Source organism: Actinoalloteichus sp. GBA129-24, from assembly GCF_001941645.1.
Classification (GTDB): domain Bacteria; phylum Actinomycetota; class Actinomycetes; order Mycobacteriales; family Pseudonocardiaceae; genus Actinoalloteichus_A; species Actinoalloteichus_A fjordicus.
Genome location: NZ_CP016077.1, coordinates 6095172 through 6152568 on the forward strand (window position 1 = coordinate 6095172; position 57397 = coordinate 6152568).

The 57397-nt window shown below is 69.6% G+C and carries 54 protein-coding genes and 1 riboswitch (1 of these 55 running past the window's edge); of the genes, 17 read left to right on the forward strand and 37 right to left on the reverse strand.

Features of this window, described 5'->3' with window-relative positions; translation table 11 throughout:
• A protein-coding gene (gene mgtE / locus UA75_RS26085; RefSeq protein ID WP_075744226.1) for a magnesium transporter crosses the window boundary here: on the reverse strand, positions 1–130 show its 5' portion. 1199 nt of this gene lie to the left of the window's left edge; 130 of the gene's 1329 nt are visible here — the first part of the coding sequence; its start codon is at positions 128–130; its stop codon lies off the left edge, out of view.
• A 629-nt stretch (positions 131–759) separates the two neighbouring features.
• Between mgtE and UA75_RS26095 the strand changes: the two genes are divergently transcribed.
• Positions 760–1317, forward strand: coding sequence for a DUF4232 domain-containing protein (locus tag UA75_RS26095; protein ID WP_075742503.1), 558 nt, complete (start codon positions 760–762; stop codon positions 1315–1317).
• A 104-nt stretch (positions 1318–1421) separates the two neighbouring features.
• On the opposite strand, the gene UA75_RS26100 is transcribed toward UA75_RS26095, so the two are convergent.
• From UA75_RS26100 to UA75_RS26125, 7 genes are all read right to left on the reverse strand, one after another.
• Positions 1422–1814 carry a hypothetical protein gene (locus UA75_RS26100; RefSeq protein ID WP_157434442.1) on the reverse strand — a complete coding sequence of 131 codons (393 nt, stop codon included), beginning with the start codon at positions 1812–1814 and terminating at the stop codon, positions 1422–1424.
• Positions 1815–2015: 201 nt separating this feature from the next.
• Positions 2016–2234: a hypothetical protein gene (locus UA75_RS26105; protein ID WP_157434443.1), complete on the reverse strand. Its 219-nt coding sequence runs from the start codon at positions 2232–2234 to the stop codon at positions 2016–2018.
• Between the two features lie 173 nt (positions 2235–2407).
• The gene (locus UA75_RS26110) at positions 2408–2785 is read right to left on the reverse strand and encodes a hypothetical protein (protein WP_157434444.1); all 378 of its coding nucleotides are present in this window, start codon (positions 2783–2785) and stop codon (positions 2408–2410) included.
• A gap of 106 nt (positions 2786–2891) precedes the next feature.
• Positions 2892–3257 carry a hypothetical protein gene (locus UA75_RS33455; protein WP_157434445.1) on the reverse strand — a complete coding sequence of 122 codons (366 nt, stop codon included), beginning with the start codon at positions 3255–3257 and terminating at the stop codon, positions 2892–2894.
• Positions 3254–3706 carry a hypothetical protein gene (locus UA75_RS33460; RefSeq protein WP_157434446.1) on the reverse strand — a complete coding sequence of 151 codons (453 nt, stop codon included), beginning with the start codon at positions 3704–3706 and terminating at the stop codon, positions 3254–3256. The genes UA75_RS33455 and UA75_RS33460 overlap by 4 nt, the downstream gene beginning before the upstream one ends.
• 64 nt (positions 3707–3770) lie before the next feature.
• Positions 3771–3971 (reverse strand): DUF397 domain-containing protein, encoded by a 201-nt coding sequence (locus UA75_RS26120; RefSeq protein ID WP_075742507.1) that lies wholly within the window; start codon positions 3969–3971, stop codon positions 3771–3773.
• Entirely contained in the window at positions 3961–4839 is an 879-nt protein-coding gene (locus tag UA75_RS26125) for a helix-turn-helix domain-containing protein (protein WP_075742508.1), read from the reverse strand. The genes UA75_RS26120 and UA75_RS26125 overlap by 11 nt, the downstream gene beginning before the upstream one ends.
• 258 nt (positions 4840–5097) lie before the next feature.
• Here UA75_RS26125 and UA75_RS26130 point away from each other — a divergent pair, with 258 nt between their 5' ends.
• Entirely contained in the window at positions 5098–5493 is a 396-nt protein-coding gene (locus UA75_RS26130; RefSeq protein WP_075742509.1) for a hypothetical protein, read from the forward strand.
• Between the two features lie 332 nt (positions 5494–5825).
• On the opposite strand, the gene UA75_RS26135 is transcribed toward UA75_RS26130, so the two are convergent.
• From UA75_RS26135 to UA75_RS26145, 3 genes are all read right to left on the reverse strand, one after another.
• Entirely contained in the window at positions 5826–7172 is a 1347-nt protein-coding gene (locus UA75_RS26135) for a M14 family metallocarboxypeptidase (protein WP_232237454.1), read from the reverse strand.
• Between the two features lie 69 nt (positions 7173–7241).
• On the reverse strand, positions 7242–7892 hold the full coding sequence (gene pnuC / locus UA75_RS26140; protein ID WP_075744229.1) for a nicotinamide riboside transporter PnuC: 651 nt from the start codon (positions 7890–7892) through the stop codon (positions 7242–7244).
• Positions 7893–7972: 80 nt separating this feature from the next.
• Positions 7973–8108, reverse strand: a riboswitch (FMN riboswitch).
• A gap of 156 nt (positions 8109–8264) precedes the next feature.
• Positions 8265–9083 (reverse strand): mechanosensitive ion channel family protein, encoded by an 819-nt coding sequence (locus UA75_RS26145; RefSeq protein ID WP_075742510.1) that lies wholly within the window; start codon positions 9081–9083, stop codon positions 8265–8267.
• Between the two features lie 935 nt (positions 9084–10018).
• Here UA75_RS26145 and UA75_RS26155 point away from each other — a divergent pair.
• The 5 genes from UA75_RS26155 to UA75_RS26175 all read left to right on the forward strand — a co-directional run bounded on the left by UA75_RS26155 (position 10019) and on the right by UA75_RS26175 (position 15214).
• A complete protein-coding gene (locus UA75_RS26155; RefSeq protein WP_075742512.1) occupies positions 10019–11227 on the forward strand; it encodes a PucR family transcriptional regulator in 1209 nt (402 codons plus the stop codon).
• Between the two features lie 397 nt (positions 11228–11624).
• On the forward strand, positions 11625–12593 hold the full coding sequence (locus tag UA75_RS26160; protein WP_083683631.1) for an ACP S-malonyltransferase: 969 nt from the start codon (positions 11625–11627) through the stop codon (positions 12591–12593).
• Positions 12590–13576 (forward strand): beta-ketoacyl-ACP synthase III, encoded by a 987-nt coding sequence (locus UA75_RS26165; RefSeq protein WP_075742513.1) that lies wholly within the window; start codon positions 12590–12592, stop codon positions 13574–13576. Before UA75_RS26160 ends, UA75_RS26165 begins: the two co-directional genes overlap by 4 nt.
• A gap of 154 nt (positions 13577–13730) precedes the next feature.
• Positions 13731–13979 (forward strand): acyl carrier protein, encoded by a 249-nt coding sequence (locus UA75_RS26170; protein WP_075742514.1) that lies wholly within the window; start codon positions 13731–13733, stop codon positions 13977–13979.
• Positions 13976–15214: a beta-ketoacyl-[acyl-carrier-protein] synthase family protein gene (locus UA75_RS26175; protein WP_075742515.1), complete on the forward strand. Its 1239-nt coding sequence runs from the start codon at positions 13976–13978 to the stop codon at positions 15212–15214. The genes UA75_RS26170 and UA75_RS26175 overlap by 4 nt, the downstream gene beginning before the upstream one ends.
• 421 nt (positions 15215–15635) lie before the next feature.
• Here the strand turns inward: UA75_RS26175 and UA75_RS26180 are convergent, their stop codons facing one another.
• On the reverse strand, positions 15636–16265 hold the full coding sequence (locus UA75_RS26180; protein WP_083683632.1) for a hypothetical protein: 630 nt from the start codon (positions 16263–16265) through the stop codon (positions 15636–15638).
• Positions 16266–16449: 184 nt separating this feature from the next.
• Positions 16450–16953, reverse strand: coding sequence for a DUF3145 domain-containing protein (locus UA75_RS26185; RefSeq protein ID WP_075742516.1), 504 nt, complete (start codon positions 16951–16953; stop codon positions 16450–16452).
• A gap of 464 nt (positions 16954–17417) precedes the next feature.
• Here UA75_RS26185 and UA75_RS26190 point away from each other — a divergent pair, with 464 nt between their 5' ends.
• A complete protein-coding gene (locus UA75_RS26190; protein WP_157434447.1) occupies positions 17418–18896 on the forward strand; it encodes a hypothetical protein in 1479 nt (492 codons plus the stop codon).
• Between the two features lie 7 nt (positions 18897–18903).
• On the opposite strand, the gene UA75_RS26195 is transcribed toward UA75_RS26190, so the two are convergent.
• The 3 genes from UA75_RS26195 to UA75_RS26205 all read right to left on the reverse strand — a co-directional run bounded on the left by UA75_RS26195 (position 18904) and on the right by UA75_RS26205 (position 22029).
• The gene (locus UA75_RS26195; protein ID WP_083684157.1) at positions 18904–20346 is read right to left on the reverse strand and encodes a dihydrolipoyl dehydrogenase family protein; all 1443 of its coding nucleotides are present in this window, start codon (positions 20344–20346) and stop codon (positions 18904–18906) included.
• Between the two features lie 399 nt (positions 20347–20745).
• Positions 20746–21042 carry a DUF6343 family protein gene (locus UA75_RS26200; protein WP_075742518.1) on the reverse strand — a complete coding sequence of 99 codons (297 nt, stop codon included), beginning with the start codon at positions 21040–21042 and terminating at the stop codon, positions 20746–20748.
• A 132-nt stretch (positions 21043–21174) separates the two neighbouring features.
• On the reverse strand, positions 21175–22029 hold the full coding sequence (locus UA75_RS26205; RefSeq protein WP_157434448.1) for a hypothetical protein: 855 nt from the start codon (positions 22027–22029) through the stop codon (positions 21175–21177).
• Positions 22030–22478: 449 nt separating this feature from the next.
• Here UA75_RS26205 and UA75_RS26210 point away from each other — a divergent pair, with 449 nt between their 5' ends.
• Entirely contained in the window at positions 22479–22820 is a 342-nt protein-coding gene (locus tag UA75_RS26210; RefSeq protein ID WP_157434449.1) for a hypothetical protein, read from the forward strand.
• Between the two features lie 135 nt (positions 22821–22955).
• Positions 22956–23996, forward strand: a complete 1041-nt coding sequence (locus UA75_RS26215) for a DUF2382 domain-containing protein (protein ID WP_083683633.1) — start codon at positions 22956–22958, stop codon at positions 23994–23996.
• A 499-nt stretch (positions 23997–24495) separates the two neighbouring features.
• Here UA75_RS26215 and UA75_RS26220 read toward each other — a convergent pair whose 3' ends face one another.
• The 4 genes from UA75_RS26220 to ftsY all read right to left on the reverse strand — a co-directional run bounded on the left by UA75_RS26220 (position 24496) and on the right by ftsY (position 29378).
• Positions 24496–24834, reverse strand: a complete 339-nt coding sequence (locus UA75_RS26220) for a P-II family nitrogen regulator (RefSeq protein WP_075742522.1) — start codon at positions 24832–24834, stop codon at positions 24496–24498.
• Entirely contained in the window at positions 24831–26213 is a 1383-nt protein-coding gene (locus tag UA75_RS26225) for an ammonium transporter (RefSeq protein WP_075744233.1), read from the reverse strand. The genes UA75_RS26220 and UA75_RS26225 overlap by 4 nt, the downstream gene beginning before the upstream one ends.
• 320 nt (positions 26214–26533) lie before the next feature.
• Entirely contained in the window at positions 26534–27265 is a 732-nt protein-coding gene (locus UA75_RS26230; RefSeq protein WP_075742523.1) for a D-Ala-D-Ala carboxypeptidase family metallohydrolase, read from the reverse strand.
• A 613-nt stretch (positions 27266–27878) separates the two neighbouring features.
• The gene (gene ftsY / locus UA75_RS26240) at positions 27879–29378 is read right to left on the reverse strand and encodes a signal recognition particle-docking protein FtsY (protein WP_075742525.1); all 1500 of its coding nucleotides are present in this window, start codon (positions 29376–29378) and stop codon (positions 27879–27881) included.
• A 117-nt stretch (positions 29379–29495) separates the two neighbouring features.
• Here ftsY and UA75_RS26245 point away from each other — a divergent pair, with 117 nt between their 5' ends.
• From UA75_RS26245 to UA75_RS26255, 3 genes are read left to right on the forward strand one after another with little or no spacing between them, the layout of a single operon-like run.
• The gene (locus UA75_RS26245; RefSeq protein WP_075742526.1) at positions 29496–30752 is read left to right on the forward strand and encodes an anhydro-N-acetylmuramic acid kinase; all 1257 of its coding nucleotides are present in this window, start codon (positions 29496–29498) and stop codon (positions 30750–30752) included.
• A 12-nt stretch (positions 30753–30764) separates the two neighbouring features.
• Positions 30765–32381: a sodium:solute symporter gene (locus UA75_RS26250; protein ID WP_083683635.1), complete on the forward strand. Its 1617-nt coding sequence runs from the start codon at positions 30765–30767 to the stop codon at positions 32379–32381.
• 57 nt (positions 32382–32438) lie between these two features.
• Positions 32439–32759, forward strand: coding sequence for a GNAT family N-acetyltransferase (locus UA75_RS26255; RefSeq protein ID WP_075742527.1), 321 nt, complete (start codon positions 32439–32441; stop codon positions 32757–32759).
• Between the two features lie 167 nt (positions 32760–32926).
• On the opposite strand, the gene UA75_RS26260 is transcribed toward UA75_RS26255, so the two are convergent.
• Complete coding sequence (locus UA75_RS26260) at positions 32927–33346, reverse strand: hypothetical protein (protein ID WP_157434450.1); 420 nt, start codon at positions 33344–33346, stop codon at positions 32927–32929.
• 502 nt (positions 33347–33848) lie between these two features.
• Here UA75_RS26260 and UA75_RS26265 point away from each other — a divergent pair.
• Entirely contained in the window at positions 33849–34721 is an 873-nt protein-coding gene (locus UA75_RS26265) for a helix-turn-helix domain-containing protein (RefSeq protein WP_075742529.1), read from the forward strand.
• A 275-nt stretch (positions 34722–34996) separates the two neighbouring features.
• Entirely contained in the window at positions 34997–35272 is a 276-nt protein-coding gene (locus UA75_RS35110) for a DUF397 domain-containing protein (RefSeq protein ID WP_075742530.1), read from the forward strand.
• A 306-nt stretch (positions 35273–35578) separates the two neighbouring features.
• Here UA75_RS35110 and smc read toward each other — a convergent pair whose 3' ends face one another.
• From smc to UA75_RS26285, 3 genes are all read right to left on the reverse strand, one after another.
• Positions 35579–39403 carry a chromosome segregation protein SMC gene (gene smc / locus UA75_RS26275; RefSeq protein WP_083683638.1) on the reverse strand — a complete coding sequence of 1275 codons (3825 nt, stop codon included), beginning with the start codon at positions 39401–39403 and terminating at the stop codon, positions 35579–35581.
• Positions 39404–39633: 230 nt separating this feature from the next.
• Entirely contained in the window at positions 39634–40422 is a 789-nt protein-coding gene (locus UA75_RS26280; RefSeq protein ID WP_075742531.1) for a GIDE domain-containing protein, read from the reverse strand.
• A gap of 510 nt (positions 40423–40932) precedes the next feature.
• Complete coding sequence (locus UA75_RS26285) at positions 40933–41253, reverse strand: acylphosphatase (RefSeq protein ID WP_232237456.1); 321 nt, start codon at positions 41251–41253, stop codon at positions 40933–40935.
• A gap of 487 nt (positions 41254–41740) precedes the next feature.
• Between UA75_RS26285 and UA75_RS26290 the strand changes: the two genes are divergently transcribed.
• Positions 41741–42400, forward strand: a complete 660-nt coding sequence (locus UA75_RS26290; RefSeq protein WP_232237458.1) for a CAP domain-containing protein — start codon at positions 41741–41743, stop codon at positions 42398–42400.
• A gap of 5 nt (positions 42401–42405) precedes the next feature.
• Positions 42406–43080, forward strand: a complete 675-nt coding sequence (locus UA75_RS26295) for a hypothetical protein (RefSeq protein WP_075765634.1) — start codon at positions 42406–42408, stop codon at positions 43078–43080.
• Positions 43081–43454: 374 nt separating this feature from the next.
• On the opposite strand, the gene UA75_RS26300 is transcribed toward UA75_RS26295, so the two are convergent.
• The 13 genes from UA75_RS26300 to coaD form a co-directional block, all read right to left on the reverse strand.
• On the reverse strand, positions 43455–44132 hold the full coding sequence (locus tag UA75_RS26300; RefSeq protein ID WP_075742533.1) for a response regulator: 678 nt from the start codon (positions 44130–44132) through the stop codon (positions 43455–43457).
• Positions 44129–46777 carry a DUF4118 domain-containing protein gene (locus UA75_RS26305; RefSeq protein WP_075744236.1) on the reverse strand — a complete coding sequence of 883 codons (2649 nt, stop codon included), beginning with the start codon at positions 46775–46777 and terminating at the stop codon, positions 44129–44131. Before UA75_RS26305 ends, UA75_RS26300 begins: the two co-directional genes overlap by 4 nt.
• Before the next feature lie 204 nt (positions 46778–46981).
• On the reverse strand, positions 46982–47638 hold the full coding sequence (locus UA75_RS26310) for a potassium-transporting ATPase subunit C (RefSeq protein WP_075744237.1): 657 nt from the start codon (positions 47636–47638) through the stop codon (positions 46982–46984).
• Between the two features lie 5 nt (positions 47639–47643).
• Positions 47644–49782 (reverse strand): potassium-transporting ATPase subunit KdpB, encoded by a 2139-nt coding sequence (gene kdpB / locus UA75_RS26315; RefSeq protein ID WP_075742534.1) that lies wholly within the window; start codon positions 49780–49782, stop codon positions 47644–47646.
• Positions 49779–51440 carry a potassium-transporting ATPase subunit KdpA gene (gene kdpA, locus UA75_RS26320; RefSeq protein ID WP_075742535.1) on the reverse strand — a complete coding sequence of 554 codons (1662 nt, stop codon included), beginning with the start codon at positions 51438–51440 and terminating at the stop codon, positions 49779–49781. Before kdpA ends, kdpB begins: the two co-directional genes overlap by 4 nt.
• A complete protein-coding gene (gene kdpF / locus UA75_RS26325; protein WP_075742536.1) occupies positions 51440–51547 on the reverse strand; it encodes a K(+)-transporting ATPase subunit F in 108 nt (35 codons plus the stop codon). The genes kdpA and kdpF overlap by 1 nt, the downstream gene beginning before the upstream one ends.
• Before the next feature lie 735 nt (positions 51548–52282).
• Positions 52283–53296: a bifunctional DNA-formamidopyrimidine glycosylase/DNA-(apurinic or apyrimidinic site) lyase gene (gene mutM / locus UA75_RS33465; protein ID WP_075742537.1), complete on the reverse strand. Its 1014-nt coding sequence runs from the start codon at positions 53294–53296 to the stop codon at positions 52283–52285.
• Between the two features lie 54 nt (positions 53297–53350).
• The gene (gene rnc, locus UA75_RS26335) at positions 53351–54241 is read right to left on the reverse strand and encodes a ribonuclease III (RefSeq protein ID WP_083683640.1); all 891 of its coding nucleotides are present in this window, start codon (positions 54239–54241) and stop codon (positions 53351–53353) included.
• 19 nt (positions 54242–54260) lie between these two features.
• The gene (gene rpmF, locus UA75_RS26340) at positions 54261–54443 is read right to left on the reverse strand and encodes a 50S ribosomal protein L32 (RefSeq protein ID WP_075742538.1); all 183 of its coding nucleotides are present in this window, start codon (positions 54441–54443) and stop codon (positions 54261–54263) included.
• Between the two features lie 2 nt (positions 54444–54445).
• A complete protein-coding gene (locus UA75_RS26345; RefSeq protein WP_157434669.1) occupies positions 54446–55051 on the reverse strand; it encodes a YceD family protein in 606 nt (201 codons plus the stop codon).
• A 244-nt stretch (positions 55052–55295) separates the two neighbouring features.
• The gene (locus UA75_RS26350; protein ID WP_075744238.1) at positions 55296–56027 is read right to left on the reverse strand and encodes a DivIVA domain-containing protein; all 732 of its coding nucleotides are present in this window, start codon (positions 56025–56027) and stop codon (positions 55296–55298) included.
• 118 nt (positions 56028–56145) lie between these two features.
• On the reverse strand, positions 56146–56577 hold the full coding sequence (locus UA75_RS26355; protein WP_075742540.1) for a ribonuclease domain-containing protein: 432 nt from the start codon (positions 56575–56577) through the stop codon (positions 56146–56148).
• 104 nt (positions 56578–56681) lie between these two features.
• Positions 56682–57164 carry a pantetheine-phosphate adenylyltransferase gene (coaD, locus tag UA75_RS26360; protein ID WP_075742541.1) on the reverse strand — a complete coding sequence of 161 codons (483 nt, stop codon included), beginning with the start codon at positions 57162–57164 and terminating at the stop codon, positions 56682–56684.
• Positions 57165–57397 lie beyond the last annotated feature (233 nt).

Consider the following 57397-nt stretch of genomic DNA (forward strand, 5'->3'; position numbering starts at 1 on the left):
GCAGGGCCATCGCGGGCTGGTCGAGGCGGCCGAGTTCGGCGGCGACCTCGTGCGGCGGGCGGTCGCCGAGCCATCGGCGCACCGCACCGAGGTCCTCGGCCTCGACGAGATCGCGCAGCTCGTCCTCCATCAGGGCCACCTCCAGCCGATCGCGGACCGCCGCACAACCTACTCCGCGCATTGGAGTCGTCGTCGGGGCCGAGCCTGCCGGCGCGGGCGGTACTCCGCCGGGCGAAGATCGTCGGGCTAGATCGGTCGATCGTGTTGAGGTCGCTCCCGTGCATCCCCGGGTGGGTCCATCCCGGTCTGCCGGCGCGGCGACCGTCACGCGGCGGCGGGAGCAATGGACAGCTCGAACCACGAGGACGCCGAGCGGCGTTCTGTCCTGCGGTCCGTCGGCGGTCTCGGTGCAGACAATGGCGGCGAGCAGCAGCCCGGCGTCCCGCCCCGCCGAATTCCACGACGCGCGCCGGTGCCGTCGCCGACGGCGAGGGACTACGTCCGATGCGGATCGAGCAGCGACCTGTTCGCGCCGGAAGCTGTTCACGAGGTCCGATCAAGCCTGCTCATCTCGACGCGACGGGCGGCCGATCCGACGCCGATGAACCGGCCCGATGCAGGCCCGCCTGCACGATGAACACTTCTGAACAGGGAACCACAGGCAACCTCCCCCTGGACAGGCACGTCTTGTGGACAGGTCTGCAGAACGGAAGGGCCGGGCCGAACGACATAACGACATGACATACCGAAGGGATTCTGATGCGGAAGACGACTCGGACGACGACCACCCTGGCGGGGGTTCTCGGCGGCGCGCTGCTTCTGGTGGGCGGGCAGACCGTCGCAGGAGCGACGGCGACGGAGCCCGATGTCCGCGAGGGCGGCGTCTCGGCCTGCACGGCCGAGGACGTCGAGGTCGAGCTCAATCCTCAGCCCGAGCGCCCCGCCGACTATCTGCTGGCGCTGACGAACGTCTCGGACAAGACCTGCGAGTTCAGCGGCGCGCTCGGACTGGCGGGCCAGAACATGGCGGGCGAGCCGATCGACCAGGTACCCAACGACTCCGTCGACCACCCCGGCGCCCCCGCACCGATCACCCTGGCCCCGGACCACACCGCCTTCGCGGGCGTCCAGGTGGACCTCGGTGATAAGGGCGACCCGGACACCTACGTCGCCGCCGGCTTCACCGCCTCGCTGCCCGAATTCGACGGCGAGGTCCAGGCGAGGATCGTCGGCGCCGAGGACGAGCCGGTGCAGATCCCGCTCACCGGCCTGCGCGTCGGCACCCTCCAGCCGGTCACGGACGGCGTCCTCTTCTGATCGGGGCGAGTTGCCCGACCGCGTGGTCTGCCCGGTGCACTCAGCACCGGGCAGGCCTGCTCGCATGACGAGGCGGCCAAACAGATTCTCCCTTCATCAGCCCACTACTCGTCGTTTCCATCGAGTCTTTCCGGCAGATCGAACCAGGCAATGGTGCCGAAATAGACTTCCTTCCCGGCATCCGCCCAGGCATCCGCCTCAGCGAGGATGCGGCCGGCGGACTCTGCCGACGAGACTTTCCATGGGACGAATCCATTCTTTGCGAGGTCTCCGGGAACTATTTTTCCATCCCGCACCCGCTCCTCAGCAATGACAGCGGCAACTCGCAGCAGCTCATGATCATCAGCAGTCTGATCCCTGGCCAAGTACATGATCACGGTCAGGTCCAGATAGTCGTCTTCAATTGCCTCCATGACGCCTTCGACGACCTCGTCATCAACCAATTTTCCACCCTCGCGGTTGACATGAATATTGAGCCGCAGATCCGACTCGGTCAAACCATCAACAGTGGAGCCAGGTGAGCATCATACGATCGGCGCTCCATGGTGGGCTGCCTGCTGCGGAGACAGTCAAGAAACCGCATCCAGATGAGTGCGAACACACTCAACTTCGGAACTGCGACGTTCTCTTGCATCTCACCCGTCGACCGAGGCTTGAAAGTCAAGGATCTCCGCCGCTGACGGCGGCGTCGAGTGCGATCAGAGAACTGCGGAATAAGCCCGCACCGATTCGTCGAGCCGGGTTAGGAGCAGACCTGCGGACTCCAGTTCGTCGGCCGCCCGGCTCAGTGCGGCGACGGCTTCCCACGCCCGATCGTCCGACCCGCCGTGCCAACTTCCGCGAAGCTCCGCGCCCGCCTCGATACCCGCTGCCCGGTTCGCGACCGACCGGGCGCCGGGCAGATCAGTGACCGCCATCGTCAACCGATCGAGAATCTCACCGGCCGAGTGCATACGCCCCCCAGAGCCGTCTCCTGGCCGCCCCCGGCACGCCTGATCGACCCTGCTGGCGTCTTGACCGGCGGTGTTCCCGTCGATAACCGATCACCAGCAGTCGCACTCTTCGTCCTCCTTGTCTCGTGGCAGCCGATTCATGGCTCTGCCCGCTGCTCATCACAGCCCCCTTCAGAAACCGAGCGATCACGATCTGCGGCGCGAGCCGCGATGCGGCTCAGCAGATCGAACCAGGCGATGGTGCCGAAGTGAATCTCCCTTCTTTCATCTGCCCAGCTGTTCGATTCCGAGGTGATGCGATCAGCGGATTCATCAGGCAGGCTGAGCCAGGGAAGAAATCCATCTCGGGTGAGATCGCCCGGAACTATACGTCCTTCTCGCACGAGCTTGTCGGCAACGGTCGCCGCAATCCGCAGCCGCGCCGGCGAGTCACCAGCTTGATCTCGAACATGGTACATGATGACGGTCATGTCCAGATAATCATCCTCGATCGCCTCCATGGCGCTTTCGATCACTCATGTCGATGTAGTCGTCGCCAGCTGCTTCAAACACACCCGCAATGATCTCTTCATCAATCAATTATCCACCCCCACGATTGACACCCACCTCAACGGTCTAACCTTATTCACTCGGCGTAGCAGCATCGCGATCTGCGGCCCGCGCAGCGATTCGACTCGGCAGGTCGAACCAGGCAATGGTGCCGAAGTGGACCTCCTTCCTTTCGTCGGCCCAAAGATTGGATTCTGAAGTGATTCGATCAGCCGATTCATCAGGCGAGGTAAGCCAAGGATAAAACCCCTCCCGAGTGAGATCTCCTGGAACTATCCGCCCCTCCCGAACCAGTTTGTCGGCAACGGTCGCCGCAATCCGCAGCCGCGCCGGCGAGTCATCGGCCTGATCTCGAATATAGTGCATTATATCGGTCATATCGATATAGTCGTCCTCCGCAGATTCCATCACGCCCTCTACGATCTCATTATCGATCACGGCGTCCAACCCTCCCGATTAACGTGGATCTTCAGCTTCACGTCTTGCTCAGTCCTGATGTCGATAGTCGGATCAGGCGAACTTGTTGACTTCGTTCGGTATCCAATTTTGGTCGCATCAGGCAGCAAGACCATGACACCATCGTAGCGGGGTAGATCAAGTACAGTACCTCCCCGTGAGAGAGCATTGAATATCTCCAGCAACTCCTCCGTGCTTCGAACCTCACGGATTGGCCGTTTCTTCGAACCACGCGGCTTACGGCCGATTCCCTTGCCTTCGCTACGAGCGTGATCGGCAGCAGTCTGCCCCTTCCAATGGCCCGCCCCTGCCGTGCCATCCGTGATTGATGCGATTACGTTGAGGTGCTGGTGGATCTCGCGGAGCTCCTCGGGACGCAGGCCGGTCAAGGCCGCGCGAAGCCGGGCGATCACCTCGGGCATCGACGTCATGCGCACCCACCCGGCCACGACGACGGCAACAGCACAGCCAATGACCTACCCCCACGTGATCACGTCAGCGATCCATGGTCGCCCGCCCACCCCGGAGATCGTCAAGGAACTGCACCCAAACAGGTGAAGACACACTCAACCTCGGACCTGCGGCATTCTTCGAATCCCGCACATCCACCCCACCCGAGGCGAAACGCACCTCGACACAGTTGGCATTGTTCCCGCCGCTGCGGCTGCTCTTGAACCACGCTCTCTCAACTGGCACCGTCCAGCTCCTTCACGCAACGTGTCAAAAATTCTCGGGATTGATCCGGACCCAATGCGACCGCTCGCAACCGATCGAAAGCGTGGATACAGGCCGCGATATCCTCGTCAGCCTTGAGGTAGACCCCACCCTCGATAAACGTAGACTGGTAGACAGTGTCTGGCGCCTTCGCCCCGAAGCGGAAGATTGCCATCGAATCGCCCAACATCGGGTGGTCCGCGATCGACAGCGGCGCCACCTGAATGGTGACGGTCCGCTGATTTTCGATGACGAGAAGCAATCGGCGAATCTGGTTTAGTAGGATAGTCCGACTACCCAGAGGACGACGAAGTGCGGCTTCACCGATGACGAACCACAACCGAGGCGCGTCTTCACGGGTGAGCAGCTCCTGACGTTCCATACGGAACTGGACGAGGTTCTCGACCTCGATGGGATCATCTGCTCCAATGGCAGCCCTGGACACGCGGATCAACGCCCGTGCATAGTCTTCAGTCTGCAACAGCCCCGGAATGATCTCGCCCTCTGAGTAGTAGATCTCGCTGGCGAACGCCTCGTGGTCGCTGAGGCGTCGGAAGGCTCCTGGCATGACATCGGAGTGCATCCGCCTCGGCTGGCGCTGCCGCGCTACCTGAGCCAGGTCGTAGATCTCGGGACGAGCTTCGGCTGGGACGCCGTAGAGATCAAGCAGGGCGTCGACCTCCAAGCGCTTCAGCGGTCGACCACCGCCCTCCATCCTGCTGATCACGCTGCTGTCGCATTCGAGGACGGCTGCCGCATCCTTCTGCTGCTTACCTGCGGCCTTACGGAGCCTGTTCAGTTCAGCGCCGAGCTGGCGACGTTCGATCGTCTGCCGAGACCTGCTGCTCATCGTCGGTTTCCCCTCCGGTGTCGATCGGGTGATCAAGGCCAGTGTGCCGAGGGAGCGACGGAAGGCAGCACAAGTTCACCCTTTCAGGGTCGTGTGCCACGTGGCACGTGAGGGTTAAACTCGGCCCAGTCGGAACCGGTGGCCGATCTCTCCCTCATCCGGTGGTCGGCGGCAGTCTAGCGAGACCGCCGCCGCCTGGATCACGGCTGCTCTTCTGACGATCACCGCCCAGTCTTCCCCTGCCAGGAGGTCGTCGTCATGCGGATCGGATACGTGCTTCACGAGTGCTTCAAGAGCAGCAGTGGCGCTCGCGAATGGGATCGCCTCCTCGGCGTCCAGGTGGTGGTCGATCTCGACCCCCAGAACCTCGAACGGGCCAAGGAGAAGCTGGCGCCGTGGGCACTGGGCGTCCTCGCCGAACATCGGTGCGACTTCGGGCTGTTCGAGGCGCAGCTCGCCGTCCTCGACGAGGAGGACGAGCCGGGCCGCTACTTCCGACACTGCTATCTCATCGGTGCCGGCGCAGGCGCTAAGGCGGTCCAGCTCGAGGACAGTCCCAGCGAACCCGCCGAGATCCTCCGCCTCGCCTACGAGGACGAGGCCGTCGAACGGGACCTGACCGCCCAGGCGGCCCTGCTCGACAAGGCCGGTTGAGCAGCTGATCCGAAAGCGGTCGTCGGCCTGCGGCGGAACCGATCGCCGCGAGCTCCTGGAGATCAGCCCGCTCACGCCGCACGCAGACCGCCGCAGGCAGGCCAGTTGTCGCGGAAGCCCGGCGCCGGCCTGTCGGGCACCGTCAACACGGCAGCTCCAGCCCGCCACGCTGGCGCGGAAGCCCGGTCGACACTGCTCCCGCTCACGACATCGCCCCGAGCACGATCGCCGGAGGCATCAGCCTGCCTGCCGAGGATCACGAGACGGCTCGAAACGGCGAGGCCTGCGAGTCGGGCCAGACCGACGATTCCGGCGGTCCGGCCCGTCCGGCCTCAGCAGCGAGCCGCCGGAGTCCCCGCCGTCAGGTGGAAGTCGGCCCGCTCGTCGAGCAGCAACGGGATCAGCTCACGCAGCGGCTGTGCCATCGGCACCAACACACCGTCCCGACCGCTCCAGCTCCGCACGCCGTGCGTCGCCAACGTCGACTCGACCTCGGTGAACTGCTCGGCGGTCAGCCGGTAGCCGCAGATCCGCTCGGTGACGACGTCATCGGGCGCGGGCTCCTCGTTGTCGGCCCCGCCGAAGTAGATCGGTCTGTGGTTGAGATAGCCCGCGGCCCGCGCCGCGCCCGTGGTCAGGCTGATCCGCGCGCCCCGCTCGCGCAGCATGTCGAACGCGCCGGCCAGCCCCGCGAGCTGCGAGTCGACGCGACGACGGTTGTTCACCGCCGGATCGGCCAGCTCCTCCTCGGTCAGCGCGGTGGTCCTGGTCTCGACGAGGATGCCCACCGCGTCCTTGATCCCTGCGGTGTTGCGCAGGATGCGCTCCTGGCCGTCGCCCGCGACCTGTTCGATGGGCTCGCCGGTCTCCGGATCGACGTGAATGCCGTAGATGCCACTGGTGAAGCCCGCCGTCTCCACCGCAGGACGCACGTACTCCTCGGAGAGCGCCTCGGACTGCGCATGAACCCGGTCGTCGGTGTTGAGGTTGCGCGGCCACAGCGAGAGGAAGTCCCGGTCGTACACCGGCGGGCGGGCGCCGTACTCGTGCAGGTCGTAGACCAGATCCGGTTCGTGGTCCCGGAGAAGTTCCGCGATGGTGCGCGCCTCGGGGGTGGTCAGCGCGATGTGGTCGCGGTTGATGTCGATGCCCTCGCCGTTGCCTCGGGTGTTCGCGACGAAGCCGTCCGGGTTCGCGGTGGGCACGAACAGCAGCTCGGTGGTCCGGAGCAGCCGTTGCAGCTCCCGATCCTCGGTGAAGGCCAGATCACGGATCGTCGACAGGCACGCCTCGCGGCCCGAGGGCTCGTTGCCATGCTGTGAACACAGCAGGAGGGCGGTGGTGCGGGCGGGCGCTAATCGGGGGCCGCCGATGCGCACCAGATTCAGCGGCCTGCCCTGGACGGAGGTGCCCGCCTGCTCGATCTCGATGCCTCGGCCACGGTCGGCGACCTCGGCGAGGAAGGCGATCTCCTCGTCCTCAGTGGTCCAGGCAGCACCGTCGCTCAGTTCGAAGCCGGTGCTCGGCGGCTCGGCCGACGACGGAGACGCGCCGCCCGCCTGGGTCTCGGCCACGGCGGTGGCTCCTGATGCGGCGAACAGGCCTGCGGCGAGCAGCCCGGCCCCCAGGCGTCTGACGAGGGCGGCGCGTCGTCCTCGGGGTTCTCGGAGGGTGGACACGATGTTCTCCCTTCCGTGCCGGGGGCGGCCCGGCATCGAAAAAAGAACATCAAGAAGCTCGTTGCCCGGTCAAGCTAGTGACTTCGCCGCGTTCCCCGGGTCGGCCGAGGCGGCGCGCTGGGCCCGTGCGGCGCGCGCCCACTGCAACCAGCCCTGGACCACCAGCACGGCGAACACCACGTACACCAGTGCGCTGAACCATAGCCCCGAGGCGAGCTGCAGCGGGACGCCCACCGCATCCACCGCCAGCCAGACGAGCCAGAACTCGACGAGGCCTCGGCTCTGCGCAAGGAAGGCCACCGCCGTCCCGACGAAGATCCACGCGTCCGGCCATGGCGCCCAGGACGCGTTCAGCGAATCGAGCAGCAGCGCGAAGGCCGTCGTCCCCCCGAGCATGAGGCCCAGCAGGATCAGGCGCTCGACGCCGGTCGCCGGGCGGACGGCGATGCCGTAGACGGGATCACGCCGCCTGCTCCAGGCCCACCAGCCGTAGATCGAGATCGCCAGGATCACGACCTGCCGGGTGGCGAGTCCGCCGAGCTGCGCAGAGAAGTAGACGCTGAACAGCAGCACCGTGGCGGCCACCTGCACCGGCCAGGTCCACAGTGTTCTGCGCTGCGCAAGGAAGACCACCGCCAGCGCACAGAGCTGTCCGATGAACTCGGCCCAGGACACCTGTTGGCCGAGCAGCACCAGGTGGTGTTCCAGCAGCAGACTCATCTCGCGTCCTCCTCGCAACCCTCTGCCACCGGGGGTCGCGAACGCGAAGCCGACGGCGCACGACGGCTCCGCCGACTCGCGTGCGCCGCCTACCATCCGGACTTTCACCGTCGGTCCCGGAGTTCCACCGGGTCAACCGTCGCGGCCGAACAGCAGCCGGACGGGTCGCGGACTGTCACCGCCGGTTCGGACTTCCACCGACCCCGGAGCGCACGTCGTCTGGTCAGCCAAACGACGAACGGCCCGGCGGCATTCCGTCGACCTCAGCCCACATGATGTGAGCTGAGACACTTCCGCCTCACCCGGAGATGGGCGGAGCGGCGACGAGAACACCGCCGGGCCGTCGGCCGACTCGGCGAGGAGCCCCCTCGATCAGGTCGGCTGGCCGCCGGAGTCGAACGGGTCGGCGTCACCGGGCCTGCGCCGGGGACGGCCTGCAGGCCGGTCGCGCCCCTCCCCGACACCGCCTGCGCCGCCGCCACCCGCCGCGGTCGCACCGCCTGCGCGCTGGCCCGCTCCGCCGCTGCGGGCGGTCTCGTTCTCGAAGTGGTCCAGCCAGGTCACCCACCGCTGCTGAGCAGGCTTGATGAGGCCGCCGCCCAGGCCGACCACCAGGATGCCGCCGATGGTGGCCAGCACCGTGATCAGTACCGGCAGCGTGACGGTGACGGCGATTCCGAGCTGGTTGAGCGCGGCGATGACGCCCAGCGCGACAAGGAAGACGAAGGACAGCGTGCCGAGCAGATGTCCGTAGGACCGCCCGGCGAGCGCGGAGCGGATCAAGTCTCGCACCACCCGGCCGATGGCCGCCGCGATCAACAGCAGGATCAGTGCCACCACGACGCGCGGGATGTAGACGATGACCTGGTGGAGGAGTTGGCTGATGGCATTGCCGGAGCCGAAGACGCTGAACGCGATCTGCAACGTGATCAGCATGATGAAGTAATAGATGATCTTGATGATGATGTCGCCGAGATCGACCTTGGACTTGCTGAGCATCCCGGAGAGCCCGGTCTTCTCCACCAGCCGGTGGAAGCCCGCGCGGTGCAGCAGCAGCCCGAGCCCCTTGGACACTCCCTTGGCGATCAACCAGCCGATCAGCAGGATGATAAGGAAACCGATGAATTTGGGCACGAACGTGGCGATCATGGACCAGGCGTCCCCGAGCCCGCTGCGAATGTTCTCGCCCACCGCTTCCTCCTCGTCAAGCGACTTGTGTCTTCCGTCTCCTCCAGATCGTTTCCTGATCGACCCGCTGACGCCGTCATCGCCACGCAGCACGAAAGGGGGAAATCGCGTCGGGACCACGATAGATCGAGCGATCGAGGCAGCCGGGCCACCGTACCGAGGCCGCCACCGCCCATGACTTTCGCAGGTCAGCGGGCCGCAGCCACGGCGGCGAGCCGAGCAGGCGCCACGTGGGGGAACCACGAACTCATTCGCGTGCCTGCCCGGGTGCAGCCCGGCGGGCTCTCAATTCATCGGGAGCGCGAAGCGAATACCACAGGAACTCCGAATCCGCCTGTTCGGCGATGCGACCCCGAAATCGGGCGGACTCGGTGCAGCCCCGGAGCCGCACCTGTCGCGGCCATTCCCGGATTCCCGAAAAGGGTCGCGGAGTCGGAGCGAGTGCTGCGGCAGCCACCGCAGGCCGGCCGGTCGACGGCCGCCGCGCACCGAGCGCCGCGATCACACGCCGTCCCCAGCCGCCCCGGCCTGCCCGCGCTCGTCCTGGTGGACGACCACGCCCCGACGTCGCCAAGGGGTCACCCTCGCACTCGGCAGGCTCGGCCGCCCGATCCGACCGGCGGCAGTGCGTGCCGCCCCGAACGAGCACCGGCTCACCCCGCCGCCGGGCGCACGGCCTCGGTCGCCCCCACTCGGGTGCCCGAAGCAGGTGCCGCGGGCCGAAAGACGTTCCGGGCGGTCGGTGTCCTGCCAGGCAGGGATCGGTTCGACGACGATCACGACGGGATCGACGGCGGCGGTCGGCCTGCGGCCCACTCCGGCTGACTCCGGGGACGACCTCCGGTTCGCGGGTCTCGGCACCCGTGACGGCCGAACGACGGCGGCCGAAGCATGCCCGGCCCCCTCCGCCCCGAGGCCCCCATGCGATTCTGGCGGCCATGGGCGAGGCCATCGAAGCAGGACAGGCCAGGAATGGACTGTCTGTACAGACCCTGCGCAGGCTGGAGTACGCCTCCGGCGGCCTGGCCACCGCGAGCATCGCATCGATGCAGAGCCTGCTTCCCTGGTTCCGCAGACTCCCAGCCGATCAGCGGGCCAGCATCCTGCTGATCATCCAGGCAGGCGTGGCGAACTTCATCGTCTGGCTGAGCGAGTCGGAGTCCACGCCGAGAGTGACGGCCGAGGGATTCCTGCGCGCCGCCCCCAAGGACCTGTCCCGGTGGATGAGCCTGCGCCAGACGGTCGAGCTGGTACGCATCGCCATCGACGTCTTCGAACGCAGGCTCCCCGAACTCGCCGCGGACGACGCGGAGCGGGCGGTGCTGACCGAGGGAATCCTCCGCTTCGGTCGCGAGATCGCCTTCACCGCCGCCACCTCGTATGCGGCGGCGGCCGAGGCCAGGGGCGCCTGGGACGCCCGGCTGGAGTCACTGATCGTGGACGGGGTCGTGCGGGGCGACGCCGAGGAGTCCCTCCTGTCCAGGGCCTCGGCGCTGGGCTGGGATCAACCGGTCGCCGCCACCGTGCTGGTCGGCAATCCGCCGTCGACCGATCCGCCCGCCGTGCTCTACGAGGTGCGCAGCCGTGCGGCCAGGGTGTCCCGGCCGGTGCTGCTGGGCGTGCACGGATCACGGCTGGTCGTGGTGCTCGGCGGAATGGTGGACGCGGCCGAGGAGCGCGACGTCCTGTTGAAGATCTCCGAGGGCTTCGGGGACGGACCGGTCGTGGCGGGCCCGACCGTGGAAAGCCTCGCCGACGCGCACCGCTCCGCGGAGGACGCGCTCTCCGGGCTGCGGGCCGTGGTGGCCTGGCCTGCCGCTCCTCGGCCGGTGCGGTCCACCGATCTGCTGCCGGAACGGGCGCTGGCGGGCGACCCCGGCGCCGAGCGGCAGCTCGTCGAGCAGGTGATGATGCCGCTGGCCGAGTCCAGTGGCGGGCTGCTGGAGACGGTGCAGGCCTATCTCGAGGTCGGCGGCGTGCTGGAGGCCTGCGCGAAGACCCTGTTCGTGCATCCGAACACCGTGCGTTATCGGCTGCGCCGGGTGGCGGAGCTGACCGGGTACAACCCGGCGGATCCCCGCGACGCGCTGGTCCTCCAGGTCGCTCTCAAGGTGGGCAGGCTCGCGCACGCCCGAGGGCTGTGGTGAGCCGCTGATCGCCGCCGCCCGGCGGCAGATGTCGCCGCGCCCCGGTCGAGACTGCCCGGTGTGATGCGCGCGCCATTGCGGGTGAACGCCGGCGCGACACGCTCGCCCCGGTGCGGCGCGGTCCGCAGGCACCGGCGATGCCGTCGTCCGCACCCGCGAGGTGCACCGCCCGGACGTCGTCCGGTGCACGACGGTCCCCGTCGCTCATGCCTGCGCCAGGGGTCTCCCAGCCGGGGACGAACTGCGGCAGAAAACCCCGGACGACCTCGGAAGACCCGTGGTCGGGAACAAGGAATGACCGTCTCACGTCGCAGGAGTCGTGACCGCCTTGTAGGAACCCCACAACGAAGGGCCTGGGACTTCGTCAGCCACAGCATCACAGACCAGCAACGCGGACGTGTTCAGTGAACGGGTGATCGCACTGCTCGCGCCAGGACAGGGTTCTCAGTCGCCCGGCATGCTGACCCCGTGGCTGGAGGCCGAGGGTGCCCGCGAACAGTTGGCCGACTGGTCCGAGGCCACGGGTCTCGACCTCGTCCGGCTGGGCACCGAGGCCGACGCGGAGGAGATCAAGGACACTGCGGTCACCCAGCCGCTGGTCGTCGCGCTGACCCTGCTGGCAGCCGAGGAGCTGTGCCGCCGGATCGACCTGCCCACGAACCTGACGATCGCGGGCCACTCCGTCGGAGAACTCGCCGCAGCGGCGCTGGCGGGGGTGTTCCGGCCGATCGACGCGGTACGTCTCGCGGCGGTACGCGGCCGGGAGATGGCCGACGCCTGCGCGTTGGAGGCCAGCGGGATGTCCGCCGTGCTGGGCGGCGAGCCTGACGTGGTGCTCGCCAGGCTGGCGGAGCTGGGGCTCGACCCGGCGAACCGCAACGGCGGCGGCCAGATCGTCGCGGCGGGCCCGCTCGATGCGCTGAGCGCCCTGAGCGAGGAACCGCCGGAAGGCGCCAGGGTGCGACCGCTGGCCGTCGCGGGCGCCTTCCACACCCGGTTCATGGCCCCTGCTGAAGAGGCGCTGCGCAAGCACGCCGAGTCTGTCGAGGTCGCCCACCCGGTCCGCCCGCTGCTCTCGAACTTCGACGGCGGAGCACAGGACGACGGCGCCGAGATCCTACGGCGACTCGTCGCGCAGGTCACCCGCCCGGTGCGCTGGGACGCCTGCATGGCCACGCTCGCCGATCAGGGCGTCACCGCCGTCGTCGAACTGCCGCCTGCCGGGGCGCTCGTCGGCCTCGTCAAGCGGGGCATGAAAGGCACGAAGACCGTGCCGTTGAAGACCCCCGCCGACCTGGACAAAGCCGTCCAGGTGATCACCGAACACGCCGCCGACGCCGACACCACCTCGGAGACCACTCGATGAGCGCCGAACGGCCTCGGATCACCCTGCGCACCGGACCCGCCAACACGCGCATCCTCGGTCTGGGCAGCGCGCTCGGCAATCGGGTGGTCACGAACGACGACCTCGCCAAGACCATCGACACCTCTGACGAGTGGATCCGAGAACGCGTCGGCATCGTGAGCAGGCGGCTGTCGGATCAGGATCAGACCTTGGTGAGCATGGGCGTCGAGGCGGGCTCCAAGGCCGTGGCCGACGCCGGGTTAGCAGCCGCCGAGATCGACACCCTCATCTTCGCCACCTGCACGATGCCCGGCCCGATCCCCAACGCCGCCGCGCAGACCGCGGACGCGATCGGCATCAAGGCGGGAGCGGCCTTCGATCTCAACGCGGCCTGTGCGGGCTTCAGCTACGCGTTGGGCACCGCATCCGACCTGGTTCGAGGCGGATCGGCACGTCGAGTGCTGGTGATCGGCGCCGAGCGTTTCACCGACTGGGTCGACTGGACGGATCGCGCGAACGCGATCATCTTCGCCGACGGGGCGGGCGCCGCCGTCGTCGGACCGGCCGAGGAGCCGGGAATCGGACCGGTGGCGTGGGGCAGCGCGGGTGACCTGGCGCAGACCATCCACCTTCGGGACAACCGTTTCATCTACCAGGAGGGGCAGGCGGTCTTCCGCTGGGCCACCACCAAAATCGCCCCGGTCGCCGAGGATGCGGTGGCGGCCGCGGGACTGAAGCTGTCGGACATCGACGCACTCGTACCGCACCAGGCCAATCTCCGCATCGTCGAGTCGATCGCCAAACGGCTTCGCGCCAAGGGCGCACGGGAGGACCTGGTGGTCGCCAGGGACATCGTGCACACCGGCAACACCTCGGCCGCCTCGATCCCGATCGCGCTGGATCACATGCGCGCCGCGGGTGAGATCTCTCACGGCGACGTGGTGCTGCTGATCGGCTTCGGCGCGGGGTTGTCCTACGCGGGGCAGGTGGTGGTGTGCCCATGAGGCGCTTGACGCACCTCACCTGCTCGTCTGATACCGACGGGTAAGCCCCCGGCGTGCAGGCCACGCCCCCGTGGTGCGCCACACTGCACGCTGTCGTCTTCCGAGTAGGCCTGCCTGGCCGACCGGATACCAGCACAGAGGAAAGGGAAAGTCTGTGTCGAACGAGGGAACCACCTTCATCGCCGACGGTCTGGCCGCGATCGTCGAAGAGGTCGCCGGTGTCGCCGCTGACGACGTCACCCAGGACAAGTCCTTCATCGACGACCTGGACATCGACTCGCTGTCGATGGTCGAGATCGCCGTGCAGGCCGAGGACAAGTTCGGCGTCAAGATCCCCGATGACGAACTCGCCAACCTCAAGACCGTGGGCGATGCGGTGAAGTACATCGACGACAACAAGTGACCGACAACGACGTAGTCGTCACCGGGCTCGGCGCGACGACACCGCTCGGCGGTGACGTCGCGTCCACCTGGGACGCCATGCTCGCCGGACGCAGCGGCGTCCGGCAGATCCCTGCGGAATGGCCGGAGAAGTACGACCTCCCGGTTCGCATCGCCGCCCCCCTTGCGGTGGAGCCGACCGACGTGCTCCCCAGGGTCCAGGCCCGCAGGCTCGACCGCTGCGAGCAGGTCGCGGTCATCGCGTCGCGGCAGGCCTGGGCGGACGCCGGGTCTCCCGAGGTCGACCCGGAACGACTCGCCGTCGTCGTCGGCACCGGCATCGGCGGGGCCATCACGCTGCTCGACCAGGACGACCTGCTGGAGCAGAAGGGCCTGCGGAAGGTCTCGCCGCTGACCATCCCCATGTTGATGCCCAACGGACCGGCGGCCGCCGTCGGTCTGGAACTGGGTTCGCAGGGCGGAGTGCACGCGCCGGTCTCGGCCTGCGCCTCCGGCGCCGAGGCGCTCGCCTGGGGCTGGCGGATGCTCAAGGCAGGCGAGGTCGACGTGGTCGTGGCAGGCGGGGCCGAGGCAGTGATCCACTCACTGCCGGTCGCGGGATTCGCCCAGATGCGAGCGCTGAGCACCCGGAACGACGAGCCGGAGCGGGCCTCTCGGCCGTTCGACGCCGACCGGGACGGATTCGTCCTCGGTGAGGGCGCGGGCATCATGGTCCTCGAGCGGGCCGACTACGCCGCCGCCAGAGGAGCCCGCGTCTACGGCAGGCTGGCGGGCGTGGGCACCAGTGCCGACGCGTACCACATCACCGCCCCTGAGCCGACCGGTCGCGGCCAGTCCTCGGCCATCCAGAAGGCACTGCGCTCCGCGGACCTGTCGCCGTCCGACGTCGATCACGTCAACGCACATGCGACGTCCACTCCGGTGGGCGATGTGGCCGAGGCGGTGTCGATCAAGTCATCGATCGGTGATCACCCGGTGGTGACGGCACCCAAGTCGTCGATGGGTCATCTGCTCGGAGCGGCGGGCGCGGTCGAGTCGATCATCGCGCTGCTCTCGCTCTACCACGGCGTGATTCCGCACACCCAGAACCTGGAGAACCTCGACCCCGGCGTGGAGCTGGACGTCGTGGCGGACGCACCCCGCAAGGGCACGTTCACCGTGGCGGTGAACGACGCCTTCGGGTTCGGCGGACACAACGTCGCGCTCGCGTTCACTGGTGGAAGCCCCGGCCTGTAGCAGTGCGGGCGCCTGCGAGGAGTCCTCGCAGGCCGCGTCGGAGCAGAGTCTTCTCGGCTCTGCCCTCATAGATCGGGTTCGAGCCACCGCAGGACGCCGGGCCGCTCGCGCCGCCGCACGGCACAGCCACCGGTTGTCGGTTGTCGGTTCGACGACACCGTGCGGGCGGCCGTCGGGCATCGAGAGCCGGGCCGAGCGAGGGCTCGGCGGTGCGGACTCGGCCAGGGTGCAGGCGCCCACGGCGGTCGTCACGGCTGGTGCTGCGGCACCGAACGGGGCTGTGGCGCGCTGCACTGCCGGTTCGTCGTGCGGCGGCGAGCGGGTCGGCGAGGACGACCGCGACGGGCAGGCAGGCACGCGGCGGAAATCCGGTGAGCCGACCGGGCTGACAGGCGGGCGGGAGCTCGGCGGCGGGTGCGGATCAGCCCTCGTCCTCACACGGGCTGGGGACGGAGCTGTTCGGCAGTCCGCTGTCGAGTTTGAGCCTGCCGTTCTCGATGGCCAGCGGATAGACGACCCGCCAGTACACACAGTCGGCGGGCACCTCGGCGGGGGCGTCCTGCGGGTCCTGAAGGCTGACGAAGCTCAGCACCATCCGCAGCGAGTCGGCCGGGCCGGGATCGATGCGGTGGACGATCACGTTGCCGTCGGTCGTGGACCGGTAGCTGTCCATCCAGACCTGTTCCGGCAGGTCTCGGACGCGGTGCTCGACGACCGTCGTCGCCCATAACTCGTAGTTGAGGCCGTTGATCGCCTCGAAGTGGGTGTCGACCAGCACGCGGATCGCGTCCTCGTCGGGATGACCGAGCACGTCGTCCGAGAGGACCGGCTCGACGGGCTCGCCCTCCTGCGGTCGGTCGGCAGGCGGGCGCGCGGGGGTCGTCGTGAGAGCCGCCGTGCTCGACGGGTAGCGATCGGCGACGAGCAGGCCCGCGATCACGGCCAGACCGAGCACTCCGACGATGCCGAGGGCGAGCCAGGCCCTGTGCAGCCACCCGGGCTCGCGGGGGCGCCCGGCGAAATCCCGGGGCGGCTCACTGTCGGTCAGCACTCGCCCAGGGTGTCATACCTTCCGCGACGAACCGGCTCGATCGTGCAGTGCAAGGCGGCCGTCCGGTCGCGCTCCGCCCACCGCCCGACCGAAACCTCCGACACCGACCGGGCGGCCGTCCCACCCGATCAGGCCCGCGATCGGCGGGGTACACAGTCGAGGCCGCGATGGTGTCGCGGCCGGTTCAACCGACCTGGTGGAGCCAGGTGACCGGGGCGCCGTCCCCTGCGGGCCGAAACGGTTCGAGTGCGTCGTCCCAGGCGGCGCCGAGCAGTTCGCCGACCCGGTGCGTCACGGTGTCCCGTTCGACGCCGCAGGCGAGCAGCGTCCGCAGCTGGTCCTCGGTGACCACGATGTCCCCGTTGGCGCTGGTTCTGGCCCGCCACAGACCGAGGCCGGGCACATGGCAGAAGCGCTCGCCGTCGATGCCGGGGCTCGCCTCCTCGGTGACCTCGAAGCGGATCATCGGCCAGACGCGCAGCGCGGCGGCCAGACGCGCTCCGGTGCCCGCCGCGCCGGACCAGTTGCATTCGGCGCGCAGCTGACCGGCGGCCATCGGCTGCGCAGTCCACTGAAGACCGACGCGCGTGCCCACCGTTCCCGAGATCGCCCACTCGACATGCGGACAGACCGCAGAAGGCGACGAGTGGACGTAGACGACGCCACTGGTGTTGCCACTAGTGCTCACTGCTGACCTCCGCTGCTCGACGAGGGACGTCTTCCCCTACGGCCTCGCGAGCAGCGCGCGGTTCGGTTCCACCGTAGAACGGTGAATCAGTTCACCACCGTAGAACGGTGAATCAGTCGACAACCTCCGGACCGCGATCGAACCACCACATTGAACGGACATAACAGACAGCTGATCGAATCGATCGATGGCGTCATTCTGCACCGACGTGGCTGATCTCCGCCAGACGAGTCCGCCGAGGCGCCCGGGCACGACACACCCGGCGGTCCCGGCCCGCTTGCACGAACCGGTGTTTACCACTGAGTAGCGTGAGCAGTTCCGTGACGAGGGCTACCGTGAGACTCCGAGCCCGTCACGTGCAGCCCGGCAGCAGATCGCCGTCGAGGCATCCGAGGTCAGGGCTTCGTCATGTACACCGCGGGAGGTGGCCAGTGCGGCTGATTCGGCTCGGTGAAGGCCCTTCGGTGATCAGCGTCGACGTACGAGCGACGCTTGCCTCCTGGGGCCGGGGCGACAGACTAGTCGGCGGGGTGGCCGTCCTCGGGGACACGCCGTCGGGAGCGGCCCGCCCGGTGGACGCGCTGATCATCCGACCGACCGGCCTGACCCTCGTGGTCGGAGTCGACCTGCCGGACCCCGCGATGAAGCTCGACGCCCCGCTGAGCAGGCGGTGGCGCGTCGACGGCTGGCTGCTCACCAGGTCTGACGAGTCGCCCAACCCGGCGGGCGAGGCGATCGAGCTGACACGTGTGGTGCGGGACCGGCTGCGGAACGCCGGGACGCAGGTCCCGCTGACCACCGTGATCGCCATCGGGCCGTACGTCGAGGAGGTTCGCCAGCCGCCGGAGGACCTCGCAGAGGGCTTCTGGGTCCTGCATCCCTCGCCGCCGTCGCTGCTCGGCGCGCTGCGCGAGTCCGCGCATCGCTCGACGTGGCTGGGGGTGGGCGAGGCACGGCGCGTCCTTCTCGCCCTGTTCCCGGATCGGCCCGAGCTGGTCGAGGATGTCCTGACCTCGGCGGAGCTGGACGCCGAGGGCTTCTCGACTGCCGAGGCCGCCGTCTCCGCGCAGCAGACGGCCGTCCCCCTCGGCCAGGCGGACGCGGGCACGGTCGTACTCCCCCGGCCTGCGGGCGTCCCCGCACCACCGGACGCGGGAGCGCCGGACCCGGCCCGTTCCGGGACACCGAACTCGGCGACGACCGGTCCCGTCGCGCCGCACGCGGGCAGGCCCGGCGCAGCGCAGCCGCCCGGCCTCGGGGCACGCGTCCCGGCGGGGCCGTCGGGCCCGCCGCCCGCAGTCGGGCAGCCCGGGGCGGCTGCAGGCGGGTGGCCGGGCGCGGTCCGTCCGGCGTCCCGGCGGACGGGGTTCTCCGGTCAGCTGGTGGCGGCGGCGGTCATCGCGGCCCTCGTGCTCGGCGTGATGGCGTTCCTCGCCGTCGAGTCCAGCCTGGGCGGCGACAGCTCGGGGGTCGAGGACGGCGATGAGTCCGCGCCCGTCGCCGTCGTGGTCGCGGAGGGCACCGAGTTCGCCGTCCGGGGCGAGGACGGTGCCGACGACTGCGCGCGGCACTCCTACGGCGACGTGCAGGCCTGGCTGACCGACCATCCCTGTACCGGTCTGTCCCGAGGCCTGTTCCACACGGATGCGCCTGCCGAGGCCGCGGTCTCGACGTCGGTGGTCGAGTTCACCGACGAGAACCAGGCCCAGGAGTTCGAACAGCTCGTGACCGGCGTCGGCCGAGGCGGGATCAACGACCTGGTGCGCGACGGGCAGGGCTGGCGCGGCGGGCCGGAGTCGTTCGACGGCGCCGCCTTCGTCGTCGCCAGGACCGGCACCCAGGTGCGGATCGGTCAGGCGGTGTGGATCGACGCGCCGTCGGCGCCCGATGACGTCGAGCTGACGACGCTCGCCGAGACCGGCCTGACGCTGTCCGCCCGGTGATCGACCTTCAGAGCCCGTACTTCTCCAACAGCCGCAACCAGACCTCGCTGATCGTCGGGTACGCGGGCACCGCGTGCCAGAGTCGATCGATCGGCACCTCGCCGACGATGGCGATGGTCGCCGCGTGCAGCAGCTCGGCCACGTCGTAGCCCGCGAACGTGACGCCGACCAGGACTCGTCGATCCTCGTCGACGACCATGCGGGCCCGGCCGCGATAGTCCTTGGCATGAACCGAGGAGCCACCGACGGCGATGTCCAGGTCGACGACCCTGGTGCGCAGGCCCGCCTGTCGAGCGGCGTCCGCAGTGAATCCGACGGCGGCGACCTCGGGGTCGGTGAACACGACCTGCGGGACGGCGGTGTGGTCGGCGGTGGCCGCGAAACGGCTCCACGGCGAGGCGCTGCGGGCCTCCGGCGTTCCCGCCGCGCGCCCCGCGATCACGTCGCCGACCACCCGTGCCGCGTACTTGCCCTGGTGGGTCAGCGGAGCCCGGCCGGTGACGTCGCCCGCCGCGTACAGCCAGCTGCCCTCGATGCCCGTCACCTGCCCGGAATCATCGACGCGGAGCGGCTCGCCGGGGGTCAGGCCGACCACGTCCAGCCCGATCGCGTGAGTCGCCGGGCTCCGACCGGTCGCGACGAGGAGTTCATCGGCCTTGATCCGCCTGCCTTCGTCCGTTCGCAGGGCGATGCCGCCCGCTTCGGCACCGACCCGCTCCAGCGTGGTGTCGAGCAGGACCTCGACGCCGTCCTCGCGCAGCCCTTCGGCGACCAGTTCGCCCGCGAAGTCCTCGAAACTCTGGAGGAGGCGCGGCCCGCCGTTGATGAGGGTGACGTTGGAGCCGAGGCGTGCCCAGGCCTGTGCCAGCTCGACGCCGACCGGTCCGCCGCCGAGGACGGCGAGCCGCCGGGGCACCGAGCGGGCGGAGGTCGCGTCCCTGGAGGTCCAGGTACGGATCTCGTCGAGTCCGGGGATCGGCGGGGTGCGTGGGGCGCTGCCGGTGCAGACGACCACGGCCTGGACGGCGGTGATCTCGCGGGTGCCGTCGGCGTCCTCGACACGGACCCGACGTGGTCCGGTGATGCGTGCGGTCCCCTTGATCACGGCGATGCCGCTGCTGCGCGCCCAGTCGAGCTGTCCGTCGTCCTTCCAGTCGGAGGCGATGGCGTCCCGTTCCTTGAGGACCTCGGCGACGTCCAGCCGGCCGGTCACCGCCTCGCGCGCGCCGGGGACTCGGCGGGCGGCGGCGAGCGCGCTGCCCGGCCGCAGCAGTGCCTTGCTCGGCATGCACGCCCAGTAGGAGCACTCGCCACCCAACAGCTCCGCCTCGACGATCACCGCTCGCAACCCGCCCTGCACTGCACGGGCCGCGACGTTCTCGCCGACCGCTCCGCCACCGATCACGATGACGTCGAACTCCGTCTGATGTTCGATCTTCTTCTGATCCACGCCGCACAGCGCACCGCAGCGCGCACCTCCCGGCAACTCGACGTCACCGTTCTGTGACCTGGGGTGCACTTCCCGGCACGCACCGCCATCGGCGGGCCGGGGAGTCACCGCCTTTATGCCCGCTGCACACCGTGCGGTCCGCGGCGGCCAGCGCTCCGGCGGTCGCCGTCGACGAGGTTCGTCACGCCTACCGCCGATTCGTCAGGCGGGCGACCTCGGCCGTGCGGGGATCTTCCGAGGCGGGGCCGTCGATCGGGTACCGCATCGGATGCGGCCCCTGCGGCGGATCGAGAGCGCGCGGCGAGCCCGCACCTCGGGTCCGCGCAGCAGGGCAGGCATTGCCGGGCCTGCTGCCTCGCCCGGTCCGGCTGCTGAGCCGATGTCCGCCTGGGGACGCACTCAGCCGGGCTCGCCACGCCGCTTGCGGTGGGCGATCCACATGAGGTCCACCGCGGCGATCACGGCCAAGACGGCCAGCACGGTGCCGAAGACGACGTGGTCGGCGATGAAGAACAACACGGCGGCCCCGGTACAGAACACCAGGCCGAACCCCGCCAGCCACAGCCGCAGGGTCAGGGGGCTCCTGGTGGGCGCCGCGCCGCCGATCCCGGCGGTCAGGTCGTGGTAGTCGTACAACCCACGCTCGTACTCGGCGCGGGTGCGTCGATGTCGGGGCTCTCGGGCGGGATCAGCCATGCATCGGTAGTACCCACGCCGCCGTCCAGGCACACGCACCGCCCGATCGGCGCTCCGCCACGGGGTCGGGCCCGCTGTCGCCTGCGTCATCGCAGGCGGTGGTCACGTGGGACTCGACATCGCGGGTCCGGGTCAGTCCGTCCGCCGGGCGGGATCGGCGACATCGTGCTCGGCGCCCGGCTGATCCGGGATGTCGATCTCAGGCCGCGCCGGTCCGCCCTGCTCCTGTTGCTCAGACCGACTGCGCTGGTCGGACTGCTCGGACCGATCGAAGGCCGGTCCCGCACTCGACCGGGCCGGACCGCCTGCCCGAGTCGACTCGGGCCGGATCGGGGACAGCACCTCGCCGACCAGCGCGGGGGGTCGGGTGAGATAAGGCCTGCACACCCTCGTCGTGAGCATGCCGATGGCGAGCAGCGGGACGATTCCCGACAACGCACCCGCCGTGGCGCCCGCACTCAGCACGTCTCGAGGCAGCAGCCGGGGACGTCGGTTCATCGGCACCCGACGTAGTGGCAGTGAACACAGGTAGAGCAGGACGACGAGCCCGACCAGCGCGAGGACCGCCCGATAGATCGCCTGGTGATACCCGAGGCCCTCCGCCGCGACCATCACCAGGAGCCAGCCTGCCAGGGCCGTGTACTGGGCGTGCTCGGTCGTCGCCGCCCACAGCAGTCCCGCAACCCAGGCGCACAACAGCAGGACCGTCCGCCGCTGTGGCTCGGCGAGGAACTCTCCTGCCGAGTGCAGTGCGTCCCGGACGTCGACGCCGACCGTCTCCAAGGCCCGGCCCGGCACGTCCAGCGGCGAGAGTCTCGTATCGGGGGGACCGATCTGGCCGACGATCCAGGCACCCGACCACAGCGAGATGATCACCGCCTGCACCTGCTGCCAGCGTGGCCGGTCGGACGCGCGCTGCACCAGCAGCGTCAACTCCTGCCATCGCGGCAGCAACGCCGTCGCTCCCGACAGCCGACCAGTGCGCACTCCTGAGATGGTCCCGGCTTCGCTGCCGCACCGGAAGACCCGCCCCACAGACGGCGGCAGAGCACCGGATCACAACGAGAAACGATCACTCAAAGTGACATTTCCTTGAGGCGAACGAGTGGCGGCACGCCCCCCGGACGCCGGAACCGCACCGCCCCAGCCAGCCTGCGACGCGCCGACTCTCCACGTTCGAGTGAGAGGCGCCGGGCGGCCGGCGGGCCGGCGTAGCGTCGGGGAAACCGTCGTCGTATTACTCCGTCCGAGCAAACGAATCTCGGGAATCATCCGAGATATTCGCAGGTACCGGCAGTTCTGACCGTCATGTCCCTCCACTGTCGACCACCCGATCGGCATCGTGGTCGTCCCGAACCGAGCGGGGATGCCTGCCGGGGTGGAACGACGTGGTTCGGGTGATCGAACACCACAACCGCGAGAGAAGGGAGCCGGTGGTGAACTCACCACTCTTCGTAGTCAAGGATGAGCTGTCCTCCCCGGTGTGTGTCAGCTATACCACCGGCGGACGACCAGTGGTGGCGATCCGCCGGGGGCAGGTCTTCTCTCCCGAGTTCGCTCAGGCGTTGTCGGACGCCCTGAGCGCGATGAGTCTGAGCGCGACACCCCTCGGCACGACGACCCTGAGCGCGGCAGGCCTGAGCACGACGGGGCAGCACGTGACGCCTGCCGTCCCGCGACAGGCCGACAAGGAGCGCAACGTCGAGAACGAGATCCCGGCACGATGGGCGCCCGCCACCACGCGGGCTGCGCTCCGGTCGACGCGCTTCGCCCGCTGAGCGCGCCAATACCCCACCAAGCCTCGCCCACACGGTTGGACTCGCCGCCTAGACGCAACCCTTTCGGGTGGTTCTGTCCGCGCATTGGACCAGCTGGGTACTCCCTTCAGTGGAGTCGTCTGGAGGTGGCGAACAATGACCAGTGGTATGCAGGACATCAAAAAGCTGCCCGGTCGCACCGTCTATGGTGCGGACGGCAGCAAGATCGGCAAGATCGCACAGGTATGGCTGGACGGACCGTCCGGAGAGCCGTCCTGGATCTCCGTGCACACCGGCTTGTTCGGAGTGCGCGAGAGCTTCGTCCCGGTAGCGGGGATGCGTCGCAATGATCAGGGCGACGTGGAGGTGCGCTACAACCGGGACCAGGTCCGCGAGGCGCCTCAGGTGGCCCCGGATCAGGGCGAACTGCCGATCGAGGAGGAGAGCAGGCTGTACGACTACTACGGCCTGCCCAGCCAGCGCCAGAGCCCGGAGGGGCTGAACAGCGGAAGCAGACAGCAGGCCGCCGCAGCGTCCGACACCGCGCAGCCGAGCACGGGCGGGGCGGCGGGCGCTGCGGGCGCTGCGGGCGCCAGGCAGCCGGAGTCCCGTATCAGCGGCGCCGAGGCACGGGCCGGGCAGCAGCACGCGGCGAGCACCTATCCCGAGATGCTGGCGGCGGAGGAGCGCGCCGCAGGCCGGACCGGTGCGCCGACCCCGACGGCCAAGGGTGACCGGAGCGCCACCGGTCGCGCGGCGGAGTCGCCGGTCGCGCGGCAGACAAACCGAGGCGAGGCCATCACCCGCTGCGAGGAGCAGCTCAGCGTGCATGCCGAGCAGGTGGAGGTCGGCCGCGCCTGGTTGCGCAAGTACGTGGTCACCGAAGAGGTGCAGATCAAGGTGCCGCTCAAGCGGGAGCGCGTCCGCATGGAGACCGAGCCGATCACCGATGCCGACCGGGAGGCCGCCGCAGGATCGGGACTGCGCATTCACGAGGAGCAGCGCGAGGTCATCCTGCACGAGGAGCGCCCGGTGATCGAGCGTCGGACCGTCCCGGTCGAGCGGGTGCGACTGACCACCGAGATGACCACCGAGGAGCAGACCATCACCGATCAGGTCCGCAAGGAACGCTTCGAGTTCAACGACGGTCATGACGGCCACGGCGGATCTGACGGCCGCTCCGGCCGTCAGACCTGACGTCGCAAGACGCGAGCCGGGGCATGAACACGCTTCGCCGCCCGACTGGCCTCACCCCTCACCAGGCCACTCGGGCGGCGTTGCACGTCGTCCGGCCAGCAGCGGCGAGGCCCTCGGGAGTGGCTCGATCGGGGCGGAATCCGATCGAACGGACTCGATCTCCTGGCGGAACTATCGACAAGCCTGTCAGCCGGGGCGGCGGGCGAGGAGAGGGAAAGGCACCAGATCGACTGAGGGGATCTACTCATCACGTCGCCGAGCGCACCCCGCGCATCGGTTCGGAAGCCCCCGCGACCCGCAGGCGTCGCCGGACGACTCACGGCGAACGAGATCCTGGCACCAGGGCCGAATCGGGCCTGCACCGCCCCGCACAGACGAAGACGGAGCCCCTCGATGAGGGACTCCGTCTATCGCGTCGGCGTCATGTCACGTCGGCGGCACGCCGAATGGGATGACTCTGTCGGGCCGACCCGGATGCCTGCCCGACGTTGCCGGGTGTCTACAGCGCTTCGCTGTCGCGTTCGCCGGTCCGCACCCGTACGACGGAGTCGACCGTGGTCACCCAGACCTTGCCGTCGCCGATCTGGCCGCTGTGGGCGTTCTCCACGATCGTCGTCACGACCTCCTCGGCGATGGACGTCTCGGTGAGCACGTCGATCCGGACCTTCGCCACATAGTCGATGGAGACGCCTGCACCTCGGTAGACCTCGGTATGGCCTTTCTGCCTGCCATAGCCGCGGACCTCGCCCACTGTCATGCCCAGCACACCGAGCCTGTCCAGGCCCGTGCGAATCGCGTCCAGGGTCGCGGGCTTGACGATCGCGGTCACCAGCTTCACTGCTTACTCCCCTCATAGGCAGGCGACGCCGAGTCCGAACTCGTCGTCGGCGCCGTCGGGCCGGGCGCGGAGGTCGTCGCCGCGCCGGTCGACCCAGTCTGGTGCCCGGCGACGCGGCTGACGGCGAAACCGGCGAACTCGTAGCCGCCTTCTGCGTGTTCCGACTCGTCGACGCCCGCGTCCTCCGCCTCCGGCGGGACTCGGAGTCCGATGACCGCCTTGACGAGCAGTGCGAGCAGCAGGCTCAGCACGAAGGAGTACGCCAGCACCGCGAAGGCACCGACAGCCTGGATGCCGAGCAGCCCGAAGCCGCCGCCGAAGAACAGGCCGTCGACCCCGGCCGGGGTGCTGCTGTCGCCGAAGAAGCCGATCAGCAGGGTTCCCACCAGGCCGCCGACCAGGTGCACGCCGACGACGTCGAGCGAGTCGTCGTAGCGGAAGCGGTACTTCAGGCCGACCGCCAGGGCGCAGAGCGCACCCGAGATGAGCCCGACGGCGATGGCTCCCAACGGGGAGACCGACGAGCCTGCGGGGGTGATGGCCACCAGACCCGCGACGATGCCGGAGGCGGCGCCCAGAGTAGTGGCGTGCTTGTCTCGGATTCGCTCGACCAACAGCCAGGCGAGCATCGCCGCGCCGGTCGCGACCAGCGTGTTGACCAGGACCAGCGCGGCCGCGCCGTCTGCCGCGAGCGCCGAGCCCGCGTTGAAGCCGAACCAGCCGAACCACAGCAGTGCCGCGCCGAGGACCACCATCGGCAGGTTGTGCGGTCTCATCGGCTCCTGCGGCCAGCCGCGCCGCCTGCCGAGCACCAGCGCCAGCGCGAGTGCCGCCGCACCGGCGTTGATATGGACGGCCGTGCCGCCCGCGAAGTCGATCGCGCCGAGGGTGTTGGCGATCCAGCCGCCTACCACCCCGGACTCCTCATCGCTGAACGCGAAGACCCAGTGCGCCACCGGGAAGTAGACGACCAGTGCCCAGAGCCCGGCGAACAGCAGCCACGGGCCGAATCTGATGCGATCGGCGACCGCACCAGAGATCAACGCCACCGTGATGATGGCGAACATCGCCTGGAAGCCGACGAACGCCAGGGTGGGAATGTCACCGGAGAGCGAATCCGGGCTCCACAGGCCGTTGAGGCCGAAGTATTCGAGCGGGTTCCCGAGAAGACCAAGACCCACATCGTCGCCGAATGCCATGGAATAGCCGAAGAGCACCCACAGGATGCCGACGACACCCATGCTCCCGAGACTCATCATGATCATATTCAGCACGCTCTTCGAGCGAACCATGCCACCGTAGAAGAAAGCCAGCCCTGGCGTCATGAGCATCACCAAGGCCGCGCTGGTGAGCACCCACGCGGTATTTCCGCTATCCATCTCGCCTCCGTTCGTGCCGACGCTTCGGCCAAGGTTCGAACCGGGGCGTTTCGGCATGTGTCCATCGATGTTTCCCCTACGTGAAATACCTTCACCATCGGTTACGGGAAGATTTCCGACACCGGGCAAACATCGAAGTGGCACGAGACGAAGATCGAGAGAGCGCTCCCACTAGGTTACGGAATGCTCACGGGCAGGCCGGAAGGTCTTGGCTGAATTCGCCCGAATGCCGCAAGGCTGTATCTGAGCATCCCACCTCACCGCAAGACGAAGCGCGGCGCCCCTGCTGGGACGCCGCGCTTCATCGATCCGTGACCGGGCTAGATGGCCCAGTACCAGGCGCTGGAGCCGTAGGAGTACTCCGCACGGCTGTCGACATGGGTGAAGGTGCTGTAGCGAATGATCCCGGAGAAGCCCGAGGTCTGGCCGTAGCCGATGGTCTGACTCACCGAACGACCGCTGATGACGATGTCGGCCGCGATGCCGTACATGTGCTGACTGTTGGATGCGCCGCCGACGGCGGCGTTGTGCGAGACGCTGCGGAAGCCGGAGTTGATCGTGATCGCCCGGTCCCCCGACTTCTTACGGACGGCCTCCAGCTTGTACATCAGCCTGCGGACGTTCTCCCGGACCGTGGAGGCGCCGACCCGACCGTTGTTGAACGCGGCGCCGTCCCTGGAGTGGAACTCCGAGAAGTTGAAGTGCCGAGTCGACCCGTCCGAGGCCTCCAGCCAGTTGAGCTGAGCCTGGGTCGCAGGCCCCACCACGCCGTCGATGCCCAGCCCGTACGCACCCTGGAAGCGACGCACCGCGCCCTGCGTGGCGGGTCCGAAGTCGCCGTCGACGGTCAACGCGGTGCGCGATGCGCTGGCGGCGGCCCAGCCCGCGACCCGAATCTGCAGTTCGCGGACATCGGCACCGCTGTCACCCTGCCGAAGAGTCCTCGTCCAGTTGTAGGCATGCGCCTCAGGCGCACTCACGACGCTCACGGTGCCCATGGTCATCACCAGTGCGGCGAGCAGGACGCTCATGCGTCCGAGCAGTCTCAGCATCGTCGTTCTCCTTCCACCCAGTGGCCGGCCTGCACTGGGCCGACCATCCCTCACCGTGCCGATCTTTCGGCGAAATGGACAGAGTGTGGGGGAAGAATTCACGAACCCGGCACCCAGCTTCGGCCGGTCGGATCAGCGCACTGAAGTGGACGGCTCAGCCGATACGGCCGGGCGGCTGCCGGTCCTACGACCGTTGGCAGCAGGAGCGCACCGCCGAGCGGTCCCGGCGCCTGTGCGGGGCGGCAGGCCGCAGCCGGTCGATCCGGGGCGGAGTCCGAGTCGATCCGGCGCCGGCCCGGCCGGTGCCGGCCCGGCCGGTGCCGGACCAGAGCGCCAGACCCGACCGGCAGGCAGCACGTGCGGCGGACGACCGAGCCGGGTCGTGTTGCGCGATGCCGGCCACGCGAGCCGTCACCACGAGTCCCACGACGTCCAGATCCGAGTCGAGACCCGCTCGTCGACGGCGACCCCTGCCGGTCGCGCCGCCCGTAGACGGTTCCACGGTCGCGGCCGCCCGCCGCCCGCCTTCCGAGCCGGTCGAAAGCAGGCACAGGCGGGCCGACGTCGTGCGTCCGCGATCAGTCCGACGACCCGCCGGAACCGGGAGCGGTGACTAGTTGAGCAGGGCGTCGACGAAGGCGGCGGGCTCGAACGGAGCCAGGTCGTCCGGTCCCTCGCCGAGACCGACGAGCTTGACCGGGACGCCCAGTTCGCGCTGCACCTGGAAGACGATCCCGCCCTTGGCCGTGCCGTCGAGCTTGGTCAGGACGATGCCGGTCACGTTGACGACCTCGGAGAAGACCCTGGCCTGGGTCAGCCCGTTCTGCCCGGTCGTCGCATCGAGGACGAGCAGCACCTCGTCGACCTCGGACTGCTTCTCGACGACCCGCTTGACCTTGCCCAGTTCGTCCATCAGGCCCGACTTGGTGTGCAGTCTGCCCGCGGTGTCCACCAGGACGGCGTCGACCCCGGCCGAGGTGCCCTGTCGGACCGCGTCGAAGGCCACGCTGGCCGGGTCGGCGCCCTCGCGCCCCCGCACCACCTCGGCACCGACCCTGGCGCCCCAGGTGGCGAGCTGATCGGCAGCCGCGGCTCGGAAGGTGTCGGCCGCGCCGAGCACCACCTGCCTGCCGTCCGCGACCAGCACCCTGGCCAGCTTGCCGGTGGTGGTGGTCTTGCCGGTGCCGTTGACGCCCACCACGAGCAGGACAGCGGGCCTGCCGCTGTGCGGCAGCGCCCGCACGGAACGCTCCATCTCCGGACCGAGCGACTCCACCAGCACCTCGGTCAGCAACGCCCTGACCTGCGCCGCCGTGCGCACCCCACGGGAGGCGATGCGCTCCCGCAGCTTGCCGACCACCTCGGTGGTCGTCAGCGCGCCGAGGTCGGCGAGCAGCAGGGTGTCCTCCACCTCGGTCCAGGAGTCCTCGTCGAGATCGCCGGCGCCGAGCAGTCCGAGCAGGCCCTGGCCGAAGGCAGAACGGCTACGCGACAACCTGCCCCGAAGCCGTTCGAGACGCCCTTCGGTCGGCGCGATCTCCTCGACCTGCGTCGGTGCGGGCTGCGGCTGCGCGGGAACGGGCGTCGTCGGCGGCTCGGCGGGCTGCGCGGGGACCGGGGCCGTCGGGGGCTCGGCAGGCTGGGCGGGCACCGGGGTCGTGGGCGGTTCGACCCTCGGGGCGGGTGCGGCAGCGGAGTCGGCCGGGGATACCGTCTCGGTCGTAGGCCCCGCAGGCTCGGCAGGTCGGGTCTCTGGCGCGGTCGTGGTGTCCGAGTCGGTCCCGGTGTCGAGAGCGGGTCCGTCCGCCGGGGGCAGGGTCACGTCGACGATGCCGCGTCGCCGCGAGTCCCTCGGCACCGCCGCGTCGTCGCCGACACCGGGCTGGCCGTCCACCTCGGTGCGGTCGGCAGCAGTTCGCGAGGACAGACTGATCCCGCCGCCTGCCTGGTAACCGCCGCCACGCGGCCCGGAACGCACCTCGCCCGCCTGCGACGCCGACTCGGCCTCGGTCAGTCGGATGCGTCGGCGTCGGACCAGCACCACACCCGTGATCAGCGCTGCGGCAAGCACGACGAGAGCGATGACGAGAACCCAGATCCACGTGGTCGGCACGCGGCCATCCTCCCACTCGCCGCAGCTCTGACCGGGAACCGGCCTGCGGCGGTGTCACCGCCTCGGCCGAGCCCGCACCTCTTGCGCAAAGCGCCGCTGTGCTCTAGACCACAGCAGATGGATCGTTGTCGGGTCGTCGGTCTCAGCTCGGGCACGTCGATGGACGCCGTCGACGTGGCCGTCGCCGATCTCGCCGTGGCGGACGAGACGGTGTCGTTGCAACCGTTGGGGGGTCTCGGCGTGCCCTATCCGGTCGATCTGCGCCGCGACCTCATGACCGTCGTCCAGGAGGGCGACTGCTCCGCCCGGCTGCTCTGCGAGCTCGACACCCGGATCGGACAGACCTTCGCCGAGGCGGCACTCCGGGCGATCGACGAGTACGGCGGCGGGCGAGCCGATCTCGTCGCCTCACTCGGGCAGACCGTCTACCACTGGATCGAGCCCGGTGCAGCGGGCTCGGCGGGCAGCTGTCTGGGGACGCTCCAACTCGGGTCCCCGGCGTGGATCGCCGAGGCCGTCGGGCTGCCGGTCGTCGACGACCTTCGGACCAGAGACGTCGCAGCAGGCGGCCACGGCGCCCCGCTGGCAGGCCTGTTCGACCGGTACTGGATCGCGGGTCTCGTCCGTGCCGAACCCGAGGACCACACGCCGATCGGCGTGTTGAACCTCGGCGGCATCGCGAATCTCACCGTGGCCGACGGCGCGGCGACCATCGCCTACGACGTCGGTCCGGCCAACGCCCTGCTCGACGCCGCCTGCACCGAACTCGACCCGGCAGGGCCGGGCTTCGACGTGGGCGGCAGGCTCGCCGCGCGGGGGAGGCCCGACTCCGACCTGCTCGGCGAGCTGCTCGCCGACCCCTTCTACAGCGCCGCTCCGCCCAAGTCGACGGGCAAGGAGCACTTCAACGGCGCCTACCTGCGCGGCCTGCTGGCCGGTCGCCCCGCCATCGCCCCGCCGGACCTGTTGGCCACTCTCGTGGAGCTGACCGCCGCGACGATCGGCGCCGCCGTCCGAGGACACGGGCTGTCCAGGGTCGTCGTCTCCGGGGGCGGTGCTCGGAATCCGACTCTGCTTCGAGCGCTGCGTGCTCGGCTCACACCCGCCCAGTTGACTCCCAGCGACCTGCTGGGGGTGCCGGGCGATGACAAGGAGGCCTACCTCACCACGCTGCTCGGCTTCCTGACCTGGCACGGGCTCCCCGGCAACCTGCCGTCGGCCACCGGAGCAGCCGGGCCGAGGGTGCTCGGCTCGATCACTCCCGGCGCCGGTCCGCTACGCCAGCCCCCTCCCAGCGCCGCTGCCGTCCGTGCCCTGCGCATCGACCACGTTCGCGACAGACCCGACCTCGGCCCGGCCGCCGCCGCGCACTGACCAGGAGGCGTCATGCACACACTGGATCTCGTCGTCATCGTGGGCTATCTGATCCTCATACCGGTGATCGGCGTGTTGATCGCGGGCAGACAACGGTCCGCGGCGGACTACTTCGTCGGCGGACGGAACCTGCCCTGGTGGGCGGTCTGCTTCTCGGTGGTGGCCACCGAGACCTCCACCCTGACCGTGATCAGCGTGCCGACCGTCGCGTATCTGGGGTCCTTCACCTATCTTCAGCTCGCGATCGGCTACCTCATCGGCCGGGTGGTGGTGGCCTTCGTCCTGCTGCCCCGGTACTACGCGGGGAACCTGGTCAGCGCCTATGCCTTCCTCGGGAAACGCTTCGGACGAGGACTGCAGGGCACCGCGTCGGTGACGTTCATGGTGACCAGGCTGCTCGCCGACGGCGTGCGGCTGTTCGCCACCGCCATCCCGGTGAAGCTGCTGCTGGACGCCCTCGGCCTGAACGTCGCCTACTGGCAGATCATCCTGGGCCTGGCGCTGTTCACCGTCGTCTACACCTACCTCGGCGGCATCAAGGCGGTCATCTGGGTGGACGTGATCCAGATGGTCATCTACGCCGGCGGCGGTGTCGCGGCGGTCGGACTGCTCGCGAACCAACTGCCGGACGGCTGGTTCGGCGACGCCATGGAGGCGGGCAAGTTCCAACTGCTCGACTTCGGCTCGAACATCCTGACCAACCAGTACTCGTTCATCGCGGCCGTCATCGGCGGCGCGATCTTCGCCATGGCCTCCCACGGCGCCGACCAGCTCATGGTGCAGCGGCTGCTGGCCTGTCGCGACGTGAAGGACAGTCAGAAGGCGTTGATCGCCAGCGGTTTCATCGTCTTCCTGCAGTTCACCCTGTTCCTGCTGATCGGCGCGATGCTGTGGAGCTTCTACGGCGGAGCCGACCCGGCGGCGCTGGGCCTGGGCGCCAACGACGAGCTGTTCCCCTCCTTCATCATCCAGGAGTTCCCGCCGGGGCTGGCCGGGCTGATGATCGCGGGCATCCTGGCCGCGGCGATGAGCACGCTGTCGTCCTCGCTGAACTCGCTGTCCACCTCGACGGTGAGCGACATCTACCAGCGGTTCAGTCGGCGCCCGCTCTCCGACGCGACGGTGCTGCGGCACGGCAAGGTCTGGACGATCGTCTGGGCGCTGGTCTTCGTCGGCTTCGCCTCGATGTTCACCACGACCTCGAATCCCGTGGTGGAGCTGGGACTGAGCATCGCCAGCTACACCTACGGCGCGCTGCTCGGCGCATTCGCGCTGGGTCTGCTGGTGCGGCGGGCACGGCAGACCGACGCCGTCGTCGCCTTCGTCACGACGATCGTCGTAGTCCTGTTCGTCGTGACCTTCGTGCGGCTGCCCGGCGACGACGGCGAGCCGCTGCCGCTGGCCTTCCCGTGGTTCGCGCCGCTGGGCGTGGCGATCACGCTGCTGGTGGGCTGGTTGATGTCGCTGCGCGGCCCGCGACGCGGAGTCGTTCAGCAGGAGTTCATTCCGCAGACGACCGGTTCCGGCGGGAGTGCAGAGCGGACGACCGCGACGCACGAGACCTTGGACGGATCGGAGCCGGACGCGACGAAGCCGGAGCAGAAGGGCGAGGCCGACCCGGTCGGCTGAGCGCCGAGGCAGGCCGCTGGTGTGCATCGAGACAGGGCGGCGGGCAGGATGGCGCAAATGAACAGCCAGGAGAGCGCAGCCGAGCCGGACCTCGTGGTGCGAGACGCACCGGAACGCAGGCGATACGAGGCCCGGCTCGGCTCGGAACTCGCGGGCTTCATCGACTACGACGTCGACGGGACGGTGCTGGCGCTGCTGCACGCCGAGGTGGCCGAGGAGTTCGGCGGTCGGGGCATCGGAGGCCGGATGGTCCGCCAGACGCTGGACGACGTGCGAGGCCGGGGCCTGCGCATCCGGCCTGCCTGCTCGTTCGTCGCGAACTGGGTCGCGCGTCATCCGGACTACGCCGATCTGGTCGATCGGCAGGATCGCGCGTAGCCGCCGTGCGGCGGGCGGGCATCGAGGGCCTGCCGCCGGAGCCCGACGGCGGCGGCGGTTCGACGAGCGGCCGGTGAGCCCGGTGCGACAGCGGGCAGGCCGCGTACGGTCGGATCGTCGCCTCGGGATGGGGACTGGTCAGGCGAACGGGCTCTGGCTCACCGGAATCAGGGCCCGGCGCCTGCGGCGCCGCGTGACCCGGTGAGCCAGGCGAGCCCACCGAGCAGGTGATCAATCAGTTCCTCACACTGATCGGCGGAGAAGGCGACCTGGATGTTCTCCTCCTCGGTGAAGAACAGCCCCAGCGACATCCGGCTGCGGTGCGGGGCGATGCGCAGCGGCACCGCGCCCCCGTCGGGATGCGGCACGTCGAGGGTCCGGGTGTCGCGGGCGCGCAGCGCGGCGATCAGCTGCTCGGTGGCGACGGCGTCCAGCAGCACGGCGAATCGCGCGGTCGAGGCCAGTCGCAAGTAGAGCAGTCTGCGATCCTCCGTCAGCTCGATCTGACTGGTGCAGTGCCCCGTCGTCAGGTCCTCACCCGCGACTCGACGGTAATAGGTGAAGGATCGCCGTGAATGCGCTGACATCGCCATCCTCACTTCTCCGCCGCAAAGCCCAGGGCGGTCCGATGGTTCGATCTTGTTTCGCGGGCCGAGCCACTGTGGGCGCCTGCGCTCACGCCGAAGAGCCTACGGGCTGTGCCACCCGTGCCGACGGTCCGTGCATCGGGGGTGAAATCATGTGCGATGGCACCTGGTGAGACAACCAGCTTGTCCGAAATTTTCAGCCAGACAAGTAGTTGACTGAACTTTTCGTGTGATTCACCCGATCGAGTGGCAGCACTCGACCCGGTCCTGTCCGTAAAGTCTCATCGGCGGCTCGCCCGCCGCCCACTGGCGTGGTAGCGCGTCACATTTCCGAGGAAGGCGGTTCCTCGGCCCCGGCACTGGAGAGACCAGAAGTGCGGCGGACCGTGGCGAACCCCGGTCTCGGCGATTCGGCGTCGACGGTGTCCGTCGAAGGGACGCGCCTGCCAGCAGAACGACTCGTCGTTGTTCTGCGTTTCGCCCCGTCGACAAGGAGGTACGGGTGGCAGCACCACCACGCGGCAATCCGACGGCACGACGGCGTCAGCTCGCGCGCGAGCTGCGACGGCTGCGCGAGCAGGCTCAGCTCACGCTGGAGGCGGCGTCCCCGCTGCTCAACTTCTCGCCTGCGAAGCTGTCCAAACTGGAGCGGGCGCAACATGCTGCGCACCCCAACGACGTCACGGTGATGCTCCAGGCATACAAGGTCAGCGGCGAACGAGCCGACTCGCTCATCGCGTTGGCCAAGGAGGGCAGGCAGAAGGGTTGGTGGGAGATCTACGGCGATGCCGTGATCGACTGGTTCGAGGCCTACATCGGGCTGGAGTCCGACGCCACCTCCATTCACGCCTTCGAGATCGACCTCATCCCCGGCCTGCTGCAGATCCAGGACTACGCCCGCTCGGTGATCGAGGTCTGGGAGCAGCCCACCGGAGACGACGACGTCGTCAATCGTCGCGCCAGGCTGCGCACCGCACGGCAGACCCGGCTCACCGAGGAGGAGCCGCTGGAGTTCCACGCCGTGATCGGGCAGGCGGCGCTCCATCAGCTCATCGGCGGACCCAAGGTGATGCTTGCGCAGCTGGAGAGCCTCATCTCCACCGCCCGGCTCGCCAACGTCACCGTCCAGGTGCTGCCCTTCTCGGCGGGCGCGCACAGTTCGCTGGGCACCGCGTACTCGATCCTGCGCTTTCCCGAGGGGGAGGATGACGTCGTCTACCTGGAGACGCTCTGCCGAGGTCTCTATGTGGAGGCCCGCGACGAGGTCGCCCGTTACAACACCAGCTTCGCCGAACTGCGCAGCACCGCACTCAGTCCGACGGATTCCGTCGAGCTGATGACGAAGCTCGCCGCCGACCTCGCCCGCGACTCCTGAGAGTCTGTCTTCGGTCCCGCTGGAGTCGTGAGCGGGGATCAGCCGTGGGTGAGCTGCAAGGCGAGGAGGAGGGAGCCATAACGGAGTCATGGTGACCGACGACGACGCCGCAGATCGCCATGCCTGCCCCGCGCAGATCCGAAAGCAGCGATCAAAGACAGGCTCTTCAGATCGCCCCAACCTGCGACGCGGCAGGTGCGACAACGACATTCACGACTTGTCGCTCACTCGACCGGGACACCCGTCGCGGATGCCACCACGAGGAGGACCCGATAATGGGGCAGCTCTTTACCGCAGGGACATGGCGGAAGAGCAACCGCAGCAACGGTGCGGGAAACTGCGTCGAAGTCACCACGATCCGCGAGACGATCGGTGTTCGTGACTCGAAGAATCCGGACGGCCCGGTTCTCTGCTTCCCGGTCGCCGAGTGGTCGGCATTCCTGGATCGCGTGGAGGAGATACTCCCGCAGCCGTCGGTGGCGATCAGGCCGGGCGCAGGCGCCGCGCGGCGGCCCGCTGCCGACGAGCAGGCTCCGAGGTCCGCTCGCTGAAGCGGGCTCGCCGGGACCGGGTCACTCGGGCGCCCGGGCGCCGCAGGCCGGTCGTGGCGACAGGAGAGGCCGGGTCGGCAGGCGCCCGACCGAACGACGTGCCCGTCGGCCGTCCACCCGCTGCTCGGTCGCTCCGTCTAGCGAGACCGACCGGCCGGACCGTCGGGAGAACCGGCAGCGGCCCGCCCGGCCGGGGCGGGAAGCCGGACATCGGCGGCCATGACCCTCGCACCGAGCCGACCGCTGTGGCCGACCGTCGTTCTCGGGCCCCTGATCCTCGCCGGAGAACGGACCCGAGCCTGCCCGCTAAGCGGGTCCCGGCCCGGCATCCTCCGGCGCAGGTTCCGGCACGGTCTCGAGTTCCCGCACCGCTGCCTGCGGTTCCTCCGCCGAGTCCGGCTCGCCGCTCACGGTCTGCTCGGCACTCGGGACCTGCTCGGCACTCGAGGCCTGCTCTGCACTCAGAACCTGCTCGCCGTCCGGGACCACCGCCCCGTTCTGCGCCGATCCCGCCGCAGGCACGAGCCCGGCCCGGCCCGCGTCGACGGCAGCGCGGGTCCGACCACGTAGCCGCTGCGAGATCACCGCGCTGATCCCGTCGCCCCGCATGCTGACCCCGTACAGCGCGTCGGCGATCTCCATCGTCGGCTTCTGGTGGGTGATGATGAGCAGCTGCGAGGTCTCTCGGAGCTGCTCGAGCAGGCCGATCAGTCTGCGCAGGTTCGTGTCGTCCAGCGCGGCCTCGACCTCGTCCATCACGTAGAACGGCGACGGCCGGGCCCGGAAGATCGCCACCAGCATCGCCACGGCGGTCAGCGACTTCTCGCCGCCGGAGAGCAGCGAGAGCCGCTTGACCTTCTTGCCGGGCGGCCGAGCCTCTACGTCGACGCCGGTGGTCAGCATGTCGTCGGGCTCCGTCAGCACCAGCCTGCCCTCGCCGCCGGGGAAGAGGGTGGCGAAGACGATCTCGAACTCCCTGGCCACGTCCACGTAGGCGGTGGAGAAGACCTCGAGGATGCGCTCGTCGACGTCCTTGATCACCGTGAGCAGGTCCCGGCGGGTGGCCTTGAGGTCCTCCAGCTGCGTGGACAGGAAGCGATAACGCTCCTCCAGCGCCGCGAACTCCTCCAGGGCCAGCGGGTTGACCTTGCCGAGCAGCGAGAGGTCTCGCTCGGCGCGCTTGGCCCGCCGCACCTGGGTGTCCCGGTCGAAGGGCATCGGGGCCGGTGCGGTGACCTCCTCGCCGCGTTCCTTCGCCGCCTCGTACTCGGCGGTCTCCGCCGCGCTGGGCGGCACGCCGACGTCGGGTCCGTACTCGGCGGCGAGATCCTCCAGCCCGATGCCGAAGTCGTCGGCGATCTTCGTCTCCAGCTGCTCGAGCCGAAGCCGGCGCTCGGCACGCAGCACCTCGTCCCGGTGCACCGCGTCGGTCAGCTTCTCCAGCACGGCGGTCAGTTCCCGCGCGTGGTTGCGCACCGCCGTCAACGCCTGTTCCCGATCGGCGCGGGCGGCCTGCGCGGCGTCCCGCTCGTGGACGGCACGGCTCAACGACACCGCGATCCGTCCCGAGGCCGTCTCGCCCGCGTCGACGACGGCCTTCGCCACCGCAGCGCCCCTGCTCCGCGCCGCGCGCACGGCGGCGATTCTCGTCCGGTTCTCCCGCTCGATCCGTGCGGCCCGGCGCAGCTGTTCGGCCCGCCCCTGCACGGAGCGGGCCCGTTCCTCGGCGGTCCGCTGGACCAGCCGGGCATCCATCTCCCGCTGGCGGGCCGTGCCGACGGCCTCGGACGCCTGTTCCCGCTCGTCGGTGTCCGGCTCGTGCTCCAGCGGCTCCGATTCGACGGAGGACAGCCGATCCTCCGACTCCGCCAGCCCCCGCAGGGTCTGCTCGTGCGCGGCCTCGACCTTGGCGCGGCGGGTCCGCAGCTGCTCCGCCTCGGTGCGCGCGGCCTTGGCGACCTGCCCGAGCCTGCTCAACCGCTCGGTGCTGCGCGCCTTGCGCACCTTGGCCTCGTTGACCGACTCCTGCGCGGCACGCATCTGATCTCGGCGGTCTCGCTCCTCGGCGCGCGCGCCGTCCAGCGCTGCCGCATGGGCTGCCAGCCTGCTCTGCGCTGCCACCAGCTCCCGGCGGGCGTCGTCCACCGCCGCCTGCACCTCGATGACGCTCTGATCGCGGCCGGAGCCGCCCGAGGCGAAGTCCGCGCCGAGGACGTCGCCCTCCGGCGTCACCGCCCGCAGGCCGGGAACGTCGGCGATCAGCGACTTCGCCGCCGCGAGATCGCCGACGACGACCACCCCGTCCAGCGCCCGGAGCACGGCGGGCCGTAGCGCCTGCGGAGCGCCGACGAGGTCGGCCGCCCACCTTGCACCGCGTGGCAGCTCCGGTCGGGCTCCACTCGCGACGGACGGCGCCCCGCCGATGAGCAGGCCTGCCCGGCCGGTGTCCTGGGACTTCAGCAGCTCCAGCGCCACCAGTGCGTCGTCGAGCCCGGCCAGGGCCACGGCATCGGCGACGGGGCCGAGTGCGGCGGCCAGGGCCACCTCGGCTCCGGGTTCCACGGTCAGCAGCGCCGCCACCGACCCGAGCAGGCCCGGCAGCCGCTCGCCTGCCGCGAGCAGCGCGCCCGCCCCGTCCTTGCGGGTCAGTCCCAGCGACAGCGCGTCCACCCGCGCGGTCCAGGCGGCGATGTCCCGTTCGGCGCCGCGCTCGGCGGCCACCAGCTCGGCGACCCGTTCCCTGGCCTGTTCCCTGGCGGCGGCCGCCGCATGATGCAGCTCCCCCAGGTCCGCGTCGTCGGTGTCCTGCCCGTCGTCGACGGCCTGCTGCTCCTCGAACTCCTGAGTGGCCGCGTCCGCTCGGTCCTCGGCCTCGGCCAACGCCGTCGACAGCCGCTCGATCTCCTCCTCGGTGGAGGCCGCCTTGCTGCGCAGCACCTCCACCTGCCCGGCCAGCCTGGCCAGGCCCTCCCGACGATCGGCGATGGCACGGGCGGCGGCGACGTGCGCCTGTTCGACGGCCTTGAGTCGCTGCTCGGCCAGCCCTCTGGCCTCGACGGCGTCGGACAGGTCGAAGCGGGCCTGCTCCAGGACCTCGGCCAGCTCGACCTCCGTCTCGGCGGCCTCCTCGGCCTCGGCCTCCAGCTCCTCGGGATCGCGCCCGCCGCGCGGTCCCTCCAGCGGTGCCGTGAGGTGCCGGTAGCGCTCCGCGGCCAGCCGCACGGTGCCCCGCAGCCGTTCCTCCAGTGCGGAGAGCCGATACCAGGTGTCCTGGGCGGCGTTCAGCCTCGGCGCGTCCTGCGCCAGCTGCTCCTCCAGCGCGGTCTGCTCCGCCTGGGCGATCTGCAACGAGCGCTCGACCTCGGTGCGACGCGCCCGGACCGAGGCCTCGTCGGCCTCGTCCCTGGCCAGGTCCACGCGGGCCGAGACGAGGTCGTCGGCGATGAGTCGTAGTCGCGCGTCCCGCAGGTCCGACTGGACCGCCTGCGCCCGCCTGGCGATCTCGGCCTGCTTGCCGAGCGGCTTGAGCTGCCGACGCAGTTCGGCGGTGAGGTCGGTGAGTCGGGTCAGATTGGCCTGCATCGCGTCGAGCTTCCGCAGCGCCTTCTCCTTGCGCTTGCGGTGCTTGAGGACGCCTGCGGCCTCCTCGATGAACGCGCGCCGTTCCTCCGGCTTGGACTCCAGGATCGAGGCCAGCTGTCCCTGACCGACGATGACGTGCATCTCACGGCCGATGCCGGAGTCCGACAGCAGTTCCTGGATGTCGAGCAGCCTGCACGAGTCGCCGTTGATCTCGTACTCGGTGGCGCCCTCCCGGAACATCCGTCGGGTGATGGAGACCTCGGTGTACTCGATGGGCAGGGCGCCGTCGGAGTTGTCGATGGTCAGGGTCACCTCGGCGCGGCCGAGCGGGGCGCGGCCCGAGGTGCCCGCGAAGATGACGTCCTCCATCTTCGCGCCGCGCAGCGCCTTGGCGCCCTTCTCGCCCATCACCCAGGTCAAGGCGTCCAGCACGTTGGACTTGCCGGAGCCGTTCGGACCGACCACGCAGGTGATGCCGGGCTCGAAGCGCAGGGTGGTGGCCGAGGCGAAGGACTTGAAGCCCTTGAGCGTCAGGCTCTTCAGGTGCACGGCTCGGTCATCCCTCCACGGTCCCCATCCCAGCGCGCCAGACGCGGGTACGACCGACGAGCGTACTCATCGCGACTGGTCAGCCACCGCGTGCGGCGGTCGGACACGCGCCCGCATCCGGCCCGAGATCACGGCGACGGGATGACCGGAGGCCGCAGTCACTCTTTCGCGCAGTCCGGCGCGGCCGGGGATGTGACGGTGTGTCAGGCGAGGAGGGGCGGGGCCGAGACTCAGCCGACCGCGCCCGCGATGATCAGGATGATGCCCAGCGGCACGGCGACGAAGATGCCGATGCGCATGAGCTTGTGCGTCGTGGTCCGGGCCGCCCGCAGCTCGTCCTCACTGCGGGTGGAGATGATGAAGTGCCCCTTCTCCGGCTTCGCGATCGACAGCTCGCCCCGGCGGTCGTTGACCTCGCCGAGCACGTACAGCCGCTGACCGGGACGAACCACCCATTCGGTGTACCGATGACCGATCGTGCCGCCGCTGCCCGCGCGACTGCCCACCAGCCGGACGAGCGCCGATCCGAGTCCCTCGCCGCCGCCACCGCCGCCTCGGGCGGTCTCATAGCTGTTGAGAGTCTGCTCCGGCTTGTCCGGCTTGAGACCGCCCGGCTCGACGAGGATCAGCTCGCCTGCGTCATCGCGGATCGCATAGCCCTGCGGCGAGGAGTGCTCGGCGAGCTGCTCGGTCCGCTTGGAGACCTGGCGGCGGTTGTCCTGGATGGTGACGTGCTCGTACTCCCGCTCGATGCGGTAGCGGAACCACACGCACTCGGTGCTCGTCAGCTCGGAGCTCAGCGGGCCGGTCGGCAGCGGCTCAGCGACCCCCACCACCTCGCACTCCTTGCGAAACGTGCCCTGACCGCCGACGTCGTCGGAGGCCTTGCGGAGCATCTTCAGCTCGGACACCGGGAGCGTGTCGGCGGCGATCATCGCGTGCAGCTCGCTACGGGCATGCGACATCCCGAAGAAGGCGATCACCGCGACGAGCAGCAGACCGATTCCGATGAAGATCATTCTCGACCCTTCGTTTCCTGCCGGACATCGCCCGCCCGCTGGTCGGCGGGCCGAGCGGCTTCACCATATGGGTTAGTCCCCGCCGGAGTCGTCGGCTTCGCAGAAGGCGACGACGCTTCGATACCGGACGGTGATGGGTGCGGCGGCCTGTCACCTGTCACCTGTCAACCGTCGCACCCGTCCACTCCGCCAGGCTCGCGTGCCCGGGGCTCGCGAGCGTGGAACTCACCGGCAGCGGCACCGCACGGCGAGCATGAATCACGTCACGCGGCTAATCCGGTCCCGAGCGATCGGCCCCGACCCCGAACGGCAGTACATCGCGGGAGAGGCACGGCAGGCGCGCGGCGGGACAGGCGGCAGTACACCGATGGGCAGGATCGGACCGTGCAGGGCGGCCGGGGCGACGCCGGAGCCGGATCGCCTGCCGCCCGCAGACGACATGGAGAGACCGCTCGGGGCCCGCCACGTCTCCGCCTGGGCGGTGGGCCTCGGTGGAGGTCGTTGCCGTCCTCAGCGCTCCTCGAAGCCGGGCCCGATGTCCTCGACCGGCGTCCAGAGCGGAACGACGGTGTCGACGACGCCCGGCGGCTGCTCGGAACGCAGCAGCGCCAGCAGGCGGCGGCCCGAGGCACGCGGCCCCTGAGCGACGACGGCGACCCGGCCGTCCGGCAAATTCTCCGCATACCCGGACAAGCCCAGTTCCAAGGCACGGCACCGCGTCCACCAGCGGAAGCCCACGCCCTGCACCCGGCCTGCCACCCAGGCCGTCAGCCGGACCTCGTCCGTCTCGCCGTCGGCGCCGACCGAATCCACTCCGGAGTCCGTGTTCACCGGCTCATCGTGCCGCATCGGCATCCGCGTCGCGGCGACCACCGGCCTGCGTCGCCGGGACGGCTGATCCGACTGCACGCGACCGGCTGCCCGGGTCAGGGTCGCCCGCTGTCAGGGTCGCCCGCAGTCAAGGTCGCGCACTGTCAAGGTCGCCCGTTTCGGTCGCCCGCTCGGCAGCGACCAGCACCGTCCGGCTCACCCCGACCGCGTGGCGGGTTCGCCGCAACGGCAGGCCGCACCGACGCCGATGTGTGGTTCGCATGTAGTCGATCATGGTTCACGTCGCTCCGGCGATCACCACACCTCAGGCAGGCCTGGACGGCATCCGCAGCTCCGCGACCGCGACAGGCGAGGACGAAGCACTGTTCGCCGACCTGCCGTCCTGGTACCGTCTCCGCCCGTGGTCCACCCCCGGAGCAGACGCCTCGGCACGGCCGTCGGCCTACTGTCGATGGTGGCCGGAGCAGTCGCGGCCGGGACGTTGTCCATGACCACGGCAGAACCCTCGATCGTCGCAGGCGCCGACTCGGCTGCCGGGGCGCCGCACTCCTCGGCTCCGCCGTACTTACCCAGCGGTGCCGCGGCTCCGTCGTGGGAGTCCGAGCCGCCCGCACCGAGCACGACCGAGTCTGCCCCTCCCACACCGAGCACCACCACGGAACCGCCGGTCCCCACGACGACGGATGAGGTCGAGCCGGAACCCACCACGCAGGAACCGCCCGCACCACCCCCTGCGCCGCCTCCCCCGCCGGAGCCGACACAGCCCGCCGCAGGCCAGTCTCCGGAGTCTGCTGAGGTCGTGACGCTGGCGAATCAGGCTCGCGCCGAGGCGGGATGCGGTGAGCTGCGGTTCGACGACCGGCTGTTCACCGCCGCGCAGAATCACAGCAGCGACATGGCAAGCCGGGACTACTTCTCTCACGAGTCGCCCGAGGGCACGAGTTTCGTGGATCGCGCGATCGCGGCCGGTCATCCCAGCCCCGCCGCGGAGAACATCGCGATGGGCGCCCGCACCGCCGACCAGGTGATGCGGATGTGGCTCGACTCCCCCGGCCACCGGGGGAACATCCTCAACTGCGATCTGACCACGATCGGAGTGGGGTTGGACACTGACGGCTGGTACTGGACACAAGTATTCGGACGGTGAAAGACGTGCGGGAAGACCGCCGGGACGACATCGAGCACAAGAAGGCACCACCGACCGTGCTGCTCGCCGCCGCGGGGGTGGTGACCGCCACCGCGTTCGCGACCATCGCGACGCTGGGCATGGGCAACCCCGCCCAGCAGGACAGCGGACCGATCCTTCGCCAGGACGTCTCTCACAACGACGCCACCCTCCCCGGCAGCTCCTCAGGCAGCCCGACCGAGTCGGGCGCCCCGAGCACCGACGTGGTCTCCGAGGAGATCGACGACGTCGACGCGGAACAGGCCGACGGCGACGCAGGCGACGCACAGACCGGTGAGCAGACCGAGGACGGGGTCACCAGGCCGCCGCGCCCGCCGAACGACGGGAACGGCGGCGACAGCGGCAACCCGGGCGGCACCACCGATCCGGGCGGCACCGAGGGCGGCAGCGGCGGCGATGACGGGGCGTCGAACCCCACCACGCCTCCCACGGTGCCCCCGCCGACCACGACGCCGCCCACGACGCCCCCCACCACCAACCCGCCGACGACCGACGATCCCCCGCCGACGACCGACGACCCGCCGCCCCCCAGCGACGATCCGCCGCCGATCTCCTCCGGCGTTCCCTCGACCGAGACTCCGGAGCCGAGTGCCGGGCCGACGTCGACCTCGGGCGACCCGCTGTACGGCCCCTCGGCCTGACGGCACCTGATCCGCCTGCGAGGCCGGTCATCCCCTGCCGGGGGTGACCGGCCTCGTCTTCGTTGTGCGCTGCGGCTCGTGGAAGCAGGCGGGCTCGACCGCCCGCACTGCGACAGGCGGTTCGACGGTGCCGCAGGCTGCCCGGCCGGAGCAGCCGTCACGCCCGGGACCCCCGCTCGATCAGCGAAGCAGGTCCGCCGCCGACCGAGTGACCGCGTCGTCGCTGCGGGCCGACTTCCCCGCCGCAGCGCGACCCGTTCCCAGCGCCCGGCCTGGCCGGCTCGGCACAGTCGCCGACTCCGCTTCCGGCTCCGCCCCCGACGCCGACGGCTCAAGCCGCGAACCGGGCCGACGACCGATGTCGCAACCTCTGATCACAGCTCGAACCGGTAGCCCATCCCGGCCTCGGTACGCAGGTGACGCGGACTGCCCGAGTCCGGTTCGAGTTTGCGTCGCAGCTGTGCCAGGTAGACGCGCAGATAGTGGTTCTCGGCGAGATAGCCGGGCCCCCATACCTCGTGGAGCAGCTGCTGTCGGCTCACCAGTCGTCCCCGATTCCGCACCAGCACCTCCAACACGCCCCATTCGGTCGGTGTGAGGTGGACGGGACTACCGTCCCGGTAGACCTGTCTGGCCGCCAGGTCGACAGTGAACGACGCGGTGCGGACCACCGGTTCGTCGGCCTCACCCGCTCCCGACCGGCGGACCGCCGCGCGCAGCCTGGCGAGCAGCTCGTCCATGCCGAAGGGCTTGGTGACGTAGTCATCGGCGCCCGCGTCCAGTGCCCGCACCTTGTCGCCGGACTCGGTCCGAGCCGACAGCACGATGATCGGCACCCGGCTCCAGCCGCGCAGGCCCTCGATGACGGTCGTGCCGTCGAGATCGGGCAGACCGAGGTCCAGCAGGACCACGTCCGGTCTGCCCGACGCAGCCGTCCGCAGGGCGCTCGACCCGTCGTGGGCGGTCAGCACCGCATAGCCGTGCGCAACGAGATTGATCCGCAGTGCCCGGACCAACGCCTTCTCATCATCGACCACCAGCACCGTCGTCATCGGTCCGCCTGCTCCGCCGCCGTGGGCAGAGAGATGACCACGGTGAAGCCGCCGCCGGGCGTGTCCTCGGCGCGGATCGTGCCGCCCATGGCCGACAGGAAGCCCCGGGCCACACTGAGCCCCAGGCCCAGCCCGGGCCGTGAGTCCCGATCTCCCAGTCGTTGGAACGGGGCGAAGACCTCTTCGGCCGAGCCGCCGGGAACGCCGGGGCCCGTGTCGACCACCCGCAGCTCAGCGCGATCGCCGTACACGCTGGCCCGCACCGCCACCTCGGGCGCGCGACCACCCCGGCCGTACCGGAGCGCGTTGTCGATGACATTGGCCACCGCCCGCTCCAGCAGGCCGATGTCTGCGGCGACGTCGGGCAGGCTCTCATCGATCTCGACACGCACTGTCTCGCGTTCCTCCATCCCCGCCAGCGCGGCGAAGACCACCTCGTCATAGCCGATGGCCTCGATGCGCGGCGAGACGGCCCCGGTGGCCAGTCGGGAGGAGTCCAGCAGATTGGCGACGAGCGCGGCGAGTCGATCGGTCGCACCGTCGATCACGGCGAGCAACTCCGCAGTGTCGACGTCGGAGAGGTTCAGCGAGGGGTCACGCAGGCTGGCCAGCGAGGTCTTCACTGTGGTCAGGGGCGTTCTCAGGTCATGGCCGAGGGCGGACAGCAGTGCGGTGCGCAGGCCGGTGGCGTCCGCACGGCGCTGCGCCGCAGACGTCTCGGCGGCCATCCGCTGCTGCCGCAGGGCCACCAGTGCCTGCCCTGCGGCAGCCTCCAACACGAGCTGATCCTCGGCGGGCAGCAGCCTGCCACGAAGGACGAGACGGATCTCCGGGGTCACCACGATCTCGCTCGTCACATCCTCGTCGCCGTCCCCATCGCTGCCTGCGCTCCCCAGGGCGCCGGAAGGGACGAAACCGACCTGACCGGACAGGCTCCCGTGTGCGGCCCCACGACCTCGGACGGCCTCCTCGACGCCGCTCGACCCGACCTCGACCCATTCGGCATCGCGATGTTCCAGCATCACCACCGAGGTCATGCCGAAGTTCTCCCTGATCTTCTCCAGCAGCCGGGACGCGGGCTCGGGGTGGGTGAGCACTGTGCGTGCGTAGGAGGCGAGCAGCACCGACTCGGCCCGAGAGCGGCCGGCCTGGGCCGCCAGCCGCGCGGCCCGGTCGACGACGAGTGCGACCATCACCGCGACGGCCACCATCACCACCAGCGTGATCACCTGTTGGCGGGGCGAGACCGCCAACGAGAACTGTGGCGCGGTCAGGAAGTAGGTGAACAGCAGCCCCGACACCACCGCCGCGCACAGCGCGGGGCCGAGTCCGCCCACCAAGGCGACGATCACGATCACCAACAGGAAGCCCACCACGTCGGTGGAGAGGTCGACGGTGGCGCCCAACAGCAAGCCGATGCAGGTGACCAGCCCCGGCAGCAGTACCGCGAGCGCCCAGCTCAGCACGCGGCGCCAGCCGGTGATCGGCGCGACCCGGCCCCGCCTGCCCTCGCCTGCGTGCGGGTGAGTGACGATGTGGACGTCGATCGAGCCGGATTCGCGCACCAGCGCGGCGCCGATGCCCTCGTCCCACAGCCGGGCAGCACGCGAGCGGCGGGAACTGCCGAGGACGAGTTGAGTCGCGTCCACGCCTCTGGCGAAGTCGAGGAGTGCGGAGGCCACGTCGTCACCCAGCACGACGTGGAAGGTGGCCCCGAGGTCGACGGCCAGCTGCCGGTATCGCGCCAGCGCGCCGGGCTTGGTGCCGCTGAGGCCGTCGCCGCGCAGTGCGTGCACGACGAGCAGCTCCGCTCCCGCCCGGTTGGCGACTCGCCGAGCACGCCGGATCAGAGTCTCACTCTCCTGACCGCCGGTGATCGACACCACGACCCGTTCCCTCGTCTCCCAGGTCTCGGTGATGTGCTGGTCCGCGCGGTAACGGCGCAGGGCGACGTCGACCTGGTCGGCGACCCACAACAGCGCCAGCTCACGCAGGGCACCCAGGTTGCCCGGCCGGAAGAAGTTCGCTAGCGCCGCGTCGACACGGTCCGCCGCGTAGACGTTGCCGTGTGCCATCCGGCGGCGAAGTGCCTCGGGAGTGATGTCGATCAGTTCGACCTGTTCGGCGGCCCGAACCACCTCATCGGGCACGGTCTCCCGCTGGCGGGTCTTGGTGATCGTCTCGACGACGTCGTTGAGGCTCTCCAGATGCTGGATGTTGACGGTGGTGAGGACGTCGATGCCTGCCGCGAGCAGCTCCTCGACGTCCTCCCAGCGCCGCACGTTGCGAGAGCCGGGCACGTTGGTGTGCGCCAGCTCGTCCACCAACGCGATCTCTGGCGCCCTGGCCAGCACGGCATCCACGTCGAGTTCGGTCAGCTCGCTTCCCTGGTAGGTGATCCTGCGCCGGGGCACCTGCTCGATGCCCTGGGTGAGAGCCTCGGTGAGGGCTCGACCGTGGCTCTCCACGAAACCGATCACCACGTCTGCGCCCCGCTCCCGCCTGCGGGCCGCCTCGCCGAGCATGGCGTAGGTCTTGCCGACGCCTGCCGCCGCACCGAGGTAGACCCGAAGTTCCCCTCGGCGCGGCAGTGCGGAGAGTCGCCCCGTCGGCTGGGCATCGCGTCCCGACTCCGGCGTGCCCACCGCGAGGAGGCTCTCGTCGGGGGCTGCCGGGTCGCCGGTCCCGGCGTCTCCTTGCGACCGAGCCTCTCGCCCGCGATCGTCATCTGGCGGATTCGACGCGATGTCCACGAGTCGAGTCTGCCCCGGCTCCACTACTGTCACCGAGCACGCCTTTCGACCAGGGCACGGAGGCGGGACGGAGCGCACGATTCACGGGTTGCCGAGTCACCCGGGATCATCAGCCGACTCTCCACTGATCGCCTCCGCGACCGCGACGTTCAGCGTGAGCACGTTCACCGTCTGACCACCGAGGAAGCCCAGTTCTCGCCCCTGGGTGTGCTCGTCGACGAGATCGCGCACCCGTTGCTCGGACAGGCCGGTCACCCTCGCGACGCGGGCGACCTGGAGTTCGGCGTAGGCAGGCGAGATGTCCGGGTCCAGCCCGGAGGCGGAGGCGGTGACCGCGTCAGGGGGCACGGACTCGATCGGCACGCCTTCCCTGGTGGCGATCACCTCCGCTCGCGCATGCACCAACCGGGTCAACGCGGGGTTGTCCCCGGCCAGGTTGGAGCCGCCGGACGCAGCCGGGTCACCGGGCCCGAGCCCGTCGGATGCCGAGGCAGCCGCCGAAGGCCGGTGATGGAAGTAGCGGTCGGCGGTCGGATCGTCCTCGGCAGCGGGATCGACGAGATCGAGCCCGAGATTCTCCAGACCCACCGCACGGCCGTCGTGGTAGACGACCGAGCCCTCGGCGGGTGAGGACAGGCCTGGCAGCCGGGACACCGAATAGACGGTGATCGGGTACATGATCCCGGTCAGCACTGTCATGACCAGCAGCAGACGGAGGCCCGCCATGGTCTGTCGCAGCAAGGTGGTGGACATCGTGATCACCCGATTCCGGGGAGGTGACGAACGAACAGGTCGATGAACCAGATGGCGATGAACGGCGTTATCAGGCCGCCGAGCCCGTAGACGAGCAGATTGCGCCGCAACAGCGTCGACGCGCCCGCAGCCCGGTAACGGACTCCCCGGAGCGCGAGCGGGATCAGGACGACGATGATCAGCGCATTGAAGATCACCGCAGACAGGATCGCCGAGGACGGCGTGGCCAGACCCATCAGGTTCAGCGCCTCGAGCTGCGGGAAGATCGAGGCGAACATGGCAGGCAGGATCGCGAAGTACTTCGCGAGGTCGTTCGCGATGCTGAAGATCGTCAACGCGCCCCGGGTGATGAGCAGTTGCTTGCCCACCTCGACGATCTCGATGAGCTTGGTCGGGTTCGAGTCGAGGTCGACCATGTTGCCCGCCTCTTTCGCAGCCGAGGTGCCGCTGTTCATCGCGACCCCGACGTCGGCCTGGGCGAGCGCCGGGGCGTCGTTGGTCCCGTCCCCGGTCATCGCGACGAGCCTGCCGCCCGCCTGTTCCTTCTTGATCAGCGCGATCTTGTCCTCAGGACGTGCCTGCGCGAGGTGGTCGTCCACCCCGGCGTCCTCGGCGATGGCCCGTGCGGTCAACGGGTTGTCACCGGTCACCATGACAGTGCGGATGCCCATCGACCTGAGCCTGGCGAACCGCTCTCGCATTCCGGGTTTCACCACGTCCGCGAGCCTGATGACTCCGAGGACCCTGGCACCAGCTGCATCGGTCTCTCCACAGACGAGCGGGGTGCCGCCGCGCAGGCTGATCTCGTCGACGATGCTCGTCAGGTCGGCGGGTACGGTGCCGCCGCGCTCGCGCACCCAGGAGGCGACCTCGGCGGCGGCGCCCTTGCGAACCGAGCGCAGGCCGCCGCCGTCGGGCAGGTCGACGCCGCTCATCCTGGTCTGCGCGGTGAAGGGGATGAACTCGGCGTTCCGTTCGCCCGAGTCGAGCTCCATCGGCAGGCCGTGCTCCATGGCGCACAGGTCGATGACGCTGCGTCCTTCCGGCGTCTCGTCGGCCAGGCTTGCGAGCCTTGCTGCCGCTGCCAGCCGGGTCAGGTCGCCGTCCTCCACCGGCACCAGTTCGACCGCCTGCCGGTTGCCGAAGGTGATGGTGCCTGTCTTGTCGAGCAGCAACGTGCCGACGTCGCCTGCGGCCTCCACCGCACGACCCGAGGTGGCGAGCACGTTGCGCTGCACCAGCCGGTCCATTCCTGCGATGCCGATCGCCGAGAGCAACGCACCGATCGTGGTGGGGATGAGGCACACCAGCAGGGCGGTCAGGACGATCAGCGACTGTCTGCCGCCCGAGTACCCCGCGATGGGTTGTAGGGCGACGACGGCCAGCAGAAAGATGATCGTCAGCGTCGACAGCAGGATGGTCAGTGCGATCTCGTTCGGTGTCTTCTGCCGTCGAGCACCCTCGACGAGACCGATCATCCGGTCTACGAAGGACTCGCCAGGGCGAGTGGTGATCCGCACGATGACGCGATCGGAGAGGACGGTGGTGCCGCCGGTGACCGACGAGCGGTCACCGCCCGCCTCGCGGATGACCGGCGCGGACTCGCCCGTGACAGCGGACTCGTCCACGGTGGCCAGGCCTTCGACGACGTCACCGTCTCCTGGAACGACATCCCCTGCGGTGAGCACGACGTGGTCGCCCACTCGCAACGCGGAGGCAGAGACCTCCTCTACCGCCAGGTCCGATGCGGCGAGCAGCGTGCCGACGCGCTCCGCGACGTCCGGCCCGCCCAGTCTGCTGGCGACGCTGGAGACACGCGAGCGGCGCAGGGTCTCGGCCTGAGCTCGTCCCCGTCCCTCGGCGACGGCCTCGGCGAGATTGGCGAAGAGGACGGTGAACCAGAGCCAGCCCGCCACCGCGAAGGCGAACGGGTCCGGGTCGAGGACGGCCAGCACGGTGACCAGCGCCGAACCCACGGCGACGACGAACATCACCGGATTGCGCGCCTGGTGCCGTGGTGAGAGCTTGCGCAGTGCCGCAGGCAGGGAGATCAGCAACAGCCTCGGGGAGAAGGCACCCGCACGAGGACGGTCGGTCGAGTCGGCCGCCGGGGTCTGCCGGGGCATCTCGTCGGTGGTGGTCATGCCAGTGCCTCCGCAATGGGGCCGAGGGCGAGTACGGGGAGGAAGGTCAATGCGGTGAGGAGTACCACCGTGCCGGTGAGCAGTCCGGCGAACAGCACGCCGCCGGTGGGCAGGGTGCCCTCGCCCGGCGGAACGGTGCGCTGCCTCGCGAGCGCGCCTGCCAGGGCAAGGACGGCGATGATCGGGAGGAGCCTGCCGAACAGCATCGCGACGCCCAGGGTCGACTGGAAGAAGTCGTCCGTGACGGTCAGACCCGCGAAGGCGCTGCCGTTGTTGTTCGCCGCCGACGCATAGGCGTAGAGCACCTCCGACAACCCGTGCGGGCCCTCGTTGTTGAGCGCCTCCAGCGTCTCGGATCGGGTCAACGCCCATCCGGTGCCAAGCAGCACGAGGGCAGGCATCGTCAACAGCGAGATCGCCGCGCAGGTCACCTCGGTACGGCCGAGTCGCTTGCCCAGGTACTCCGGGCTGCGACCCACCATCAGACCCGCGAGGAAGACCGCGATCACCGCGAGCACGAGCAGGCCGTACAGACCGGTTCCCACCCCGCCCGGGGCGACCTCGCCGAGAAGCATGTTCAGCAGTAGCGCGCCGCCGCCCAGGCCGGTGAAGCTGTCGTGCATCGCGTTGACCGCGCCGGTAGAGGTGCCGGTGGTGCTCACCGCGAAGAGCACCGATGAAGCGATGTCGAACCGAACTTCTTTGCCCTCCATGGCCGCGCCTGCCGCCAGTGTCGCGGGCCCGTTGGGATGAGTCTCAGCCCACCAGGTGACCGCCGACACCGTGGTCCAGAGCAGCGTGATGACGGCGATCAGCACGGTGCCCTGCCTGCGGTCGCCGACCATGATGCCGAAGGTCCTGGTCAGACAGACCGGGATCACCAGGAGAAGGAAGACCTGAACGATGCTGGTCCACGCGGCCGGGTTCTCGAAGGGGTGCGCCGAGTTGGCGTTGTAGATGCCGCCACCGTTGGTGCCGAGGAGCTTGATCGCCTCCTGGCTCGCGACCGGCGCCAGCGGGACGTCATGGGTGATGCCGTCGAGGCCGGTGACCCGCACGCTGTCCGCGAAACTCATGACGACGCCTGCCGAAACGAAGAGCACCGCCGCAACAAGGGCAACCGGCAGCAGCACTCGGACGACCCCCCTGGTGATGTCCACCCAGACGTTGCCGAGCCGGTCCGTCCCCGACCGGACGAAGCCCCGGATCAGGGCGACCGCGACGGCCAGACCGACCGCTGCGGACAGGAAGTTCTGCACCGTCAGCCCGGCGGCCTGCACGAAGCTGCCGAGCGTGCTCTCCGGAACATAGGACTGCCAGTTGGTATTGGTCACGAAACTGACGGCGGTGTTGAACGCAGTCCCCTCGTCGACCGGGCCTCGGTCGAAACTCAACGGCAGTAGCGCCTGGAGTCGCTGGAGCAGGTACAGCAACAGCACCGAGACCAGTGAGAAGCCGAGAACTCCGATCGCGTAGCCGCTCCACCGCTGGTCGGAATCGGGATCGACCCCGACCAACCGGTAGACGAGTCGTTCCAGACGGTTGTGCTTCCGACCGGTGTACACCGACGCCAGGTAGGCGCCTGCCGGGCGGTAGATCAGGGCGAGAGCGAAGACGAGCACCCCCGCCTGGATCAACCCCGCAGTGATCGGGCTCATCAGAACCTCTCCGGGCGAATCAGGGCATACACGAGGTATCCGATCAACAGCAGCGCGAGCACACCGGCGACCAGGTCGGCGCCGACGCTCGTCGCGGCGCCCGTCACAACCGCTCCAGGCCACGGACGACCAACATGAGCAGGCCGAACACACCGACTGTCAGCGCGAGATAGGCGAGATCAGCCATCCCAGACGTCTCCTCCATGGTTTGTCGCCCCGATCGGGTGACACACCTCCGGAGCATCCGTCCGCCGCATGCCCGGGCGCGAGAGCGTTGACGGCTTCTTGATGGTCGGCGGCCCGATGTTGACGACGTCCTGACCAGGCGAATCGTCTGTCCGTTCGCGGAGTACACCTCGGCACGCCGAGACCAGGTGTCACGGCGGTGCTGATCGCGGCCAGGTGAGACGCGGCTAGATTGCGGGCCGCCCCGCCCGGCGGTCGGAGCCGACGGCGGGCGACACATGATCGTGCTGCTGGTGATGAACGCGCCACCGACTCGGCAGCGAGGGCAGCGGCGTTCTCGTGTTCGCCGCACGATGTACCGCAGGCCCACGGTCTCACGTGCCGTGGAGAATGCGGGTTTTCCTGCCCTCCGTGGTCCCCTCCCCGCAACGCGGCCCGGGGCCTGCCGATCCCGCGCGTTCGACGGCGGACGGGCCTGGTTGCCAGACGGGCACACCGAGGCAGCAGACGACTCCGATGGTCACGTGGGTAGGAGGGCCCTATGGGCTACCGCAGGCCCCGCTGCTGCGGACCGCAGTCACGAGCATCGAGCACTGATGCCCGAGGCAGCACAGCGGGAACCGCCGATCGGACGAACGCTGCCGGGCTCTCCCGGCTCAGCGATGGGCGTCGGCGGGTTCAGGCTGACAGCCGGGGCAGGAGAAGGCGGACCGGTTCATGAACGGATCGCGGCGCACCGGGCTGGCGCAGCGCGGGCAGGGCAGGCCCTCCTGGCCGTACACCGCCAACGAGCGGTCGAAGTACCCGGACTGGCCGTTCACGTTGACGTAGAGGGCGTCGAAGGACGTGCCGCCCTGCCCCAGCGCCTCGCGCATGACGTCGGCGGCGGCATTGACCAGCTCGGCCGCCTTCGCCGCAGGCAGACTCGCCGTCGGCCGCGCCCAGTGCAGCCGGGTCCGCCAGAGCGCCTCGTCGGCGTAGATGTTGCCGACGCCCGAGACGAGCGTCTGATCGAGCAGCGCCCGCTTGACCCCGGTGCGCCGCCTGCGCATCGCCTCGACGACGGCTGCGGCGTCGAACCTCGGGTCCAGCGGGTCACGGCCGATGTGGGCGACGGGAACCGGCAGCGTCGTTCCGTCGACCTCCAGCAGGTCGGCCAACGTCAGCCCGCCGAAGGTGCGCTGATCCACGAAGCGCAACTCGCCGCCGTCGGCGAACCGGAATCGGACCCGGAGATGCCGCTCGTCCGGCGCGGCGGAGTCCTTGACCAGCAGTTGGCCGCTCATCCCCAGATGCACGAGCAGCGCGGCGCCCTCCACCGCCGACGGCGAGGGCGGCCGGACGACGTCGTGCCCGCGGCCCGATTCGGGGTCCGCCTGAGCACCGACGACTCCGTTCGAGCCGTCGGTCTCGTCCTCGGCGGCCAGGCTCGCCCCGACGAACTCCGAGGCCGCCGCCACGGCACCCGTCAGTTCGAGCCACAGATACTTGCCCCGGCGGTTCGCCGCCGTCAACCGCGCGCCGCGCAGCCGGGCGACGAAGTCGGCCGGGCCGGGCTCGTGTCGGCGCACCGCGCGGGGGTGCAGCACTTCGACGTCGGCGATCGTGCGGCCGACGGCATGATCGAGCAGACCGAGACGGACGACCTCGACCTCGGGCAGTTCTGGCACGACTGACTCTCGCCTTCGCCTGCGGGCAGGCGCCGATCATCGACCGCCCGCGAACTACGTCTTCTCTGGTGCGGTGTCCGGCTGGTCGACATCCGCCGTCGAGCCCTCGGCAGCCTTCGCGAGGCCTGCCTCGAAGTCGCTCGCGAGGCCCGTCTCGGCAGCACCCTCCTGCTGAGCTGCCCCCGACTCGGCGTCCTGGCTCTCGCCGATCTCCTCGGCGGCGGTGCGGAGCTGGTCGGACAGCAGGCGCCATGCCGTCTCGGCCGAGCGCTGCTCGGCCTCCTTCTTGGTGCGGCCGACGCCGGTGCCCATGCCCTGCCCGCCGATGATCACCGTCGCGGTGAACTCCTTGCGGTGGTCGGGGCCTTCTTCGGCCACCCGGTACTCGGGAACGCCGAGGCCTGCGGCGGCGGTCAGCTCCTGGAGGCTGGTCTTCCAGTCCAGGCCTGCGCCGCGCAGCGGAGCCTCCGCCAGCAAGACGTCGAACATGCGGTGCACCGTCTGGCGGGCCGTCTCCACGCCGTGCTGGAGATAGACGGCGCCGATGACGGCCTCCAGTCCGTCGGCGAGGATGCTCGCCTTGTCCCGCCCGCCGGTCAGCTCCTCGCCCTTGCCGAGCAGCAGGTGCGCGCCGAGGCCGCCTTCGCCGAGTTCACGAGCCACGCCCGCGAGGGCGTGCATGTTGACGACACTGGCGCGGAGCTTGGCGAGTTGTCCCTCGGGCAGGTCCGGATGCTGTCGATACAGGTGATCGGTGATCACCAGACCGAGAACGGCGTCGCCGAGGAACTCCAGGCGCTCGTTCGGCGGCAGGCCGCCGTTCTCATATGCATAGGACCGGTGCGTCAAGGCAAGGTCCAGCAGCTCGGCGCCGATGTCGACGCCGAGCGCGGTCAGCAGTGCGGAATGATCTCGGGATCGTCCCCTGGAACCGTGTGCGCCCACGAAGCCGTGCGCTTCGAGATCAGGCCGGCCGCGCGATCTGGCGGCCGTCGTAGGTGCCACAGCTCGGGCAGATCGTGTGGGGCAGCTTCTGCTCACGGCAGTTGCGATTCGGGCAGACCACCAGGGTGGGCGCCGTGGTCTTCCACTGGGAGCGACGGGAGCGCGTGTTGGAGCGCGACATCTTGCGCTTCGGGACGGCCACGGCTAGTTCTCCTCCGACTTGTCAAGAGTGGTGCTGGGGGTGCTGGTGTCACCGAACCGCTGCTGTAGAGCGGCCCAACGAGGATCCATCGTCTCATGGCGATGGTCGGGGCCGAGTTCGGCCCACTTCCCACCGCAGTCGACGCACAGTCCGGCGCAGGTGGGCGAGCACAGCGGCGAAGATGGTAGCGCGAGAAGGACGGCGTCGCGAACCACCGGCTCCAGGTCGATCAGCTCGTCGACCACGCGCGGAAGCTCGTCCTCCTCGGTGGTCTCGTCCGTGGCGCTCTCCGGATAGGCGAACAGCTCGGTCACCTCGACCTCGACCTCATCGAGGATCGAGTCGAGACAACGGGAGCACTCGCCCTCCAGCGGCGCGGTGGCGGTGCCCGCCACGAGTACGCCCTCGACCACGGAGTCGAGCCGGATGTCCAGGACGACCTCGCCCTGATCCGGGACCGCGACGAGGTCGAGGCCCAGGCGCGTGCTCGGCGGCAGGCTGCGGTGATAACGACGGCTGGAGCCTGCTCGTCGGCCGAGCTCGCGGGTGTCGATGACCCACGGCCCGGACGGAGCGGGACTCGCGCCGGAAGATGTTCTGGAGTGCATAGACATCAACGATCTCAATATGGGAGTGGAACAGGTCCAACCGAGACAGGTTACGCGAGGAGGGGCCGCCGGGTGAAATCCGGCTGAGATCGCCCGCCCCGAGACCAGCGGGATCGCGAGCCGGACGCCCCCTGCCTGCACGAATGCCGAGGACGTCGACAGAGGCGCTGGTCGAGCGGGACACCGGTCGCGGGGCGCGCCGGGTGGCAGGCACGCCTGCGGGGATCCCCGCCCGCGCGGAGTGTCAGCCGGGCATGCTGGAGCGCTGTTCCCACTCGCTGTAGTCGAAGGCCGTCCTGGAGGGCGCGCGCAGCTGCTGACGCCCCTTGCCGACCGTCCGCAGCGTGCGATCGAGCAGCTCCTCGAAGTCGGCCAGCTTGGCGTCGACGTAGGCGTCGCACTCCGAGCGCAGCCGCTCGGCCTCCACGCCCGCCGCCTCGACGATCCTGCTGGACTCGCCGTGGGCGGCCTGAACCACCTCGGCCTGCGAGACCAGCAGCGCCTGCTCCGCGCGACCCTCTTCCACGGACTGCTCGTAGGAGGCTCGGCCCGCCTGAACCATCCGTTCGGCCTCGGCCCTGGCGCGGGCGACGAACTCCTCGTACTCATGGTTTCCGGTGGCCACGGCGCGGTCGGCCTCGGAGTGCGCCTCGGCGAGCATCCGCTCCGCGTGCATCCTCGCCTCGGCGACCATCCGTTCCGCCTCGCCGCGAGCCTGGGCCATGAGCTGCTCGGCCTCGGACTGCGCCTGACCGATGGTCTGCTCGGCCTGTTCTGATGCCTTGCCGACGACCTCGTCCCGATGGTCGAGCACGTCCTGGGCGTCGTCCAGCTCACCGGGAAGCGCATCGCGGATGTCGTCGAGGAGTTCGAGCACGTCGCCGCGAGGGACGACGCACCCGGAGGTCATCGGGACTCCCCGTGCGTCCTCGACGATCGTCACCAACTCGTCGAGCGACTCGAACACCCGGTACACGATTTCGACTCCTCGCAGCAGCACGCCGTTCGGCTACGGCGTCAAGTCTGCCCTGCCCGCCGGACGCCGTCAGGGATGCGGTCGCCGTGCGCGTGTCCCACGCCCAGAGCCCGCACGATCAGGATTGCACGTCCACCAGCACGAAGCTCGCGTAGTGGTCGTTGGTGTAGAAGTACTCGTCATTCTCCCCGGTGACAAGACGTCGTGCGCCCCGGTGCGACAGTCCCGGCGTCTCCACCGTGTACTCGTGGTAATAGCCGCGCTCGCAGTCGGGCAGCACGCGCTCCCGGTTGCCGAAGACGACGCCGTCCTGGCGATGCGGGAAGGGGCCGCCCGCCTGGATCAGCTCTGCGGTCACGGTGGCCTCTGGCGGCAGCGAGGAGAGGTCGACCTGGGCAAAGCCCGAGGTGTCGCCGCAGTCGGGCTGCTGGGCGAAGGCGACCAGCGAGCCGACCGACGGAGCGGCGGCCAGGCCTGCCCCGCCGAAGGGCAGCAGCGCGAGAAGGGCGAAGAGCAGGGCTGCGACGGTACGTCGAGTGATGGTCATCATGATCGAGACGATAGCGGGGGCATCAACACAGAGTCACAATTCGACCACCAGGCGTGTCGGACTGTGACCTGCCTCGCCCACCGCCGCGAGGGCCGACCGCAGGCTCAGCCGAGTTCGGCCATCCGCTCGACGATGCGGCGCTCGACGGCGGCGGGCACCAGGGCGGACACGTCGCCGCCGTAGGTGGCGATCTCCTTGACCAGCGAGCTGGCCAGGAAGCTGTAGACCGGATTCGCGGCCATGAACAGGGTCTCCACCCCGGAGAGCCGCTGATTCATCTGGGCCATCTGCAACTCGTAGTCGAAGTCGCTGACGGCACGCAGGCCCTTGACGATGGCCTGGATCTCATGCGTGCGGCAGTAGTCGACGAGCAGTCCGTGCCAGGAGTCCACCCGCACGTTCGGCCACTCGTTCGCGACGTCCCGCAGCATGTCCAGCCGTTCCTCGACGGTGAACAGGCTCTTCTTGCTCTTATTGATCAAGACGGCGACGACGACCTCGTCGAACTGCCCGGCCGCGCGCTCGATGATGTCGAGGTGGCCGTTGGTGACCGGGTCGTACGAGCCTGGATAGACGGCGCGTCTCATGAGGCGGGACGCTAGCAGCCTGCTCTCGGCCCACCTGCGATTGCGAGTCGAGCCGTGATCGGAAACACCTCGAGTAGTTCTCGATCGAGGTCGATCAGCTCGGCATGTCGCGGCGGGCGGGGCCCGCGCGTCCCGTCCACGGGCCCGGCGTGCGGAGCCCTCGGGCGGCCTGCTCGCGATTCGGTGATCGCCGTCGGCGGTCGTCTCTCGTCTCGCGCCGTCTCGCGCCGTCG

Bases quoted from the DNA above. Each gene is read 5' to 3' on its own strand.
- UA75_RS35110 (WP_075742530.1), top strand. From the start codon at position 34,997: ATGGGGCAGCTCTTTACCGCAGGGACATGGCGGAAGAGCAACCGCAGC.
- coaD (WP_075742541.1), bottom strand. From the start codon at position 57,164: ATGAGACGCGCCGTCTATCCAGGCTCGTACGACCCGGTCACCAACGGC.
- UA75_RS26245 (WP_075742526.1), top strand. From the start codon at position 29,496: ATGGATCGTTGTCGGGTCGTCGGTCTCAGCTCGGGCACGTCGATGGAC.
- UA75_RS26280 (WP_075742531.1), bottom strand. From the start codon at position 40,422: ATGATCTTCATCGGAATCGGTCTGCTGCTCGTCGCGGTGATCGCCTTC.
- UA75_RS33460 (WP_157434446.1), bottom strand. From the start codon at position 3,706: ATGACGTCGATGCCCGAGGTGATCGCCCGGCTTCGCGCGGCCTTGACC.
- UA75_RS26155 (WP_075742512.1), top strand. From the start codon at position 10,019: ATGGGCGAGGCCATCGAAGCAGGACAGGCCAGGAATGGACTGTCTGTA.
- UA75_RS26290 (WP_232237458.1), top strand. From the start codon at position 41,741: ATGACCACGGCAGAACCCTCGATCGTCGCAGGCGCCGACTCGGCTGCC.
- UA75_RS26300 (WP_075742533.1), bottom strand. From the start codon at position 44,132: ATGACGACGGTGCTGGTGGTCGATGATGAGAAGGCGTTGGTCCGGGCA.
- UA75_RS26225 (WP_075744233.1), bottom strand. From the start codon at position 26,213: ATGGATAGCGGAAATACCGCGTGGGTGCTCACCAGCGCGGCCTTGGTG.
- UA75_RS26125 (WP_075742508.1), bottom strand. From the start codon at position 4,839: ATGAGCAGCAGGTCTCGGCAGACGATCGAACGTCGCCAGCTCGGCGCT.
- UA75_RS26250 (WP_083683635.1), top strand. From the start codon at position 30,765: ATGCACACACTGGATCTCGTCGTCATCGTGGGCTATCTGATCCTCATA.
- UA75_RS26260 (WP_157434450.1), bottom strand. From the start codon at position 33,346: ATGTCAGCGCATTCACGGCGATCCTTCACCTATTACCGTCGAGTCGCG.
- UA75_RS26130 (WP_075742509.1), top strand. From the start codon at position 5,098: ATGCGGATCGGATACGTGCTTCACGAGTGCTTCAAGAGCAGCAGTGGC.
- UA75_RS26165 (WP_075742513.1), top strand. From the start codon at position 12,590: ATGAGCGCCGAACGGCCTCGGATCACCCTGCGCACCGGACCCGCCAAC.
- UA75_RS26310 (WP_075744237.1), bottom strand. From the start codon at position 47,638: ATGTCCACCACCTTGCTGCGACAGACCATGGCGGGCCTCCGTCTGCTG.
- UA75_RS26200 (WP_075742518.1), bottom strand. From the start codon at position 21,042: ATGGCTGATCCCGCCCGAGAGCCCCGACATCGACGCACCCGCGCCGAG.
- UA75_RS26105 (WP_157434443.1), bottom strand. From the start codon at position 2,234: ATGGCGGTCACTGATCTGCCCGGCGCCCGGTCGGTCGCGAACCGGGCA.
- UA75_RS26345 (WP_157434669.1), bottom strand. From the start codon at position 55,051: ATGCACTCCAGAACATCTTCCGGCGCGAGTCCCGCTCCGTCCGGGCCG.
- UA75_RS26215 (WP_083683633.1), top strand. From the start codon at position 22,956: ATGACCAGTGGTATGCAGGACATCAAAAAGCTGCCCGGTCGCACCGTC.
- kdpB (WP_075742534.1), bottom strand. From the start codon at position 49,782: ATGACCACCACCGACGAGATGCCCCGGCAGACCCCGGCGGCCGACTCG.
- pnuC (WP_075744229.1), bottom strand. From the start codon at position 7,892: ATGAGTCTGCTGCTGGAACACCACCTGGTGCTGCTCGGCCAACAGGTG.
- UA75_RS26355 (WP_075742540.1), bottom strand. From the start codon at position 56,577: ATGATGACCATCACTCGACGTACCGTCGCAGCCCTGCTCTTCGCCCTT.
- kdpA (WP_075742535.1), bottom strand. From the start codon at position 51,440: ATGAGCCCGATCACTGCGGGGTTGATCCAGGCGGGGGTGCTCGTCTTC.
- UA75_RS26255 (WP_075742527.1), top strand. From the start codon at position 32,439: ATGAACAGCCAGGAGAGCGCAGCCGAGCCGGACCTCGTGGTGCGAGAC.
- UA75_RS26095 (WP_075742503.1), top strand. From the start codon at position 760: ATGCGGAAGACGACTCGGACGACGACCACCCTGGCGGGGGTTCTCGGC.
- UA75_RS26230 (WP_075742523.1), bottom strand. From the start codon at position 27,265: ATGCTGAGACTGCTCGGACGCATGAGCGTCCTGCTCGCCGCACTGGTG.